Genomic DNA, 57423 nt, shown 5'->3' with positions numbered 1-57423 from the left:
CCAGACTGGATATAATTCCACCTCGCTTTTGAAGGTCGATGACGAGTTGTCTCTTGAAGCCGCAGATCGCCCTTCCAATATCATCCGCAGGAGAGAATCAGTGTGGCATCGAAAGGAGGAAAAAATGCCGCTCAACGATGTTCCATGGACCCGGCCAGTGACGGTCCGACTCCAATGCGGGTTGGAGCGCACTTTCACGGGCATCTATGATGCGCTGGACTTTCTCGAAAACGAATGGCCATTACGCCATGGTGAGCGCCACGATCGGGCGGTGAAGACCTGTCGCCGTGCGCTGAATGGAATCGTACCCGCCATTATGGCGCGCGAGGCGTTCATGGCCGCTTGTCTTGAAGCTGGGATGCCGGCCGTCATGGTGCCGCCGAAGACAATCACACAAGCAGCGCCGATCCGAGCGGCGCGGATAGCGTCTATGTAAAGGCGTAGTTTTGGAGCTCGCCTGTGAAGGAAAGCCTCCTAGCGTTTCCCGAAATGGAAAGGGCTCCATGCTTGTATGGAGCCCCTAGCATCGGGCGAAATGCCCGGACCGTCAACAATCTGTCGATTGGAAAGACGCTCTTTCGCTTACCAGCTCTGGCGATCATACCAGTCATTAACATCCGACCGCACACGGTCCTTCTGGATACCGTAGCGTTCTTGAATCTTTCCTTCGAGCTGATCCCGCTTGCCCGCGATCTGATCAAGATCGTCGTCTGTGAGCTTACCCCATTGCTCTTTGATCTTGCCCTTAACCTGCTTCCAGTTACCTTCGACGCGATTCCAGTCCATTGTGTTGTCTCCTCGTTGTTGTCAAAGGACAACGCGCCTCATTTGTATTGGTTCGAGCGAAGGCATCACGCAGTAGGCTGGAGGCCGGTGGGCGGCTTGTGCCGTGCGACATCGTGCGCCGGTGTGCGGTGATTTTATTCTCCAAACTGGCACAAAACGCTTGCCGATGAGTTTCCTGAAAAAGGAGACCCGATATGGCAGGCAAAAAGATCAGCACCGGTTTGAATGATCGGCCGAAAGAGGCCTCGATCGGCCAGACAGCCGGCGGTTTTCCCGATGACAGCGGAAAGCCAGCCGACGTGAACGACGAAAAGATTGAAGCAACCAGCAAGAAACTCACCGACGATCCCCGGGAAAAACTGCTGAAGGAAGTCAGGCAGCAGCAAGATGCCTCTCGCATGGGATCTAAGTAACCGTTTCCCCAACGAGGATGCGAACAGCCGGGAACCAAGATGGCGAGCGACAGATTATCGACCTACCGATCGAAGCGTGATTTTCAGAAGACGGCGGAGCCGAGCGGCGAAACGCAGATCGCGCGCAGCAATCGCCGAAGGTTTGTGATCCAGAAGCACGACGCGACCCGGCTGCACTATGATCTTCGCCTGGAGCTCGATGGCGTATTTAAGAGCTGGGCGGTGACAAAGGGGCCATCGCTTGATCCCCATGACAAGCGCCTGGCGGTGGAGGTAGAGGATCATCCCCTCGACTATGGCGACTTCGAAGGTACGATTCCCAAAGGCCAGTACGGCGGCGGCACAGTGATGCTCTGGGACCGCGGCTATTGGGAGCCAGAGGGAAAGAAGAGCCCAGAGCAGGCCTTGGCGAAAGGCGACTTCAAGTTCACGCTCGAAGGCAAACGCTTGCACGGCAGCTTCGTGCTGGTCCGCATGCGCAATGATCGCGAGCGCAGCAAAAGGACCAACTGGCTTTTGATCAAGCACCATGACGAGTTCTCAGTCGAAGAGAATGGTGCAGCGGTCCTTGAGGAGAATAACACCTCGGTAGCCTCGGGCCGAACGCTGGAGATGATCGCGGCCGGCAAGGGGCGTAGGCCCAAGCCGTTCATGGTCGAAGGCGGCAATGTCCAGGCTGATGCCGTCTGGGACAGCAAGCAGGGGCTGGCCGCAGCTAAACGTAAGGCAGCCGCCCGCGATCACGATGAGGCGGACGTTGTCACTCCAGTCGACCTTCCCGGTTTTATCGCTCCACAGCTGTGCGAAACGCTTGAGCGCCCGCCGGCTGAAGAGGGCTGGGTCCACGAAATCAAGTTTGATGGTTATCGCATCCAGATGCGTGTTCTCAATGGCGAGGTCACGCTCAAGACGCGGAAAGGTCTTGATTGGACCGCCAAGTACCCCGAGATCGCCGATGCAGCCTCATCATTACCGGACTGTATCATCGACGGCGAAATATGTGCTCTCGATGAACACGGAGCACCCGATTTTGCGGCCCTGCAGGCCGCCCTTTCCGAGGGCAAGACCGGCGATCTCGTCTATTTCGCCTTCGATCTGCTCTATGACGGCGGCGAAGATCTTCGATCCCAGCCGCTTATCGAGCGAAAGGCCCGGCTGCAGGCGCTCCTTGCCGAGGCCGGGAGTGACACGCGCATCCGGTTTGTCGAGCATTTCGAGACGGGTGGCGATGCCGTTCTGAGATCGGCGTGCAAGCTCTCCCTGGAGGGTATCGTCTCGAAGCGCGCCGACGCGCCCTATCAGTCTGGCCGCACCGAGACTTGGGCGAAATCGAAATGCCGGGCGGGCCATGAAGTGGTGATCGGCGCCTATGCCACCACCAACGGCAGGTTCCGTTCATTGCTGGTCGGCGTCCATCGTGACGATCATTTGGTCTATGTGGGAAGGGTCGGCACGGGCTATGGCGCGAAGAAGATCGAAACCCTGCTACCAAAGCTGAAGGCACTTGCCACGGCCAAATCGCCATTCGGCGGTATCGGCGCACCGAAGAAGGTGCCGGAGGTTACCTGGCTGAAGCCGGAGCTCGTAGCGGAAATAGAGTTTGCCGGCTGGACGGCCGATGGTCTCGTCCGGCAGGCGGCCTTCAAAGGCTTGCGCGAGGACAAGCCCGCAAAAGATGTCGAAGCTGAGCGCCCGGCGAAGATCGCGAAGATCGACGTGCCGGAACCAGCGCCTGTCGGGCAACACAGGTCGTCTCGGCGCAAGGGCGCAAAGGTCGATGTCATGGGAGTGCTTATCTCCAGCCCCGACAAGCCGCTTTGGCCCGACGCCAATGACGGCGAGCCGGTGACCAAGGAAGACCTTGCCCGCTACTATGAGGCGGTCGGCTCGTGGATGATCGAGCATATACGGGGCAGACCCTGTTCCATTATCCGCGCACCCGACGGAATTGGTGGCGAGCAATTCTTTCAGCGCCATGCCATGCCTGGCCAGTCGAACCTGCTCGAAGTAGTGAAAGTCTTCGGCGACAAGAAGCCTTATCTGCAGATCGACCGCGTCGAGGGACTGGCCGCCGTGGCGCAAACCGCAGCCCTGGAACTGCATCCATGGAATTGCGAACCAGGGCACCCGGACGTGCCAGGACGCCTCGTCTTCGACCTTGATCCGGGGCCGGACGTGCCATTTTCCACCATAGTCGCCGCGGCGCGAGAGATGCGCGACCGGCTGGAGGAGCTCGGACTAATCAGCTTTTGCAAGACGACCGGCGGTAAAGGCCTGCACGTGGTGACGCCGCTTGCTGTCAACAAGCGCAAGCCGCTTTCCTGGCCGGAAGCCAAGGGATTTGCCCATGAGCTTTGCCAAAAGATGGCGCGTGACGATCCCGACCTTTATCTCACCAAGACGACGAAGAGCCTTCGCAGCGGCCGCATCTTCCTTGATTATTTGCGCTATGACCGCATGGCGACGGCGGTTGCTCCTTTGTCACCGCGGGCAAGGCCCGGTGCAACCGTGTCGATGCCGCTCACATGGACGCAGGTGAAATCGGACCTCAATCCGAAACGGTTCACAATCAGGACGGTGCCGGGCTTGCTGACAAGTTCCTCGGCCTGGGAGGACTATTCTGATGGGCAGCGCTCGCTGGAGCAGGCGATCAAGCGGCTGGGCAGGAGCGTGAAAGCGGCCTGATCTGCTACTACTTCCCTATTTTCCTACCGCAGCTGCCGCTCAAGCTGTCCAGTGATCATCGGTACAGCGGCGGCACCCGCTGCACCGAGCCGGAGGCGCTCGACCAGTTTGCCAAGGGCGATCGTGGTCGCGGCCAGGAGCATAATCCGAAGCCATGGATAATGCGTTCCATGTGGTGGCAGTTCCTCCGTCCGGCCTTCGATTTTCGTCCATTGCTCGCGCAGGTCCATGACCTCTTTCCTCAGCCAGGCGATTTCCCTGAGAGCCGCATCGAGATCCTCGCTCCGGGCACGCTCGTCTCTGGGATCTTCCGCCGGAGCCTCGTCCTCCAGTTCAGCCAGGTGGCGCTGGAGATCCTCCTTGCTTGTGAAGCCACTTGATCGAATATTCGTCATCTTTGCCTCCGTCGGATAGCCAAGCCTGCTCTGGAGATTGAGGAACAGCAGCGGGGACTTATTGTTCCCCCGCTGGTGCCACGCCGCTTTGCCGTCGTTCCCGTGACCTCGCAGACCGCCGGGCTTCGCGCAATTCCTCGATGGTTGGCTGCCACCAGCCGCGCACCCGCTCATCCTTGCCGGCCGCGCTTTTCGCCGGCCAAGTATGGATGAGCTCGTCGTGTGTTGCCATTCGCCAATGACACCAAACATGTTCATCGTCGAGATCGGGGTAAAGATCTCTAACCTCGACGGGGTTCACCAGCTCTCCGGTAATCTCCGTAATCACAACGATCCCGTAAGCCGAGGTCGCAACCGGCCACAGGAGCGGCGGAAGATGGTCGTGAGGAACCGGTAGCCGACGCCGCCGCCGCTCGGCTGCGCGGCGCTTCGATATCAACTCTTCCTCGGTTCCTCGTCGTGCCTCCGCCCGCCGGCGCCGCTCCTCGGGTTCGTTCCGTCTGGCCGCTTTCTCAATCGTCTCCCATCGATGCTGAAGATCCTCATAGGAGGCGAAGGGAACCCGCCAAACCCGATGGTTGCTGTCCCATCGCGCGAAAGCGATCTGGCGCAACTCTTCCACCACCGTCCTGGAATAGGGCGTTCGGATTCGGAAACCGTCATCATCGACTTCGAGATAGGGACTGAGGATCGGCTCGAAAGCATAGGCATCGCGCCCGCGTTCCTCTGCAAAACTGTCTGTTCTTGCCGCCTCCTGTGCGAGCCACCGGTCGATTCGGCGACGCGCCGTCTTGCCTGGCACCGTCCAAGCCCGTAGCCGATCGCTCCATCGGGCGCGAGGGAAGGTCTGGCGGAACCGCTGTGCCGTCATGCGATCGAACGGAAACTGTACGAGAGCCGCGTTCACCTCACGACCGTCGGAAGCGAAGGTGGTTTGATCTTCCCGGTTGTCCGTTGCCTTCCGGTCGTCTTCCATAGACGTTTATCTAGGGCGACCGCTGCCCTCCGCCACTTCAAAGACCTCTGCATTATCCTGGGTTTCGCGGAGACCCTTGTAAGAGGCGTGACGAAGATTGCCGTCGTCTGTCCAGCCGCGAAACTCGATCTCGGCAATCAATGTCGGCTGAAGGTGGCGTCCGCGTAGCTTCTAACAGTCAAGATTCATAAGGCGTAGTTTTCAGCCGCGCAAATAGAAAGAAGCGGTCACGATACGACGTACATTATTAGTCTGCGCTAGACTTGGCGTTGACTTGGGGATGACGACACCGATTGCTGGCGGGCCAGGAGCTTGAGCGTAAGTGGTGGCAGCAACATGCGATCGGGAATGACAAATGAGACATCTTCCAGTTCGAACAAAGGCGCGCCCGCTGCTTCTGATATCGCTGTTATCGTGATTCCTTCTGTACCAATGTGTCCTCTTCAATGCGATCCTCGACGATATGCCCGTTGACCATGCGCACGATCCGATCGGCGACGTGGAAGTAGCGGTCGTCGTGGGAGATGACGATCAGCGTCCTGCCCTGCTTGGTCATCTCGGGTAGCAGTTCCTCGTAGAATATACGACGGAAGTCCGGGTCCTGGTCAGCGGCCCATTCGTCGGTGACTATGATGGGGCGATGCTCCAACCATGCCTGCACAAGGGCGAGGCGCTTGCGTTGGCCGGACGAGAGATCCGTAGTCGTGAAGCGGTCGCCGTCGAGGGTCACCTTGTGGGCAATACCCAGTCGCGCCAGATGCCGTCCGGCTTCTTCCGGCAGGGCGCCATAGGCGAGATCGTCGAAGAGATAGTAATCGGAAAAGATGGTCGAGAAGAGCTGGCGATAGTGGTCCCGGTCCTCCGGTGTCACGACCACGCCGTCCAACAGGATCGAGCCCTGCTGCGGCACGTAGAGGCCGAGCAACAGCTTGATCAGCGTCGTCTTGCCGGAACCATTGTCGCCGACGATAAAGAGTAATTCGCCGGCATGTATGGTGAGGTCCACTGGCCCAAGTACGAAGGGCGGGACATCGTTCCCGGCCGGAAACGCGTATCTGACACCACGCAGTTCAATCGAGCGAATGGCGAGGCCGTTTGTGCCTGAGCCCAACTCCGGCGAGAGGAGAATATTCGGCTCGCGTTGGTCAAGGTCGGCCGAGAGTGCAGCGATACGGCTAAAGGAAATCCGTGCCTGATCGAAGACGGGCAGGGCGCCGGCAATCTGCTCCATCGGTCCTTTCACATAAAGTAGCACGATGACCGCGCCGCTGATGACGGTGGTGTCGATGCCGAGCTGATTCCGGGCGGTCAGTAGCAGACCGATCATGACGAAGAAGGCTGCGGAGCCGGACGCGTCGGCGATCCAATGCAGCCGCATGGCGCGGCTTTTGAGTTCAGCAATGCGATCGGCAGCCCCCCTCAGCAACACGTCGAAGACGCGCTCCCGCCGCGGCCGACTGATCTTGAGCTCCTTTGCGCCATCGATAATGGCACGATACTGCATGTGCAACTCGTCCTGAGCGACGCGTACCGCTTGATAATCACGAATCCAGACGCGCTGGGAGATGATGTTGACGGCAAGGCCTGTCGCCAACGAGACGAGCGCCAACAGGAAGACGGCCGGCGATAGGGTAAGGAGATAGGCAAAGCCGCCGACGGTGATAGCGAGCGCGATGGCATAGCCGGAGAAATTGAAGGTGAAGGCCGAGACGGTGTCGACATCGCCGGTCAGGACCGACATCAAGCGGTAGGACCGATGCGCCTCAAGGGAGGCGATCGGGGCTTGCAGAATCTGAGCCGCGATATCCTTTCGCAGAGCAGCGATGATCTTCTGGCCGAGAATGCTATTGATCGCGCCGGAAATCGCAGTGCCACCCACGCTCAAGGCGCAAAGGCCGGCGAAACGAGCAAGTAGAGGAACCGTGAAGCCGTCTGCGTCATGCAGACTGGAATTGATCGTCGCCAGCAGCCAGGCACTCGCCAAACCGCCCAGAATGCCGATCGCCGTCGCGAAAGCCGCAAGTGGCCAGAATGGCCGCAATAGCCCCAAGGCTACCCAGAACAATTTCTCTTGCCTCGACTGTCCGGCTCCACCCAGTGGAATGGCTTTCAGCATCTTTTCTAACATCAATCGGATCGCACTTCATTTTAAGAGAATGCTTTTCTGGCCCGACTGCCTGCGGGGCCACTGGCGATCGTGGCGCGCGACAGTTCATTTCTATGCTCTGGCGGGCCTGCATATGAGCCATAGTAAGCAAGCTGGTGTGATCTGCTACCGCAGAGCTGGTAGCGGGCAGCCCCCGCCTGCTCCTCGTGGAAGCCGCGGAAATGGTCAAGGAGGACGTGCACTTGTGAGGATTGGATCGCTCACATCGGTATAGCAACTAGGTGGTCCGAAGTCGGGTGTTGGAGGATGTGCATCTTAACGCCATAAATCGCGTGTAGCGCCTCGGTGGTGAGGATATCATCCGGCGGACCGTTGGCGATGATCGTGCCAGAATGAAGCGCGATGATGTGATCGCAGAAGCGGGCGGCCATGTTCACATCATGCAGCACGGCCACCACGCCGAGGCCCCTGGCGTGGCTAAGGCATTGGACGAGCGACAGCACCTCGACCTGATGAGCGACATCGAGCGCCGAGATCGGTTCGTCAAGCAGCAGGCACTCGGCGTCCTGGGCAACCAGCATAGCAAGCCAGACGCGTTGGCGCTCGCCGCCCGAGAGTGTGTCGACGAGACGCTCGGCCATGCCGGTGACGTCGGTGAGTTTCATGGCTTCCTCGACCTTGTCGCGGTCGGTCTGGCCAAAACGCCCAAGCGCGCCGTGCCAGGGATAGCGTCCAAGCGCCACCAGCTCACGCACCAGCATGCCGGCGGCAGCCGGCGTGGTTTGGGGCAGATAGGCGACTTTGCGGGCAAAGTCCCGATCCCCCCATTCGGGCAGGGGCTTGCCCTCAAAGCGGATGGTACCACCGGCCGGAGGCTGCTGGCGGGCAAGCAGTTTCAGAAGGGTCGATTTTCCGGAGCCATTATGGCCGATGAGACCAACGATCTTCCGGGGCGCGAGCGTGAGGGTGAGTGGCTGCAGCAGCGTGCGGCCGGCGATGGAAAAGGAGACCCCGTCGAGCCGGAAAAGATCGTCTCCGACCGCCGCGGAAACGTCGACAGGACGCGCGTATCTTGCTTCGGAGCCACTGGTCATCGTCATTCACAATCCTTTGTCTCTATGTACTCTGCGGCCCGCTGGCGGATATGCAAGAGATGAATCGGAGTATCCCCGCGATAGGGGCCGCATTCTTACAGTCATGAGCCTAATGCACTCGTTTTCGCATCAGCCAAAGAAAATAGGGCCCACCAATCAATGTCGCGACGATGCCCACCGGTAGCTGGTTTGGGAAAAGTGCGACGCGCCCGATGAAATCTGCGCATGTGGTAATAGTGGCTCCGGCGAGAGCCGCTGCAATCATATGTGGAAGCGCGCGCTGAAAGCCGAGCGCTCGCGAGATATGCGGCGCCATCACGCCAACGAAACTCAGAGGTCCAATGAGCAAGGTCGCGGCAGCGGCTGATGTCGCCGAAAGCAGGAGAAGTGCCGCCCGGCTGACCGGTGTGCTAAGACCGAGCGCCTTCGATGAAGCCTCGCCCAATGGCAGAAGGTCGAGCCAGCGTGTGAAGAGCGGTGTTATCACGAGGGCCACCGCAGCGACGGCCACCGCGATCGTCGCTTGCGTCGGAGTTGTGCTGTATGTCGAGCCCGCCATCCACTGTAAAATCCCAAAGATCTTTGGCAGTCCCATACCGAGCAGGACCGCGATCAAAGCGGCGAAAGCCGTATTGATCGCAATGCCGAAGAGCAGCAGGTGCTCCGGATTGAAGCGGCTCCGATACCCCATCAGGAGGACGGCGACCAAGCTGACGATTGAGCCGGCAGCAGCGGCCCCAAGTTGTGAGATGGGCGTGTAACTCGGCGCAAGCAGTACGAGCAGAAGGATGCCGAAGGCGGCCCCGGTGCTGACGCCGATGACTTCCGGGCTCGCCATCGGATTGCTCGTCATGCGCTGGATGATCGTTCCCGAGAGCGCGAACAGAATGCCGGCGGCAGCGGCAGCAGCGAGACGCGGAAGCCGCCAGATCAAAAACGATTGTATCTGTGAAGGTGACGCAAAGCTCCAGCCATTCAGTGATGGGCCGAGAGACAGGGAAATCCAGATCAGCGCGAGCAGCACGACTGCTGTGATCGCCAGGTAAAGGAGAGGGCGGGCGTTGCGTTTCTCTGTGATTGGTGACGCAGTGGTTTCCACAACCGGCAACCGTCTCAGGAAGACGGCAATGAGCGGTGCGCCGAGAAGGCCGGTCGCGGCACCGGCAGGGATTTCGCGCATGAAGTGCGCAGCCTGCTGCAGGGCTTCATCGGCGGCAAGCAGCAGGATTGCGCCGATCAAGACGCTGGCGATCATGCGCTGCGGCAATCTGCGGGCACCTGCGGCGCGGGCGATAAATGGCGCTGCAAAGCCGACAAAGCCGATGACCCCGACGGCGCTGACGGTGGATGCCGCGAGCAGTACAGCGAGAATGATCGATAGCAGGCGCACGGAGAACAGCGGCAGTCCGAGCGATCTGGCCCCCTCGTCGTTCAGCGACAGCAGTTCCAGCGGTCGCGTCAAAAATGCTGCTAGGCAGCCGAACAGAGTGTAGGGAAGCAGGCGGGAAACCGCCGACCAGTCGTTTTGCGTGAGCGAGCCGCTGGCCCAGACGAAGAGCCCGGTCATTCCCATGCCGTAGGACAGGCTGATTGCGGCCGACACGGCTCCGCAGATGAAGGTTATGACGAGACCGGCAAGGATCAGAGATATGGGCGAAAGGCGATGGGGCCATGCGATCAGGAAAACGAGTGCGAAGGCTGCCAGCCCGCCGGTGAGAGCCACCAGCTCGCGCGCTGACGCTGCCAGGGCAGGCACGCAGAGAGTTGCGAGCGCCAGGGCGAGATAAGCCCCGGCTGAAACGCCGAGCGTGGAAGGATCGGCAAGGGGGGTGCGCAGTACCTGCTGGAAGATGATACCCGATAGTCCCAGCGCGCCGCCGGCGACAAGCGCGATAAGGAAACGCGGCAGCACGCTGTCATGAACCAGAACCTGCGCGTAGGCGTTGAGATCCGGATTGGCGACCGCTTGCCACCAATATTGTACGGGCAATAGCTCCGAGAGCCGCATCGCGGCGGAAACGAGAGCAGCCGCAAGTAGAAGGACGATCACCGCGGTGGGACCGATACGAAGCCTGTCCTGTGCGGACATCACTGCGATCCTCCATCATTACTGTTCAAGGCGGCGGTCAGCAGGCGCGAAAATCGGGATGCGGATGGCAAGCCACCAGAGCCCAGCACAGCGGGTAGGACACACAATCGCCCTTCGCGGACAAAAGAAAACGTTCGCCACAGGCGATTTTCCGCCAATCGGCCCGCCAATCCCGGCGCAGCCGGACTGTCGAGCAGAACCATCATTGCATCGCCAAAGGCGCCGAGCTTTTCCAGTCCCACAATGATGAATTCGCCAGCGATATTCGGCGCCGCGAGTGTCAGGCCGACCTGCCGGAGCACGGCGCCATAAAGGCTGTTCGGCCCGAAGAGGCTGACATGCCTGTTATCGAGCGGGCTTGCCAGGAGCAGGGGGCGGTCTTTAAGGCCCGCAAGGCGTTGACCGGTCATGATCAATTCGACGCGAGTGGCTTCGACGAGACGCTCGCCCGAAGCGCGATCTCCGATCTGGTCGGCAAGACCGAGCGTTCCGCGTTCGGCAATTTGCAATACGTCCGGCGAAGGTTGGAACAGCAGACTGGAATAGACGGGTGCGATGCGCTGGAGCATCGGCGCTGCCTGTTGCAGGACGGGCGTGGCGACGATGAGCTGCGGGGCAAGCGCCTGCAACAGCTCGAAATTCGGTGTAAACAACAGACCAACATCGACCACCGAACTCGGCAGAATGGGATCGACGACATAACGGGCATACCAAGCAGGTGCCGGCACTCCGACCGGCACCACGCCCAGCGCGACCAGCGTAGCAGCAATACCCCAGTCAAGAGCAGCGATGCGGGGAGCGCCTGCGGTTGGCGCATCAGGAAGGCCGGCTGCCCGCAATGCGAAACCGCCCGCCCACGACGCCGCAAGACCCGCCAGGAGCGCGCGCCGTCCGATGCCGGTCATGGGATGTCTCCAGTCTCTCGTCACCACTTGTATCCGAGCGTAGCGAAGACAGTGCGACGCATGCCGTACACGCATCCGGCCGCGGTGCAATCACTGATGAAGTGCTTGTCGAACAGGTTCGAGACGTTCAAGGCAAACGTTGCTCCCCGCATCTCGTTCGATAGTTTTCCGAGATCGTAGTTCAAGGCCGCATCGAATACGACATGATCGGGTATCTTCGCGGTATTGGCGTTGGTGGTGTAGCGGCTGCCGATATAGCGGACGCCAAAGCCCAGGCCGAGGCCGTCGACCGTTCCATCCTGAAACTTGTAATCGGCCCACAGCGACGCGGTGTTGGCGGGCAAATTCGCGACGCGGTTGCCAGCGGTGCCATCGCTCGCCTTCAGGATTTCGTTGTTGAGGTAGGCGTAGGAGGCGGTCACGTCGAGTTCGTCGTTGATGCTGGCGACCGCCGAAACCTGGGCACCCCTGCTTCTGACTTCGCCCACCTGCGTCTGGACAACGGGTACCGTCAAGGTGTTGGTCAGATAGTTCTGTTGCGTCAGATCGTAGAGTGAAGCAGTGATGAAGCTGTCATAACCTGTGGGCTGATATTTGAAGCCGATTTCATACTGATCGCCGGTGGTCGGCTTGAAAGGGTCGCCCGAGGAGCTGACGCCGATCGTGGGATTGAAGGAGGTGGCATAGCTTACATAGGGTGCGAAGCCGTTCTCGAAGAGGTAGGTCAGACCGGCGCGCCAGGTGAACGCATGGTCGTTCTGATCGGTGGTGACGTTTCTCAGATAGTTGTCGCTGTCGGTCGCTGCCCAATCCTGCCGAGCAGACAGCAATAGCGCCCAATTGTCGAACTTGAGCTGGTCCTGCGCATAAAGGCCGAGCTGCCATTGCTTCTGGTTGGCGTTCTGAAAGATGGGAGGCAATGTGACGGGCTGGGTATAGTCGGGATTGTCGAGATCGAGCGAGGGTCCGGCACCAAAGCGCGTGAGATTGTTCCAGTTCTTGTATTGATAATCGAGCCCCAAGATGGCCTTGTGCGAAATGGGACCGGTATCGAAATCCGCTTCGGCCTGATTATCGATCGCAAGCGTATTGAGCTGTTCCTGCGCGGTGTAGGCCGACCTGGCCAACGTATGGCCATCGGCCGCCAGGGCAGCAGCCTGCAATTCAGCATAATCGACGCTCATGTGCTGGAAGCGCACGTGTTGCCGTACGGTCCAGACATCATCGAAACGATGCTCGAACTCGTATCCGATGCTCTGCTGCTGGCGCCGCATGTGGTCGAAATCCTTGTCGCCCGTGAACAGATCCGTCGGGAAATAGGCGCCGCGCCTTGTCGGGAAGAGCGTTCCCGTCGTCGGCAGGCGGCTCCAGAAACCGCCTCTAGGATCGTTGAGGTAATCGCCGAGAATCGTCAGCTGGGTGTCTTCGTCCGGTTTGATCGTAACGGCCGGCGCAATCTCGACGCGCTCTTCGCGCTGGTTTTCGACTTGGGTTCCGGTGGTACGGCCCAATCCGGTGAGCCGATAAAGCAATGTGCCGTCATCATTTAAAGGGCCGCTGAAATCGAAGGCGGCCTGCGCACGATTGTAGCTGCCGCTCTGCAGCTGGATCTCGTGAAGCGGCTCATCCGTCGGCTTTTTGCCGACCATGTTGAGAAGTCCGCCGGGCGATCCCTGGCCGTAGAGAACCGAAGCTGGACCCTGGAGAACTTCGATGCCGTCAAGGAAGAACGGATCGACCTTCGGCACGGCCCAGGTTCCCTGCTGGAGCTTCAGGCCGTTATAATATTGGTCGATCTGGAATCCGCGTACCAGAAAATTGTCCAGCCGGTTGTCGGGGCTGTCAGGCGTGGTCACGCCGGCCGAATAGGCGATGGCCTGACGAACGGTCTGCGGCTTTTGAACCTCAAGCTGAGCTTTGGTCACCACCTGCACCGATTGCGGCGTTTCCAGAAGCGGTATGCCCGACTTTGAAGCGACGTAGCCGTCGGTCGATACGAAGCCGTTCTGCTTGCCTGCCTGCACGACGATAGGAGCGAGCGCCGTCGCGCCATCGGTCGCCGACGAGCCCGCGGCTGCAGCGCTCGGATTGGAAATCGTCACCGTCGTTGCGTTGGTGAAATGATAGGTCAGGCCCGATCCTGTCAGGATCTTCTCCAGCGCTTCCGCTCGGGTAAGTGGACCTCTGGCCCCTTGCGAGCTTATCCCTCGGGCGACATCGGCGCTGAAAAAAAGCTGGATGCCGGTCACTTTGGAGAATTGAACGAGAGCTTGGGACAGAGGCTGCGGCGGGATGTTGTAGGCGACCCGGCCGGTCTTCTCGGCCGCTTGCGCGAAGACAGGCACAGGGGCGGCAATGATGGTGCCAAGCGCAGTCGTGACCAGCAGCGCGAATGCAAGAGAAGGTTCACGGCGCAAATTGCCGCTTCGCTCTTTTTGCCGGGATATCTGATTGTCATTTTTGCGGTACTGCATCGCCCACCTGCATCCTGTGCCCGCCATCGCGGCATTGCTGCTCAAAAGGCCCCGGTTCGATGGCCTCGAAAAGTTAGACACCCGAGGGGACGGAGCTAATGAATGAGTTGAGAAATAAAATCATGTTTTTAAAAACTAACCGGCGCGGTAGACGAGCGTGACATAATTGGCTGCGTTCAGGAGGCGAACCCCGAGCGTATCTGCAATCGTCTGCAATGCGCTTTCGGTACGGGCCGTTTGAAAAATCGCCGTAACCGGTATGTCCCCGATGCTGCTATCCATCAGAATGATGCGGCCGCGCCGGTAGCGCTCCAGTTCCGCCAATACGCGCCGCAGGGGCACGTCCTGGAAGATGATGCGGTCGCTGCGCCATGCCTCCACCGTGTCGAGACTTGCCTCGGTCGGCTGGCCGAGCCCGTCGCGGCCATAACTGACTTGCCATCCCTCTTCCAGCCGCAGGTCGGAGAAACGGCGTCCTTGGACTTGGACGGCATGCTCGCTGACAGCGACGGTGACAAGATCGTCGACGAACTTGATATCGAACTTCGTCCCGAGCGCCTGGGTGGTTCCATCGCCGGCGCTGACCAGGAATGCGCGCGCCGGATCATGCGAGACATCGAAGAAGCCTTCGCCACGATAAAGCTCCACACGCCGTTCCATCTCGCTGAAATGCGTCGAAAGCGCCGAGTAGCTGCCAAGCTCGACAGTGCTTCCGTCGGGCAGACTGATTGTCCTGCGTTCGCCAATATCAGTTTTGTGTTCTGCAAAAAGGCCGGTTTGATCGATGGCAAAAAGGCCGCCCAGTCCACCGATCATCGCGACGGAACCCAGGATGAAATTGCGCCGCGATAGCACCGGACGACCGCGGCGCAGTCGATCAAATTCCGGCTGCATGATATCGAAACGTGCCCAGAGGGCTCGCGCGTGCTTCCAGGCTTCGGCATGGGCTTCATGCGCGGCGAGCCAGGCTTCGAAGGCCTGTCGCTCGGCGGCCGTAACCTTGTCGTCGCGCATCCGCACGAACCATTCCAAGGCTTCCATAACGGTCGGATCGGTTGCGTCTTCGTTCATATCGCTTCACAGTCCGGGCCGCTTTACCCACCCGGGTATGCCAAGGCCTCTATTCTTCATGACACTGCAAGCGCGCAATCTAATGAATGGGAAACCGGATTAATTGCGACCGATCTTCCTGTCGAGGTCGGCGAGAGCGATAACGATGTGGGAAATCACGGTGTTACGGGAAATACCTTGACGATCGGCGATTTCGTCATAGCTCATGCCTTCGAACTTGTTGAGGATGAAGGCCTCGCGGCGTTTTACCGGTAGAGATGCGACCGCCTGGAGAACACGCCGCAGTTCACAACGATAGACCGCTGTCATTTCTGGCGAGGGGTTAGCATCCGGTATGGCGTGAAGCTCTGCATCCGGAATGCCCACTTCGCCGTGTCGCTTGAGATCCCGGAGATGATTGAGCGCGAGAGTGCGCGCGGTCGTCGTCAGATAGGCCGGGCAGTTGTTGAGATCGCCGGTATCTGCGGCCGCGAGCAATTTGGCGAACGCCTGGTGGACAAGATCTTCCGTTGTCGCCTTGTTACCGACGAGACGTCGAATGAGCTGTCGCAAGCGCCTTTGCTCGGAGATGTATAAAGCAGCAATATCAAACGTCTTGGCACTCATAGACTTCATCCAGGTTTCAAAACTCGACAGGCCCTCGTGCCGGCTGTAGGTGATCGAAAAATGAACTGCAAACTCAAATTCTTAGATGGCTTCTAAAGTGCTCCAAAGATACGAGCGTGCTGAGGTAATAAGTACCTGCTTTTATTTGGGGTCGCATCATGTGCCATCCGGTGTATTCTTGACTACGGATATCATGTTTTTGCACGATTGTTGCCGTTGAGCAACGTCTCGGAGGCCGTCGGACGGCTTTCCGGAGAAATCGACGCGCTGGATTCTCGTCAACGACGCCGGGACTTTGGTCGACGCGAATAGGACGCCAAGCGAAGCGCGAGCGGAGGATATCAAGTCCACCTTCGAAGTGAATCTCTCAGCCTTCGCGTGCCCCAGCCACCCCATTGCTCAACGCAGCCGGCGAGGCACGTACCGTGATGGGCAGTAGTGTGGGTTCGCGCACGCTCATAATCGATCCCGCCTCGCTTTATTCGAGCGTCAACCTTCTCGACTAGGCAGCCCAACCGTGCACGGTTACGACAGCGCCAGCGAAATCGTTGGGTGCCTCCCAGGGCAGATTGTGCCCGCAGTCAACAACCCGATGCTCATGTCGTGCTTGGAACATCGGGGCGTGATCGGCCGTACCGCCAGGCTTAAGCGGGTCCTGTGTCCCGTCGATGGTGACGGCAGGAACAGTGATGGGTGGCTTTTGCGCCAGTCGCGCTTCCAGGTCAGCCAGCGCCGGGTCTCCTGCAGCATTCCCGAAGTCGAAGCGATAGGAATGGATGACGACATCAACGAAGTCCGGATTGTCGAAAGAGGCCGCTGTCCGGTCGAATGTCTCGTTGTTAAAGGCCCAGGTGGGCGACCACTGTCTCCAGAGCATCCGGCACAAATCACGACGGTGGAGAGACAGGCATTCGCGGCCGCGCTCCTGCTGGAACAGATGTTGATACCAGACGGCATGTTCAAGGCTCGGCTGGTAGGCGTGGCCGAGGCGCTTCACGTCGATAATGTCGTAGCCCGCATAGGAAACCAGACCGGCCACTCGATCGGGCCACAATACCGATGCAACGCATGAAGCAAGGCCGCCCCAGTCATACCCGGCGAGAATGGCCTTTTCGATGCCAAGAGCGTCCAGCAGGTCAATGACGTCTTTGCCAAGAGCTGCTTGCTGACCGCTTCGCATTGTGGACTTCGACAGAAAGCGCGTCGGGCCAAAGCCACGCAGGTAAGGCACAATCACCCGTGCTCCCGCGTCCGCTAGGCGAGGTGCCACCTCATCATAGGCGTGGATGTCGTAAGGAAATCCATGGTTCAGCACCACCGGCCAACCTTCGGGCGAACCGTGTTCGAAATATGCGATCTCAAGAGTATCGGTTTTGATTGGTTGCATGAAGATCCCCTCATCTGGAACTGTTCAGTAACGCACCCTCTCAGAGGGCCGGCCTTTGGCGGCGGCTTGGTTAGCTTTCAGATCCGGCCTCGTCACGAGTATCGTCCTGAACCTCGAATTGGGCGGGCGCCGCCGATCCCGCGCGGCTTATATGCTAAGTGGATGTTTGCGCAGCTAAATTATTATCAATTCTCACCATGGTCGCCCGTTCGAATCCTATCAAGGCGAGGGAACCAGCTTCGATGTTCCCTTAGACAGTCGTTACAATGGTTTAGGCGATTGGGTAGACGAGGCTGTCGGTTCGACTCCCATCAAGAGCATAGATGAGCTAAATGCAGTGAAAATGGAATTGCGCGAAATGTGTAACGACAATGCCTCTACGGATCTTGTAAAGATATTGTCGTTACGCTATATAGGCGCAAACAGGAGTTTGCCGTGCCGACCCCACATACGAACAAAAATCCGGACGCAAGCGTACCGCTGAATATGCGCATCAAGCCTGCGACCCGCAACTTGATTGATCGCGCTGCTGAGTTGCTTGGTAAGACGCGAACGGATTTCATGTTGGAAGCTTCCGAGCGCCGAGCCGAGGAAGTGCTGCTCGACCGTACTATCTTCACGGTAAGCCCCGAAATCTATGCTGAATACCTTGCCCGGCTCGATGCACCCGCGCAACCCAATGAGCGTTTAGTTCGCACCATGTCGACCAAATCACCCTGGGATGAGGCGTGACCCTCAGCGCACCGGCACCTCTGGCCGATCATCATGAACTGGCCGAGTTCAATTCCGGCGTCGTTGAACTGGACGACTGGCTGCGACGCCGCGCCCGTTCTAATCAAGCAAGTGGCGCCTCGCGAACCTTCGTCGTGTGTGAGGAGAGCCGCGTCATTGCCTATTACGCCCTCGCTTCCGGCGCCGTCAAACAGCCGGAGGCGCCTGGCCGTTTTCGGCGCAACATGCCTGATCCAATTCCGGTCGCTGTGCTTGGTCGCCTGGCCATTGATCAATCCTACCAAGGGCGTGGGATCGGCAGGGCATTGGTGCGCGACGCGGGCTTGCGCCTGCTCAATGCCGCTGAAGTACTTGGCATTCGAGGTATGCTCGTTCATGCGATTTCAGATGACGCACGAGCCTTCTACGAGGCCGTTGGTTTCCGGTCTTCTCCGTCGGACCCCATGATGTTGATGGTCGGACTGCGTGACCTCAATAATGCGCTGACCCCTTAGCGGAACTCATCAATAATTTCGGCTGAATGCAGTCCATCTCGCTTCTAATTCGCTGAGTTTTCGGCAGAAGGTCTCGGCCTCAATCGAGGGCCGCGAGTTCAAATCCCTATTGGGGTGGCTTTGGTGCGCGGATCGGGAGGATGGCGCAGCCGATGGCGACCTCGGTCTGTTGCGCCCCGAAGCATCGCGCTCGCAGGCGGCGACCGATGATCGACTTATATCTGCCGATCGCGGTCTCGACCAGCGAACGCGTGCCGTAGCCGGTAGCGGCTTGCCACTTCATCCGGCCATCCGTGTTGATCGCCACGACATGACGGTCCCGCTGGCCACCGGGTTCGGTATCGCTCCGCTCGACGGCATTGGCGCGAGGCGGAATAATGACGGCAACGCCGGCGCTGTGGTTGCCGACGGCGTCGTAGGTTGGTTTGCCGTCATAGGCGCCATCGGCCGTGAATTGCCTAATCGGGCAGTCGATCTGGTCGAGCAGCAGCTCCACCTGCGAGGCATCGCCGGTATCCTGGTCGGTCATGACTTGGGCGATGATCTCGCCGCTGTCGGCATCCAGTGCCAGATGCAGTTTACGCCAGCTTCGCCGCGACCTGGCACCATGGTTTTCCTCCAGCCACTGGCCGGCGCCGTGGATCTCAAGCCCGGTGCTGTTGATGAGGACGTGCACAGGTCCTTCCGCTGAAATGGAACGGCCTTGCCGCCTGTCCGACGATCGCCATGTCCGTGCCGTCGGCTTAGCGTCGTGTGATCGGGGACGGCGAGATCCAACCCCATCAGTTGCAGCACCGATGTCAGCAAGCCCTCTGTCTGGCGCAGCCGCAGGCCGAACACCAGGCCCAGCGTCAGAGCGGTCTCGATCGCCAGATCAGAGTAACGCGGCTGACCGCCGCGCGTCGTCCGCCTCGGCGCTTGCCACGACGACAACGCTTCGGACGTCACCCCATAGCGTCAGGCTGCCGCGGCGGCAAAGCCCAGCCTCATACTCACGCCAGTTCGTCACCCTGAACTTCATCTTCTCAATGCGGTGACGGCGAGCGGCATTGTGTTTGAAAGGCATCCTTGCAAAAGACCGGTTGTTGCGATTGGCGCTCACCTACGCCTACGCGATTAACGATCCGCGCACCAATGCCTGGTTGCAGTCATCGTGAGGCTGATCGGCGGGAGACGATCGGGCATTTTCGCGGTATGAATGGTAGTCATTGATCCTACCAATCACACACCGAGGTCCGTCACATGGCTTTGAACGTGCTTTTCATTGGCGGTACCGGCCAAATCTCATACCCCTGCGTTTGAGGGTGCTGTTGGCCAGGGACATCGCGTCCTTTCCGGCCGTCGAATGCAGGCGCTAGACCTGAGCCATGCCTCCATCAACGACAAGTTCTGCACCTGTGGTAAAACTGCTCTCGTTGCTCGCAAGGAAGAGGGCTGCTGCTGCTACCTCTTCAGGCCTGCCCATGCGCCCAAGAGGGATCATATTAGACAGTGCATCTCGAATGTCCTGCGAGGCTGCGGCCATCATCGCCGTATCGGTCGGTCCAGGGCTGACAACGTTCACGCGAATGCCTTTCGGAGCGAGCTCGTTGGCCCAGGTGCGCGTGAACGAACGGACTGCGGCCTTCGTCGCACCGTAGACACCATAGCCCTTGGTGCCGATATCGCCCGCGATGGAGCCAATCAGCACGATCGTTCCGCCGGGCTGCATGATGTTGATGGCACCCTGCGCCGCGAATACGAGGGATCGGACGTTCAGGCCGAATGTCCGGTCGAAATGATCCTCGGAAATATCTTCAAGGGGTGCATATTCGGATAGGCCCGCGTTGACGACAAGCACATCAATGCGGCCTTGTTCCGATCGTATCTGCTCGAACACGCGACGAAGATCGACATTGTTACTGGCATCCGCCTGGATCGTGTGGATGCTGCCCATGCCGGCTTCGTCTGGTTGGCTCTCCGCGATCTTGCGGCTGGTCGCGTAAACCTGCGCTCCCTCTCTGGCGAACCTTTGAGAAACGGCTCCGCCGATGCCACCGACACCGCCAATCACTAAGGAAATCTTGTTTGCTAATCTAGTCATGTCAACTCCACCAACAATGATGAAGTGAAGATATATTCTCTATACCTACGGTCAATTACGCACTATGCGTAAAGCAGATATCGAGGAGTATACCTATGTCCGCAATGAAAGAGGCCGCGATCGTCAAAGCTTGCTCGTCTCATAGCCACAAGGCTGTCTCCGCCGAGGCGTTGCTTGACGTTGAGAAGGCGCGGCCCGTGCTTGAGCAGATCGCCAACAAATGGTCGGTCCTGATCCTAACCGTCCTGTGTACCAGACCGTCACGATTCAACGAGATCATGCGGCGCCTGGACGGGATCACGCACAAAGCGCTTGCCGACGCACTGAAGCGCCTGGAGCGCAATGGTCTCATTCGCCGTAAGGTCCTTACGACAACGACGCCGGTCGGCGTCGAATATACCATCACCTCGCTCGGTCGCTCCCTTCAGCAACCGTTCGAGGCGCTTTATGCCTGGTCCATGACCTACGGTCCGGAGCTTGAGCGCGCGCAAGAAGAATACGACCGCATTCGAGACTAACTCAAGTGGCGTCGGCAGACATTGGTTGGCCGGGCCTCTCATCATGCGGCCGCGTTTATGAGATAGTCAGATACTGTCGAGATGAACGCGCGAAGACGCTGAAGGGTGTTGTCATGTCTGGATGGCGCCCGTTTGGCAATGTGATTTTGGCCGATGTTTGAGCTTTGCGGGTCGGGTGCAGTCATGTCTCCGGCCTACCTATGCGGCGCGTGATGACCGCTGGCCCTGATGTTTTCCGCTTGAACCGATCCCTATCACGTTATCGCGCTGTTGCTGCGCAAGACAACACCGCGGGTTCTTCGGTTCGTGCGGTCCATTCCGCTTTCGCTGTCACATCATACCATCGTCACTCCGCCAACTGTTTTGCCCCCGTAGAGCAATGACCGTGGGGCTCTTTCGCTTAAGCTGGGACCAGATCGGAGCATCTCAAAACGCGCTCCGACTGGAAGTTCACGTTCCTCGCCATGATCGCCCAGGCAATGCGGGCAATCTTGTTGGCGAGCGCGACTGCAATAAGCTTGAAGGGCTTCTTCGAAAGCAAGCCACGCGCCCAGTTCGCCAGAGGCGTATCAGCCGTCCCCTTCTTCATCCTGTAGAGGGCTGCGTGCGCCCCAACCACGAGGAGTTTGCGCAGGTGCCGGTTGCCCATTTTGGAAATGGAGCCCAGCCTTGGTTTGCCACCGGTCGAATGCTGCCTGGGGACAAGGCCCAACCAGGCCGCGAACTCACGTCCGCCTTCGAACAGCTTTGCGTCGGAGACGCTGGCCGAAAGGCAAGTAGCGATGACAGGCCCAATCCCGGGAACGGTCGCAAGCCGGATACTGACATCGTTGTTGCGATGGGCGGCAAGGAGCGCCTTGTCGAGCTTTGTGATCTGCCCCTCGATCTCTATCAACACTGTTGCCAAAGGCGCCAGAGCTGTGCGAACAGCTTGCGGGCTATATCGTTCATCTTCCAGAATGGCGATCAACTGCCGGACATTGCGAGCCCCCTGCGGTGCCACAATGCCAAGCTCGGCAAAGTGACCACGCAAGGCATTGATAAGCGCAGTCCGTTGCGAAATCAGCAGCTCGCGTGCGCTGTGCAACATCAACGTTGCCTGCTGGTCTTGGCTCTTGATCGGAACGAACCGCATCGAGGGCCGTGTGACCGCTTCGCAGATGGCGGCTGCGTCAGCCGCATCATTCTTCTGCCGGCGCAGGTAGGGCTTGATATAGTTCGGTGGGATCAGCCGGACGTCATGACCAGCTGCAATCAGCGTTCGCGCCCAGTGATGCGCTGTCGCGCAGGCTTCCATGCCAATCAGGCAAGGGGAAAGCGCCTCGAAGAATGGCTGCATCTGCCCGCGTCGCAGCGACTTGCGCAGGACGATCTGCCCATCTGCGTCAACTCCATGAAGCTGGAAAACATTTTTTGCGATATCAAGTCCGATCGTCGTAATCTCTCCCATGGTGGGTGGCTCCTCTCAAAGGTTTGCAACAACCTATTCTGGCACACTCGATGCCGTTGGAGGGCGCCATCCACCACATCACATTGTTTGAGGAAGGGGCGGATAAGGGCGTTTCGCCGAACTCAGATAACTGCTGCAGTCGCGGCATTCCATTGCGCCATGGCGCGGATGCGATGAATGTTGGTGGCGAGGGCCGAGCGTTTCCAATGCGGCGGAACGAACAGATTTCGGAGTGCTGAAAAGGCCGAGATGAAACGCTGCAAACCTCCAACGGATCGGAGGCCCTGCATTATCCGCTCTCGTTTTCGAAGCGGCACGTGTGAATTCCCGCCCGATTGTTCAGCCCCTTGTGCGATCTATGGTCGACTGCAGGCATCACGTGCCGTTGTGCCGCTCCGTATGAGCGCAATTTGTCGGTGATGATGCGCTTCGGTGATAGGCCCTACTTCTTCAGCAACCTCACCAGCAATTGCCTGGCTGCCTTGGTATCGCGGCGGGCCTGAACGATCTCACAGCAGATTTGGCGGTGTCTCTCTCCAAAGCGCCGAAAGAATGTGGCCCTGACAAAAACCTAACGTTCCGAAACGAGGGCGACCGCCGTCTATATTCGGTCAGCCGCTATAGGATCGGCTTGCCGCCCGTGACCGCGATGGTGGCGCCGGAGACATAGCTGGAGAGCGGATCGGCGAGCATGACATAGGTGGTTGCAAGCTCGACCGGCTGACCGGGACGCTTCATGGGCACTTGCCTGCCGAAATTCTCGACGGCCTCCGCCGGCATCGTGGATGGGATCAACGGCGTCCAGATCGGCCCGGGAGCAACGGCGTTGGCACGGATGCCCTTGTCGGCGAGCAGCTGCGCCAGGCCGGCCGTGAAGTTCTGAATAGCGCCTTTCGTCGTTGCATAGGCAAGAAGGGACGGGTTCGGAGTATCGGAATTGATCGAAGCCGTATTGATGATAGCACTCCCCGGCTTCATGTGAGGGACCGCCGCCTTGGTCAGATAGAACATGGCATGGATGTTGACCTTGAATGTCGTCTCCCATTCCTGATCGGTGATATCGCCAATCTCATGAAAACTCGCCTGGTGCGCAGCGTTGTTGACGAGGATGTCGATCCCGCCAAGCTCCGCCACCGCTTTTTCGACGATCATCCGGCAATGCTGCGGAAAAATGGATCAAACATTGCAAGATTTCTTGCTGATCTGTCAAAATTACAGGCGGTTGCCTAAATCATTTCTCCAGGTGCTTGAAATCGTTGGGTTCGCGGCTCGAATTGGTCGAGGCGCGTAAAGGGACGCGCGAGCATCGCACTGATCTTTCGACAATTCGTTTCCGTGGGGTCAGTCACTCCGGGAGGTCGCGGAGACGTAAGCTAGGCCGTGTCCCCATAACGGGGTTCATGTTGGTGCTGGTGTGTGATTCAATCTCCAGAAAAGGAGATTGCCATGCGCCGTCATGAATTGACCGACGAGGAATGGGCGGTTATCGCGCCCTTGCTGCCGACCAACAGCCGTGGAATTGAGCGCGTAGATGACCGCCGGGTGATCAATGGTATCCTATGGCGCTTCCGGACTGGCTCATCCTGGCGTGATGTGCCGAAGCGCTATGGTCCACGCACAACGCTTTACAATCGGTTCTCGCGCTGGCGTAAAGCGGGTGTCTGGGATCGCCTTCTGGATGCTGTTTCAAAACGTTATGCCGGCGACATAGTGATGATCGATTCCTCCTGCGTCCGCGTTCACCAACATGGTGCCAATGCAAAAAAGGGGGATCTGCCGATCCTTGCATGGGACGTTCACGTGGCGGCCTAACAACAAAGATCCACGCGCTCGTCGATGCTGATGGCTTGCCTGTTCGGCTGGAACTGAGCGCGGGTCAAGCCGCCGATGCTCCCATGGCCGAAAAGTTGCTGAGCGATATGCAACCCGGATCGACACTCCTTGCAGACAAGGCCTATGACACCGACGCGATCCGTAACTTTGCCAAGCAACGCAAGTGCTGGGCAAACATCCCCGCCAAGGCCAACCGCAAACAGACCTTCAGCTTCAGCCGTTGGGTCTATCGCCAGCGCAATCTGGTGGAGCGTTTCTTCAATCGCATCAAACAGATGCGTGGTCTGGCAACACGATACGACAGACGTGCGGACAACTACCTTGCCGGCCTCAAACTCGCCGCAACGAGGATATGGATCGCTTCAGCTAATGAGTCCGCGTCCTAGTCAGATACTTCCCCGTATCGCCACGGCGGGTTCGATCAGAATGTGCTGAGCCTCCTCTCGGCCATCGATCCGGCTGAGCAGCATTTGTCCTGCAGTTCCGCCAAGCCGCGGAGGATTTTGGTCGATGCTGGTCAGTCCGACCAGTGGAATGGCCGCCGGTGGGGAGTTGTCATATCCGATGATGGCGAGATCCTCCGGCACGCGGATACCGCTCATGCGCGCAGCGTTCAGCAGCGGCACCGCGTCTAGGTCTGACCAGACGAAAACGGCGCGGGGCCGATCCTTCGCGCGCAGGAAGTCCGCGATGCCTTCACTCCTGTCGGCACCCGGCGCCGGTAGTCGTATGATCCGGGCCTTGGCTTCCAACCCCGCCTGTTCCATTCGCTCGCGATAGCCAATTTCTCGCTGGGCGGCGACCTCCGATGGGCGTGGGTCCGATAACGTGTAGCTCAGCATGGCAATATCCTCACACCCGCGGCTAAGAAGGGTTTCGACAGCGAGCGCCGCCCCCTTGCGGTCATCGGAATTGGCCGTGTCGTAGGTCAAAGCATGCGGCTCGTGATGGGCGATTGCCACGATCGGGATCTGCTGGGAATAGCGTTCGACCATCTTGCGGGGGATACGGGGAGCAATGATGAGCACACCGTCCATGCGGTTGTCGATCATGGATTCGATCATCGAGGCTTCGATCGGGCTCTTGGAGCGACCGATCCCAACCAGCGCCTTATAGTTGCTGTGCGAAAAAGTGGCGTTAGCCGCCTCGATCACACCGGCAAGAAACGGGTTCGATAGTTCGACCACCAGGACGCCGATCGTATTGGTGCGACCTCGCATAGCGCGCGCCGCCACGGATGGGCGGTAGTTCAGCTTCTCGATCGAGGTTTCCACCTTCTGTCGCAGAAGGTCGCTGACGCCATAGGCATTGCGAAGAACTTTGGATACGGCCGCCACCGACACCCCGGCGTCCTCGGCGACATGGCGGATCGTAATCCGCTCTTTGGGTGTGTTAACGATTTGATATTTCATCTAAAAATTCACGCTCATCAATTTTTTCAAATTATACGCATGAAACTCTTGCGTGGCAAACGGCAATGTAGAATGATATACATAGAACGATACACACAAATTCGTTTTTCGGCCGCTGGAGGATAAGGTGGCCAGGGGAGGTTGCATTATGAGCATTGTCCAGCGCCACGGCGTCGCCGTGGCCGAAGACCTTATCGATTCTGGTTTCGCGTTTTCCGCATTCATGATTGCGCCTGTCTGTGATGCGGGACAGGGAACTGCCGGAACTTTCGTTTCGCGTCGCTTTTCGCTGGAGCATGTGCCTTCTGGAGCGACCTTGCGCATCTCGGCGCTCGGCCTTTATCGCGCGTTCATCAACGGTCGCCGGGTTGGCGATGATCTGCTGACGCCGGGCTGGACCTGCTATGACGACCGCATCGCTTATCAAATCTATCAGGTCACGGATCTGCTGCAGCCGGGAGAAAACCGCATCGAGATCTGGCTTGGCGATGGTTGGTACAGGAGCCAGCTCATGTGGGCAGCCAGTCCGATCTATGATTGTTGGGGCGACCGGGTCGGCGCGATCGCCGAGTTGAGTGCGGGCGGACCGATCCTTGTGAAGACCGATGAAAGCTGGAAGAGCGGCTATACGCCTATAGTCCGCAACGGTATCTATTTCGGTGAGGACTATGACGCCCGTATCGAGGTGAAAGACAGCGACGGCGTCGAGGTTCTGGCCTTTGACAAGACACTTCTCGTGCCCCACGAGACCGGGGCGGTCAAGGAACTCGATGCTCTCCCACCCATTGAAAGCTGGGCTGAGAGCGATGTGGGGATCGTCTATGATTTCGGGCAAAACGCGGGCGCTTATATCCGTATCTGCGTCAAGGGCGAAGCGGGGGCCCGAGTTCGCGTCGAGCATTCCGAAGTGCTCGGTCCCGGCCGCCTCTTCGACAATCGCAACTACCGAAGCGCCCGCGCCGAGCTCGTCTATACGCTGAAGGGTGAGGGCGAGGAAGTCTATGCGCCGCTCTTCACCTTCATGGGCTTCCGCTATGCGCGGGTGACCGTGACGGGAGAGGCGGAGCTCATTTCCATCACCATGATCCCGGTGACATCCGTGCCGGTCAGGGCCGCAGGCTTCACCTGCGGCGTCGATGCGGTGAACCGGTTGGTCGAGAACACCATCTGGTCGCAGCGCTCCAATTTCATCGAGGTGCCGACGGATTGCCCGCAGCGTGATGAGCGATTGGGCTGGACCGGCGACGCGCAGGTGTTTGCCGGTGCTGCCTGCTGGTTGGCCGACAGCCGGACTTTTCTCACCAAATACCTGCGCGACGTAATACATGACCAGCGCGCGAATGGCGCGGTTCCGCATTTCTCGCCCGATCCCACGCGTCTGCATCCGATCGACAGCCGCGGCGATTGGGCAGGTTCCACCGGCTGGGGTGACGCCATCGTCATCATACCCTGGCAGCTCTACCTGCATTATGGCGATGTCTCGGTCCTGCAGGAATGCTTCCCGGCCATGTTGCGCTGGCTTGACTACCTCTGGGGTGTTTCCGACGGGCCGATCATTCGCCCGCCGGCGATATGGGGCGAACGAGGCTTCACCTTCGGCGACTGGCTGCAGCCGGTCGGCGACAATCGCAAGCCCCGCCCGACCATCGCCGACGATTGCGCTGCCACGCTCTATCATTTCATCTCGACGCAGCTGACAGCAAAGATAGCTCGCATTCTCGGCAAGCATGACGAGGCCGCGCGCCTCCATACCCGCACCGAAGATATTAAGACGGCCTTCAGCCATGAATTCTTCGCCCCGTCTGGCCGCATAGCCCATAACGACCAGACATCATGGTCCCTGGCGTTCCTCTATGGTCTGGTTCCGCAGGAGTACGAGGCTGCAGCGCGCGGCTACTTCCGGCGGGTTGTGGAGGAGACCGATGGCGTCATCGGGACCGGCTTCATCGGAACACCCGCTCTGCTGCCGGCGATGACGCGCCTTGGGATGCTTGATCTGGCGGAAAAGACATTCCTAAACCGTAAGGTTCCCGGTTGGCTCTATCAGGTGGAGCGCGGGGCGACCTCGATCTGGGAACGCTGGGACGCGCTCGCGGAGGACGGCACGATCTACGATCCCGAGATGAACAGCTACAACCATTATGCTTACGGCGCCGTGTGCCAATGGCTGTTCGAGGATGTTGCCGGCATCAGGCCACTCGAAGACAAGCCTGGCTTCGAGGAGATCGCTTTCGACCCGGCGATCCTGCCCGGCCTGTCGCCGGTATCGGCGTGGCACGATACCCGTTTCGGACGCATACAGGTAGGTTGGAGCATAGACGAGAGGGGGGAAGTGACATGCCGGCTGACGCTGCCGGAGGGGGTGACGGCGCGGCTGGAGGGGAGCACGGGTCGTAAATCTCTGGCGGCAGACGGGACTACGGTCGCTCCCGGGCAGCAGATCAGGCTCGGAAGGGGAGAGCATACGATCACTTTCGTCATGTGATGAAGGCGCCTGCGGTTCGCAGGCGCGAGCAGCCCAATCATTCCGGTCTTTCAGAGGAGGAGACGACCATGAGAATGACGACGTGCAGCATTCTGGCCGCAGCCATCAGCGTGCTTGCAGCCGGTGTCGCCCATGCCGATGTGACGCTCAGCATCGTGATCGACACCAATCCGGAAACCAGCGCCTCGTTCGACGCGCTTTCCAAGGCCTATACGGCAAAGCATCCCGATGTGAGCTTCGATGTGGAGCAGCGGGTCGGCGGTTCCGAAGGCGACAATATCATCAAGACGCGGCTGGCGACCGGCGAGATGGCCGACATCTTCCAGTACAATACCGGCTCGTTGTTCCAGGCACTGAAACCCGAGCAGACACTCGCGGATCTTTCCGATCTGCCCTCGCAGGCCGGTATTCTGGACAGCTTCAAGAAGGTCGTCACCAGCGCCGATGGACATGTGCGCGGAATACCATTCGGCCCGGCCATGGGCGGCGGAATTTTCTACAACCGAAAGATCTACGCAGATCTAGGCCTCACGCCACCCAAAACCTGGGCGGAGTTCATGGCGAACAATGCGAAGGTCAAGGCCGCCGGCAAGGTGGCTGTTGTACAGACCTACGGCGATACCTGGACCTCGCAGCTCTTCATTCTTGCCGACTACTACAATCTGCAGGCCGACGCGCCGAACTTTGCGGCCGACTACACGGCGAATAAGGCGAAATATGCGACGACACCGGCGGCCGTGCGTGGCTTCGAGCATCTCGAAGAGGTGGCGAAAGCCGGTCTCTTCAACGCCGATTTCGGTGCTGCTACGTTGGATGACGGCATGCGCATGGTCGCAACTGCCGAGGCGGCCCATTACCCGATGCTGACCTTCGGTATCGGCAATGTGCAGCAGAACCTGCCTGACCATCTCCGGGATATCGGCTTCTTCGCGGAACCCGGCACGGATGCCCAGAAAAACGGGCTGACGATATGGATGCCGGCAGCTCTCTATATTCCCGCCAAGGCCGAGCATCTTGAAGAGGCCAAGAAATTCCTCGATTGGGTCGGCAGCAAGGAAGCCTGCGATATCATGGCGAAAGCCGTTCCGTCCGGTCCCTATCTGGTCAAGGGCTGCGAATTGCCGAAAGATATCCCGCCTGTTGTCGCCGATATGCTGCCCTATTTCGAGACCGACGGCCGCACCGCGCCGGCGTTGGAATTCCTGTCGCCGGTGAAAGGGCCGTCGCTCGAGCAAATCACCGTGGAAGTCGGCTCAGGCATTCGTTCGGCCAAGGACGCGGCTGCCCTTTACGACCGGGATGTCGAAAAGCAGGCCAAGCAGCTCGGTCTGCCCAATTGGTAACTCCCAGCCCATCTCCCGCCCGGTCGTCGTCCGGGCGAGGAGTGCTCAAGGAGCCTCCATGACTACGCGAAAATCACCCTATCCCTATTGGTTTGTATTGCCAGCGGCCGTGATCTTCATCGTGCTGTTCATGGTGCCGACGTTCGCGTCCCTCTGGTTCAGTTTAACCCGATGGGACCTTTTCAATGCAGAGTTCATTGGCGTGGAGAACTATCGCCAGTTCTTCCGCGAGCCGTTCCTGATCCAGGGCCTCGTCAATACCATCATTTACGCGGTCCTGACCTCCGGTACGAAGACCGTGCTTGGCCTACTTCTTGCCGTGCTGTTGACCTCAGGCATCTGGGCACAGGGCTTTCTGCGAACTATCGTTTTCTTTCCGGTACTGGTGTCGACCATCGGGGTCGGCATCACGTTCTCCGTGCTCATGCATCCTACGCGCGGACTCATCAACGTCGCCTTGGCAGGCCTTGGCATCCATGGCCCCGGCTGGTTGACGGATCCAGCGCTAGCGCTCTATTCCATCGTCCTTGTCGATCTGTGGAAAGGCATCGGGCTTGCCACCGTCATCTATATCGCCGGGCTTGCCTCCATCAGCCCCGATTATTACGAAGCCGCCCGCATCGACGGCGCTACCCGTTGGCAGATGTTCTTCCGGGTCACGGTTCCGCTGGTAAAGCCGGCCACGATCACAGTCGTGACGTTGTCGCTGATCGGCGGGCTGCGCAGCTTCGATCTGATCTGGGCGATGACGCGTGGCGGCCCCGGCTTTTCCTCTGACGTGCTCGCGAGCGTCATCTACAAGCAATACCAGGCGGGATTCTACGGGCTGTCCACCGCTGGCAACGTCATCCTCTTCATCCTTATAGGGCTGATCGTGTTGCCGCTTACTGCATGGTTCAATCGCAAGGAGGTGGATCTGTGACGCGTCGACAGCTCTATACCGGCGTGACCGCACTTGCAGCCTCTGCGGTGATCTTCATTCTGCCCTTTCTGTTCATCTTCATCACGGCCGCCAAGACCAAGCAGGATGCCGCAAGGCTTACCTTCACCCTGCCGGCGGAGTGGCGGCTTTGGGGCAATCTCATGGAAGTGGTCGAAGCCCGCAACTACATGCTGTTGCTCGCCTATTTCAATTCTACCGTCATCACGGTCGCTTCCGTCGCTCTGCTCGTCCTCTTCGGCGCAATGGTCGGTTATGTGCTCCAACGCCGCTCTTCGGCTTGGAACAAACTGATTTACGCTTGCGTTCTCGCCGGCCTGATGATCCCGCCGGCGGTGGTCCCGACCATCTGGGTGCTGCAATCGCTGGGACTGTTCAAGACCATCTCCGGTATGATCCTCATCCAGATCGCCTATGGCCTTGCCTTTTCCATCCTGCTGTTCAGGAGTTTCATCGCCACTATCCCGAGGGATCTAGATGAAGCGGCGATCATCGACGGCGCCAAACCGCTACAGATCTTTTTCCGGGTCATCCTGCCGCTGCTGAAACCGGTGACGGTGACGGTCATCGTGGTCCAGTCCATCGCCATCTTCAACGATTTCACCAATCCGCTTTACTATCTCCCCGGCCGGGAAAACGTCACCGTGCAGCTGACGCTCTACAATTTCCAGAGCCAGTTCCAGACGCAGTTCAATCTCTTGTTCATGAACATCCTTTTGGTGACCATTCCGCCACTCATCGTTTTCATATTCTTCAATCGTCAGATCGTGGCGGGCATGATGGCCGGCGCCGTGAAAGGATAAGCGCATGTCTAGCGTCGTTCTCAGCAATATCGGAAAGAGTTTTGGTAGCCTGGAGGTGATGAAGAGCGTGGATCTTACGGTGGAGGCGGGCGAATTCTGCGTGTTCGTTGGCCCCTCGGGCTGCGGAAAATCGACGCTCCTGCGGATGATTTCGGGGCTTGAGACATCGAGCGCCGGTCAGATCTTCATCGATGGAAAGGACGTCACCGGAGTAGAGCCATCCGCGCGCGGTATCGCAATGGTGTTCCAGTCCTATGCGCTTTATCCGCACCTGACGGTACGCGAGAATATCGGCTTTGGTCTCTCGCTTGCCAGGCGCCCGAAGGCTGAGATCGAGGAAAAGGTGAAGCAGACGGCCGATATTCTACAACTCTCGCATCTGCTCGACCGCAAGCCCAAGGCACTCTCCGGCGGTCAAAGGCAACGCGTCGCCATCGGCCGGGCAATCATCCGTAATCCGAAAGTGTTTCTGTTCGACGAGCCGCTTTCCAATCTCGACGCTTCCTTGCGTTCGCAGATGCGCTTCGAGCTTACGGAATTGCATGCCAAGCTCGGCGCGACGATGATCTATGTGACCCATGACCAGGTCGAGGCCATGACCATGGCGGACAAGATCGTTGTGCTGAACGGCGGGAGGATCGAGCAGATCGGTGCGCCGATGACGCTTTACAACCATCCGGCAACGCCATTCGTCGCCGGCTTTATAGGCTCACCCAAGATGAACCTCTTCGAAGGTGAAATTGCCGAACGCGAGGGATGCAGAACTTATGGTATCCGTCCCGAGCATATCGTACTCTCCACCATGCAGGGTAAATGGCAGGGCGTGGTGAAGCATATCGAACGGCTCGGCGCCGACACCATTCTTCACCTCGATGTTTCGGGACTGCCGTCGCTGGTGGTGCGTACCGATGGTGATCGCCCGATCTCCGTCGGTGAAATGTTGTTCGCTTCACCCGTCGCACGCAAGGAGCACAGCTACGTGTGAGTGATCGCGGGGCTAACTAGCGCTGAAGGACACCCTGTTTCGTTATCGCGCCCTCGTGCCTTCCAGGAAAAGCTGTGCGCAGGCTTGCGCGCGCGCGACGATCTCGCCATCGGCTATGTCTTCTACCTGGCCAAGCATGACAGCGCGCTGAGGTTCCATCACCATCATTCCCCGGAGCATTCCGGTCGCGGCATGCACATCCTGAACCTCGATCTCTTGTGAGGCGATACGTGTCTGCAGCCAATCTTGCATTGTCTTGCTGGTCTTTTGAATGGCCCGTATATAAAACGCCGTTGCAATCTCTGGAAAACGTTCGGATTCGCCGAGGACAAGCCGCGTCATGATGATTGTTTCATGGGAAAGCGTAAGCCTGCCGTAAGCGATTCCTAATACGATTGAACGTGCTTGGGTTTTGTGAATGAACCCATTTGAAGCGCTTAGCCGAAACGACGCTCACGGCTTCTTTCAAAATTTAGGAGATTCAGTCGTCACGGGCCCCACAAAGACGAACGCCAACGACTTTAAGGCGATCCTAGTCTGCTGATAAAGCGCCGGGAGCCGCCAGGCAGTGAGGTCGCAAGAAGGCCGCATTGTTGAAATGAGGCCTCGCAGAGCGATTTGCGAACAAGGAGTCAGACGAAGTTCATCCAGTCGACATTGAGAGCTGTGCTGATCCGACGAACTTTGAGTTCGTCAGTCTCGATGCCGCACTCGATCTGATCGATTTCAAGGGTCGTAAGGCCGCATGTCACAGCGAGATTGTTGAGGGGATGCGGACGAAAACTTGGACCACCAGGAGGTAGTTCATGTATTCCTACGCAGACAGACTTCGCGCAGTCGAGCTGTATCTCAAGCTCGGCAAGCGGGTTAAGGCGACGATCCGCCAATTGGGTTATCCGACTAAGAATGCGCTGAGGAACTGGTACCGCGAATACGAGCAGCATCGAGATCTGCGCGTTCGTTCTGTGGCTCGCGGGCCGAAGTTTTCCGAGGCCCAGAAGCAGGCTGCGCTTGAGCACTACCGCACTCACGATCGCTGTATCTCTTCAACGATGAGAGCGTTGGGCTATCTAGGTCGGGGGACTCTGACGGCATGGGTTCGAGAGGTGTTTCCGGAGGCGAGGACTTCGATGGTCGGTCGATCCTGGCGTCCGGCTTATCCCGAGGCCTTGAAGCAGGCCGCGGTCCTTGATCTTTGCAATGGAGAAGAGAGTGCCCAGGAAGTTGCCGACCGGCTGGGCGTATGCCGGCCAACATTGTACAGTTGGAGGAATGAGTTACTCGGTCATGAGGCTGCCTCATCGATGAAACGCCGCAAAAACCTCTGCGCCGGCACCTGAGCGCGAGGAACTTGAGCGACAGCTTGAGGCCCTCCAACGCGATGTCCGCCAATTGCAGCTCGAGCATATCTGCTGAAGAAGGCCAATGAACTCCTAAAAAAAGGGCCTGGGCGTCGATCTGCAGACCCTGAGTAATCGGGAGAAGACACAGCTGGTTGACGCCCTCAAAGATATCTATCGATGCCAGAGCTGCTTGTGCAGTTGGGAATTGCGCGAAGCTCCTACTTCTACCACCGCGCCCGAGCGAACCTGGAAGACAAGTATGTCACCATCCGTCGCAACCTGGCGGAAATCTTCGAAAGCAACCATCACTGCTACGGCTATCGTAGACTGCAGGCGTCTCTGGCGAGGCAGAGTGTGACAATCTCGGAAAAGGTGGTGCAGCGATTGATGAAACAGGAGCGCCTGGCCGCCGCCAGACCACGGCGACGGCGTTTTGGCTCGTACCTGGGAGAAATCAACACGCATGAGCATGCGCGGAACGTCGTGATGATGTAACCTCAAGCGCTGACGGCAAAAGCTTGCTTGAGGAATCGCAACATGGGTGACAAGGAGACAGTCATCATCGGCGCAGGCCCGGCCGGATTGGCATGCGCCGCGGCGCTCCGTGCAAGAGGTCGCCGTTCCATTATCCTTGAAGCGACAAACAGGCTCGGCGCATCGTGGCGGAGACACTACGACCGTCTTCACCTCCATACTGATAAAAGCCACTCAGCGCTTCCGGGAAGGCCGATGCCCGCCCGTTTTCCAAAATATCCGTCGCGATTGCAGGTCATCGAGTACCTCGAAAGCTATGCGCTGGAAAACAGCCTTCGAATTCTCACCGACAAGACTGTCGCGTGCGTAGCCAAAGAGACGGACTGGATTGTCGAGACCACCGACGGCGATGTGTTCCAGGCGGGAGCTGTTGTAATCGCGACCGGTCTCTCGAGGATACCTGTCGGACCGCATTGGACCGGTCAGGATAGTTTTCCAGGAACCATCATTCACTCTTCCGTATACCGTAACGCTTCCGCCCTCGGCGCAGGTCGACTCCTGATAGTCGGCTTCGGAAACTCCGCAGGAGAGATCGCGCTGGAATGTGCCGAAGCGGGTCTTGATGTCGCCATGTCGGTGCGCGGTCCGGTCAATATCGTTCCGAGGGAGATATTTGGTGTGCCAAGCGCGACGATCGCCATCGTTCAACAGCGATTTCCTTACAGAATGATCGACGCATTTAACGCGCCTTTTCTGCATCTACGCTATCGCGATATCGAGGAGCTGGGTCTCAAGCGTTGCCGGCAAGGCCCTTTGGCCAGGATGATAGAGCAAGGCAGGACTCCCTTGATCGACATCGGTACCATCGCGAAGATCAGGGATGGTCGGATCAAGGTATACCCTGGCATCGAAATGTCGGACGGTGCGAGCGTGTTCTTCGCCGATGATCGGTCTGCGGAATTCGATGCGATTGTGCTGGCGACAGGCTTTAAGCCGTCTCTGGAGACGCTTCTGCCTGACTTGACACAACGGTTATCGAATGCGGGGAAGCCGGCACGGGGCGAGCTTCAACCGGGAAATGACGGTCTGTACTTTTGCGGCTTTAACCCGGCGACGACAGGCCTGCTTCGCCAGATTGGCATCGAGGCGTCGCAAATCGCAAACTCGATCGCGGCGGCAGGCGCGCAAGCTGTTTTATCTCGACGGAGTTGAAGCGGAGAAAGCCGTATAGGTGGGCACCGTTCCGCGGTCTCGAGCAGGACGATCCAAAACTCAGTCTAAATGCACGGCGATGATGCCTTGATCGCTTCCGGGAGATGATGACGGCAACTGTGCGGTTATGAACGAGCCCTTGCGCAGTACTCTGCCTCAGATCGACAGGCTGGAACAATATTCCACCTTGGCAGTTGATCATGAGTGAGATTAAGGAGGATACGCAAATGCGAAAGATCATTATTGCCTGCGCCGCCGCCATCACCATCGGTGCTGCTTTGCCTGCGGCCGCTGAAGAGGTCATCGTCGACGGGCCTTCCTATGATCAAGGCTATCGTCACCATCGTCATCACCACCCCTATGTTGCGCTAAGTGATCGCGGCATCGCCGTCGGAACGGTTCGCGATCGCGACCGTTACGATCGCTATAATGACCGCGGTCGATGCATGACACGGAGCGTCACCCGCACGGATGAAAACGGCGATCAGGTGACCAAAACCATGAGGCGTTGCGAATAGCGATGACAATGGAGTTCACAAACCTACGAACGTTGCTCATCCCGAAGACGACCATGCCTTCGCCTTGTTAGCGTGCCCCTGATCGTGGTTTTCTATCAAGTTGCTACGACTGAAATCAGCCACTTTTTACGATGCAGCGATTGCCTCCGTTATGGCGGAGGCAATCATTCAGGGCTTTGAAACGATCGACGTCGCACATATGGCGATATCTCCCTTTGCGGGCGCTGCATTCCAAAGGCGACCGAGCAGTTCCTGCACCCAGAGTGGGATGCTGCGGGGAGGGGCGGTCTGCAACCCGAATTATCCCATGTTCTTACCAAAGCTAAACATTCTCATAGTCGTTGGCCTGTCGTGCCATCGAAAAGGTGAAGTTTGTCGATATCGGGCTTCACGGAAATGATGTCACCGGCTCCCGATACCACGCGCTCGCGCAATGCCAACACCAGTTGATCTGACCCCACGCCTGCGACGATCAGCGTCTCTGCTCCGGTCGGCTCCACGACGACCACGTGGGCATCGATGCCGTCCTCCCCGATCGAAATGTTCTCCGGCCGAATACCATAAATGATCTCGGCTCCTCGCGAGACGTGGAGTCCTTCGGGCAAAGGAAGGCGCGCTCCACCATCGGCGACGAATTCCAGCGGGCCGGCACTACTGATCTTGCCGCGGATGAGATTCATGCCCGGGGAACCGATAAAGCCAGCGACGAAGAGGTTGGCGGGCCGGTCATATAGTTCGAGCGGCGAGCCGATCTGCTCGACATAGCCGTCACGCATGACGACGATCCGGTCCGCCATTGTCATGGCTTCGATCTGGTCATGGGTGACGTAGATCGTGGTCGTACGCAGGCGCTGATGCAGTTGCTTGATTTCCGAGCGCATCTGCACGCGCAGTTTGGCGTCCAGATTGGACAGTGGTTCGTCAAAGAGAAATACCTGCGGCTGACGTACGATCGCACGGCCCATGGCGACGCGCTGGCGCTGGCCACCGGACAGATTGCGCGGATAGCGGTCGAGGAGGTTTTCGAGACCAAGAATTTGCGCCGCATCGCGCACACGCTGTCGGATCTCTTCCTTCGGCGCCTTGGCCAGCCGAAGCGAAAAGCCCATATTCGCCTCGACCGTCATATGCGGATAGAGCGCGTAGGATTGGAACACCATGGCGATGTCGCGGCTCTTGGGTTCGACATCGTTGACCACCCGGCCGCCGATCACGACGTCACCGCCGCTGATCTCCTCAAGACCGGCAATCATGCGAAGAAGTGTCGATTTTCCGCAGCCCGAAGGGCCGACGAGAATAACGAATTCGCCGTCCTCGATATCGATATCCACTCCATGCAGAACTTCGAAGTGACCGTAGCTCTTGCGGACACTCGTCACGCTGACCGATGCCATTATGATCTCCAATTAGAAAAGCGTGCGTCTGATCGCCAACACCCTTGCCGACCACAAGGGGTCGGGCAGGGTGGCACGGCGACCTATGCGATCGTGGCTGCAGAATAGGGTTCCAAGGCCGCGTCGATCGTCGCAATGCAGAGATCGCGCGCTTGAGGCAGAACCTTCTTCGCGACCACTGCCGGATAGACCCGGCCGAGATACTGGCTAATGAGCGTTTCCGGAATATCGCCCTCGAAGCGCGCAAGCAGAGCCTCGACTGCCGCGGCGGCCTTCTCGTTCGGCCAATAATAGCGGATGCGGTCGCTATAGCTGAAATGGCGTTGCAAGCGCTGTTCCTCAGCCGAGCCGCCATAATGGGAATTCCAGTGACCCGGACTTTCGAGCATGACGGCCTCCATGGTCGCATGGATCGCATCGGGTGGAACCCTTCCGGCGAGAACCGACGCGATGGTATCGAGGCCATAGAGCGCCTCGCGCAAAGCAAAGGTCAGGCCTGGCCCGACCTTGAGGATGGCGAAGCCGCCGTCCACGAGGGCGGCAAGCGCATCCGCAGGTTGATAATCCGTGGAATGAGCCTCGAAGAGCAGGCCGGGCATTTGATCCAGAGCGCCAATCAAGGCATTCGCGCGGTCCGGTCTGTAGAGGACGACATTGGTATTGCCGAACTCGACGCCGGGCTGGACGACGATGGCGATCACCCGCTCCAGAGCGCCTTCGACACCCGCCTCGGTAAAGGCGGCACGATGCACTGCCAGCGTGTTTATCGCCGCCTCTGGTCGCGTCACCTCGAGCTCGTCGAGGGCATGGGTGGCGCCGCCCGGCGGCGGGACCTCGGTTCCGATAATATAGACGGGTGGCCGGCGGCCGGAGCGAAGAGCGATCTGTTCGGCCACGCGGGCAAGCTGCGCGGCGCGCTGCGCCGTCAGCTCGTCGGCCAGGGCCACCGGCTCGTCCGCGCAGCCCATCGAAGTATCGAGGTGGATCTTTTCGAAACCCGCCTCGACATAGGCGGCAATCATCGCCTCGGCCTTCGCCATCGCTTCCTTAGCGGGCAGCCTCCTCCACGGGTTCGGCCCAAGATGGTCGCCGCCAAGGATGATACGATCCACAGGAAAGCCGATTGCGGCGGCCATGTCTTCGACGAAGCGGCGGAAGTCGCGTGGCGTCATTCCGGTATAGCCACCATCCTGATTGACCTGATTGCAGGTCGCTTCGATCAATGCGACCGCCTCATCTACGGCCGCACGCCTCAGTGCCGCCTCGATAACGAGCGGATGCGCCGAGCAGACCGATGTGATCCCGCGCGGCATTGTCTTGACGCGATCGCCGAGAAGCTTCTTCAGCGCAATGCTGCGATTGTGTTCGACAGAGTCATTCATCCGAGCATCACGACCTTGGTCAGATGGCGGGGCGATACCGTATCGACACCCTTCGACTGCGCTGCCCGTTCGCCGAGGATCTGCAGGGCCGGCAGCACGCAGAGGCCCGCAAGTGTCGGATCGCAATCGACGGGCAGCTCCAGATCGCCCGGACCGCCAAAGCCGATGACGGTCGCACCTTTTTGCCGCAGCTCTTCGACCAGCAGCGCTTCCGCAACCTTCTGATCGGCGCTGTAGAGCATGACGACCGCTGTATTTTCATCAACGAGGCTGATCGGCCCATGGCGGTATTCCAGCGGATGGAAGCCCTGGGTGATGATCTGGCTCATTTCCATCAGCTTCAAGGCACCTTCCAGGGAGATGCCGTAGAGCGGCCCGCCGCCGAGGAAAACGAAATGCGACCGACCTTCGATGATCTTCGGAAGAGCCGCATCGAGCTGATCGGCCAGACGGCGTGCGGACTGGACAATCGATGGCGGGATCTCCACGCCGACCATCTGCATGCCCAGAAGCAGCATGAGGCTCGCCGAGACCGTCATGACGATCCCTTCATCGCCGTGGGTCGCCGCTTCGATCAGCCGGTCGCAATTCCTAGCGAGCGAGCTTTCGGGCTCGACCGTGATGGCGGTAACGAAAACGCCGGCTTTGCGGCTAGTCTTGGCGGCAGCGACGGTTTCCGTCGTCTCGCCGCTGCGCGAAAGGGTCACCAGATGGACCTTCTGCCAGCGCGGCCAGAAGGCGGCCGGCCGGTTCAGCCATTCCGCACCCGGTACGGCAATCGCCGGATAGCCGGCAAGATTGGCGTGAGCCGCAAGCGACAAGGCGAGATTGTAGGATGTGCCGCAGCCCAGAAAAACCGTCAGTTCGGTATCATGTGGGGCGGAGACCGGTCCGATCGCCTTTTCCCAATAAGGGAATTGTTCGAAGATCACCTTTTCCGTCGTATTCATGCTAGCTCCGATTTACTTGACCGATCCGGCCAGCAGACCGCTGACGAGGTATCGATTGAGAAAGATGACGACCAGGGCGGGAATGATGATGGCAATCGATCCGCTTGCCGTGATCAGCCCATAGTCGATGAAGTTCTTGGTGACGAATTCCGGGATCAGCACCGTCAACGGCTTCGTCGCCTGCGGCGAGAAGATGAGTGGGACGAGATACTGTCCCCATGCGCCAAGAAAGGTCAGGATCGCCGCCGCCGTCAGGCCAGGACCTGCGAGCGGCAGGACGATGTTGAAGAAGATGTAGAGCCTGCCGGCGCCATCGAGCTGCGCCGCCTCCTCAAGCGCGATCGGCAATGCCTCGAAGACGCTTCGCAACAGCCACAGGGACAGGGGGAGGTAAGCCGAGACGTAGATCAGCGCCACGCCGACATAGGTATCGACCAGATGCAGGCTGATCATGATCCGGTAAAGCGGAATGAGCACCGCATAGCCGGGGATTGCGAGCGTCGCGACGATGGCGGCAAACAGAAAACCCCGGCCGGGAAACTGGATCCGAGTAAAGGCATAGGCGCCGAGTGCCGATATCGCCACGCAAAGAAGCGTTGCGGCCACCGACGTGACGATGCTGTTGATCAGCGCTGCGCGGAACTGCGACCAGACCTGGACCCCGCCGATCCTGGCAATATCGATGCCGAAGAGACGCGAGAAATGATCCAGCGTGAAATGCCGCGGAAAGAAATGGATCGGTCTAGCCGAGAAGTCCTCGGTCGGCGTGACGGAGCTTGCGAGCGTCCAGTAGATCGGTCCGAGCGACCAGATCAGGAGAACCGCGACACCGGCCCAGATCAGCAAACGATGGGAAAGGCTCTGTTTCATCAGTCAAACCGGGTGTTGCGATAGACGCGCAGGACATAGACGAGCGAGACCAGCAGCGAGACCAACGTGATCACGAGAGATAGGGCCATGCCATAGGAGAAGCGCAGGTTCTGGAAGGTCTCGAGATAGATCTGGACGAGAACCGGTCGCGTCTCGAGGCTGGAACCCGCCAAGACCCAGGCCTCGTCGAAGAGGTTGAATGCGTTGACGGTCGCGTTGGTCATGGCAACGGCAATGGCGCTGCGCACCAGCGGAAGCGTAACAAGGGTAAACATCTGTGCGCGCGTTGCACCATCGATGCGCGCGGCCTCATAGAGATGAGCGGGAATGCTCTGCATGGCGGCCAACACGATGACGACGGTCAGGGGCATCATTCGCCAGACGTGAACAACCGTGACTGCGATGATGGCGCTGGTGCGATCGTTGAACCAGACGTGGTTTTCGAATGGCAACCCGATGGCCGAGAGAACGCCGTTCAGCAATCCCGCACCCGGTTGGTAGATCCAGAGCCAGATCACCGCATTGACGACACCGGGCAGCGCCCAGGGCAGGACGACAGCTGCGAGCAGCCATTGCCGGCCGACCTTGACCTGATTAATGAGGGCGGCGGCAAGCACGCCGAACACCGTCTCGGCCACGACTGCGAGTACAACGTAGATAAACGTATTGACCCAGGTCGTGCCCAATGGCCCGTCGGAGAGCATGCGGGTGTAGTTTTCCAGCCCGACAAAGGGCGTTCCCGCCTGCATCGGATTGACCCTGTGGAGGCTATCCCACACCGTTCTTGCGATCGGGTAGAAGACAAGGGCCGCCATCGTGATCAGTATCGGCGAAACAAGCAGGATACCCAGCATGGTGTCGGCCTTGACGCCGACACCACGCCTGCTCCTGCCACCGGCAGAGATTGCGATTGTCATTGCGCCGATGCCTGCTTTGCCGCTTCGGCGATGTTCTGCATGGCCTGATCGACGGTGACCTGGCCCTTCGCCGCACTATTGATGGCCGTATTGACCGCGCTTGAGAATTCCGGATACCAGGGGGGCGTACCCTGCGGGAACAGCGGCTCGACGGTCTTCGACTGCGCGACGAGCGTGTCACCGCTCAGCAGCTGGCCGGCGGCATTGAGTTCAGACAATGCCGATGTGCGGGTCGGCAACGCGCCATTGGCCGCATTCTTCTTCTGGAAGTCCTTGCTCGTGAACCATTTGACGAAGGCGATGGCGGCTTCCCTATTCTGGGAAACGCGGGGGATGGCGAGTGCTTCGGGAAGGCCGAAGCTGCGGGTCTCGCCGCTTTCTGTCGGCACCAGGATCGCCTCGATCTGACCGGCCACTTTCGACTGCTTGGGATCGTTCATCTGACCGATCCTGCCCGGCTCACCGGAGATCATGATGCTGGTGACACCCTGGGCAAACATGCTCTCATTGATCTGGCTGTCCTTGAGGCCCGTGGAGGCGGGGTCGACGAGACCTTCCCTCAGCAGCATCAGTTCAAAGGCCAGCGCCTTGTAACCGGCCGAATCCTTCGAGACGAAGAGCGGCTTGAAATCCTTGTCGAACAGTTCGCCGCCAAAGGCTTTCGTCAGCAGATACCAGCTGGTCGATGCGCCTTCGGTGGCCGAGAGCGGCAGGCCGATCGGATAGGTCGCGATCTTCTTTTCCCTGATCTGCTTGGCGGCAGCGACAAGCTCGTCGAGTGTCTTCGGTATCGTCGTGATGCCCGCGTCGGCGAAATGCTTCTTGTTGATCAGCATGACGCGGAAGTCGTTGGTATAGGGCACGCCGAGCAGATTGCCGTTGACCGTGAAGATCTTGGAGACTCCGATATCCTTGACCGTATCGGCGTCAATCACCTCGTTGAGCGGCAGATACCAGTCCGCGGCGCTGAACTGGCCCGTCCATGACCAATCGAACTCGGTGACATCGGCCGGTGCTGTGCCTGCGATCAGCGAGGTGACGAGCTTTGGGCGGATATCGTCCCACGAGAGTGTCTGCATATTGACGTGAATGCCGGTCTCGGCTTCGAAGTCGCCGGGAATGTTCGGTGCCTGCGGCGAAGGCATCAGCACCGTGATCGATTGTCCTGCAAGCGGTTTCGCATCCTGGGCGAGAGCCGGACCGGCGGCAACGAGCGCCGCGAGAGCGACGAATGGCAAAGTAAATTTACGCATGTTCCCTTCTTTCCTTATTATTGAGGTCTGCTTCACTGGAATGCACCGCTGCGGTCTTTGCCGTCGCGGCGATTTGCGTGATCCAGCCGTCATCCACCGGCCAGTCGAGAAGGTGGGCAGCCGCCAGAAGGGCGCCGCCGATGGGAGGAAGCTTCGGGCTTATGGCCGGGCGGCCGATGCGCCGCTCGAGTGCGGCAAGCAGGGCGCGGCTTGCAAATGTTCCGCCCGCATGGGTCCAGTCGGCGGCCTGATCGCAATGCGGCGCTATGGCTTCGACATGCTTTGCCAGTTCCGATGCGGCCTGTTCGATCAATTGTTTCGCTGCTCCGTCACCGGAGCGCGCAACGCGATCGACGAGAATCGATAGGGCAGCGATCTCGGCGCGAGGGTTTTCGAGTTCGCTCACCCATCCTCCCAGCGCATTGACCGGATCGATGCTGTCGAGGTTGAGGAATTCGAACATGGCCTTCGCCAACCCGGTCGGGCCCGCCCGCCCGTCGAGGCTCTGGCTGACGAGGCTGAGAGCCGCCCGCCCGATCCAATAGCTGCTGCCCTCGTCGCCGATGACGTCGCCCCATCCGCCGACGCGCGCCGATGCGCCAGCGCTGTTGCGTGCCCAAGCCATCGAACCCGTGCCGGATAGGATCAGAATACCAGGCTTTCCGGCGAATGCGCCGAGATGAGCCGCATCGACATCGTTGAGAATATGCCGCTTCGCCTTGGGGAAGCTGGCGTCGATCGCCTCGCGCTGCTGTTCCGACAGGCGTGCCACTTCGCCATAGGCCGGCAGCGCGGCGGCGACGGCCGCCGGCGGTTGCCGCTCCAGGAAGGGGCGCAGGGCAAGATCCAGTTCGCGCCGCCAGTTTGGATTGTCCATCGGATTGACCCCGCCGTTGCGCGACATAAGCAGCACGTTGCCGGCTCGGTCGGCGAGTGCCGCCAGCACCTTGCTGCCGCCGCCATCGATGCCGAGGATCAGGTCGTCGCTCATTCCGGTGCTCCGAGATCCGCGATCGTCGTTTCAACGCCGAGATTGACAAGTTCGCTGCGCCAATGCGCGGAAAGAGCCGCATCGGTAATCACCCTGGCAGCCCTCAAGGGGGCGACCTTGTAGGTCGCCATCGTGCCGAACTTCGAGGAATCGGCGAGCACGAAGCGGTGCGCCGAGCGGCTCAGCATGCATTTGTTAAGGCTCGCTTCGGCGCTGTCGACGCTATAGATCGCGCCGTCCGGGCTGATGGCGCTTGCGCCGAGGAAGAGCTGATCAAACCAGATGCTCTCGAGCATCGCTTCGGCCTGCGGCCCGACAAGCGAAGCATTTTCGCTGCGAAGCTGCCCGCCGAGCAACACGACTTCCAGATTGGGGATGTTGAGGAATTCCTGCGCTACCGTCAGGCCATTGGTGAAGATGCGAAGCGGCATTGGGTTCAGGCGGATGAGGCGGGCAAGCTGCAGCACCGTGGTTCCGGCATCGAGAAAGATCGCCGTGCGCGGAGTCAGCAAATCGTAGGCTGCCGTTGCGATCGCGCGTTTGGCCGACAGATGCCGCTTGGCCCGCTCCTGAAAGGCAAGCTCCACCGATGAGCCCTCGGCGATGCGAGCGCCGCCATGCACGCGGTCAATGGCGCCTTCTCGTTCGAGAACCTGCAGGTCCCGGCGCACCGTCGCCAGGGAGGCGCCGATGGCGTCCGCGAGCGCCTGGATGGTCGAAAACCCGTTCGCATATAGATGGCTGCGAATAGCGTCGAGACGATCGACTTTCACTCCCCCGGCCTGACTCAACGAACGTTCCTCTCTCGTAATCATTTCTATTTCGCTCAGATTTCCACCCAATAAGATCAATGTCAATCATATTTCTGATCTTTTTTGATCTGTCCGTAATCCGCATCGAACCAAAAAAGCAAACGCGCGGCCTCCTCTCTCGAAGAGACCGCGCTCGTGAATTACCGTCGCTCAAGACATGGTGGGGCTAGTGGTAGGCAGGCAAAAGACTGCCGTGTTGCTCGATCATATCGTCAACAAGCGCCCATATTTGATCGGGCGATAGCTCCGCCGAGGTGTGCGGATCGAGCAGGGCCGCCTGATAGATGCAATCCCGTTTCTTCGTCAGTGCCGCCTCGACCGTCAGCTCCTGCACGGAAACGCTTAAGCGCATGACGGCTGCGAGCTGCGAGGGTATCCGCCCGATGCGGATCGGCTGGATGCCGTTGTGATCGACATGGCATGGAACTTCGACGATGCATTCGTTCGGCAGATTCTGGATCAGCCCGTTGTTGGGGACATTTCCGTAGATCAGCGCGGGCTGGCCGGTGACTGCCGCATGAATGATGCTGGCCGCATATTCATTGCTCCGGCAGACGCCGATCGGCTTACCGCCTTCAAGGTCGCGACGCAGTTCATGCCACTCGGCGATCTGGACCTCGCAACGGCGGATATATTCGTCCAAGGGAATGTTGAGGCGCTCGATCAGATCGCTACGGCCTTCCTTGATGTACCAGGATGTATATTCCGAGAAATGCTCGCTCGATTCCGTGACGAAGTAGCCGAGCCGTTTCAAAACGTCAAAACGCACCCGATCGTCCAATGGGACCTGTCCTTCCTCGGCCAGGGCATGGAGGCGAGGATAGAGATCCTCGCGACTGCCATCGGGGTGCAGTTTTTCATATTTGAGAAAGAAGGCGACATGGTTGATGCCGGCCGAGAGATGGTTGATATCGGCGACGTCTTCGCAAAGGCAATCGGCAAGATGGGCCGCCGTATGCTGCACGCTGTGGCAAAGCCCAACGGTGCGGATGTCGGGCGCAATCTCCTTGATCGCCCAGCAATTGATCGCCATCGGGTTGACGTATTGCATCAGCAGAGCATTGGGGCATACCTCTTGCATATCACGGCAGATTTCTTCGAGAACGGGAATGGTGCGAAGCCCACGGAAGACGCCGCCGATCCCGAGCGTATCGGCGATGGTCTGCCGGAGGCCATGCCGTTTTGGGATCTCGAAATCCGTCACCGTGGCCGGTTTGTAGCCGCCGACCTGCATCATCAGGATGACGAAATCCGAACCTTTCAGCGCTTGCCGGCGATCGAGCGTCGCCTCGACGCGCACCGTGTCGAGATGAAGCGCCTCGCAGAGCCTGCGGGCAACGATTTCGGATGTTTTCAGTCGCTCCGGATCGATGTCGAAGAGGCTGATGGCGTAATCGCCGCCGCTCCGACTGGAAAGGACGTCGCCCAGAATATTCTGGGCAAAGACGGTGCTGCCGGCACCGATCAGGCAGATCTTTGGCATGAAGGGGTCTCCGCATGGAATGGCTTTGAACCTCAATGCCTCTTTCAATTGGGAATTTCCTCCTGCTATCAATGAAACTATTCCCGGATTCGCGCCACCCGGACAGACCCCATGCCGAAACCCAGCAATTCCGTCGAGCGTGAAGCTCTCATCACATCCGCCGGCGGCTTTCTGATCGAGCGGCATATCGCCGATGCCATGAGCGCCGCGCATTGGCACGACCATGTCGAGCTGAACTTCCTCATGGAAGGCCAGATGACCTATATTTTCAACGGCAGGCAGAATCTGGTGGAAGCGGGACGACTGGTGCTGTTCTGGGCCGCCATTCCGCACAGGACGATTGCAGTTAGCCCCAATGCTCCGCTCATCTGCATCTATCTTCCCCTCGTCGATTTTCTCGGTTTGCCGATCGACCGCGGCGCACGCGGTCGCATCATGCAGGGGCAGATCTTATATGAGCCCCGCCAAAACCCCATCGATGGTGCTGTTTTCCAGCGCTGGCTAGACGAATGGACCATCGGTGATGCCGCGCGGCGCGAACTGGTCTTCGACGAGGTCAAGTTAAGGGTACGCCGCCTTTTTCTTGACAATGACGGGGAAAACGAAAGCGCGTTACGTCATTCTAAGATGGCGAATTCCGCGACCGCCGTTCGTCACACCGAGGCCCTCACTGATCTCATCAACAAACATTTCGACGAGCCGCTCACAGTTCCACAATTGGCCAAGCTCGCAGGGGTGCACCCAACCACCGCCAACAAGGCGTTTCAGAAAGTCCTTGGGATGTCCCCCAATGAATATTTAATTCGATATCGGATAGCCCGAGCGATGAAGTTGCTTGCTGACACCGACGATCCAGTATTGAAGATCGCTTTTGATTGCGGTTTTGGCTCCAGCAGTCGATTCTACAAGCTGTTCAAGGATCGAACAGGCGACACGCCTCTGGTCTTTCGTAAATTGATCAGTAACAAGACTTCTTAAAGCCATGATCACTCCCAGGGGCGGTATCCTTAATGTGATCCTTCGGTGTTGACGAATATTGGCTGCCGCTGTCCGGGATATTGACTCCCGCTATATTGCGCCATTGGATCAAAATCTCCATGAGACGATCATCGGGCTTGCAGTGGAAAAGCTCGGTGCAGAACATCTCCGCTTCCATGTTTACCCCCGCCACGCGGCGTAAATTCTTTATTTCGGCAGCTACTATGTAGGACCGCGATTGTGCTCGATTGTAAGGCCAGCCGCTTTTAACCAGGTATGACGTTCCTGGTGGCGATCAAAACTCTTCCCAGCTAGCGTCGCTAACGGCCAATGCAGCGGAGCCCTGCGTCTGGGCCTGCGGCCGCATACGTCGGCCAGCAGCTTGAAGGGGAGGATGGGCCGGGGGATTGAGTGGCTTGGCCGGTTGGGCTGTTCGCGCCCCCTCGCCATATTTGAATTGCCCGAGCAGCTGGAACAATGCGGCAGCCTCGCGTGCGAGGCTATGGCTGGCCGCCGTCTGCTCCTCTACCATGGCCGCATTTTTCTGTGTGCTTTGATCGACGGTATCGACTGCCTGGTTGATCTCGCCGAGAGCGGTCGACTGTTCTCTTGCCGCCTCGACGATCGCCACGACGTTGGTGTCGATCTCCTGGACTTGGGTGGCGATTTCCTGCAGAGCCCCGCCGGCATTGGTAACCAGCGCGACACCATTGGCGACCTGGGCGCCAGACGCGGTGATCAAGGTCTTGATCTCTTTTGCCGCCTTTGCCGATCGTTGGGCGAGTTCGCGGACCTCTTGCGCGACAACGGCGAAACCCTTGCCGGCATCTCCGGCCCTCGCCGCTTCGACTCCCGCATTCAGCGCTAAAAGGTTCGTCTGAAAGGCAATCTCATCGATAACGCCGATGATGCTGGAGATCTCGCGCGAAGAGGCCTCGATCTGATCCATGGCACCAATGGCGTTGCGTACGACGCCTCCTGAATGCTCGGCATGGGCTCTTGCTCGCGCAACAAGTCTTCCTGCTTCTTCGGCCCTTTGGCTGGAATTCTTCACGGTCGTGGTGATCTCCTCGAGGGCGGCAGCGGTCTCCTCAATCGAGGCTGCCTGCTGCTCAGTCCGCTTGGCAAGATCATCTGCGGCAACCCGCACCTCATTCGATCCAGAGGCAATCACATGGGCGTTTTCCGCGACGGTTGCCATCGCTTGCTTCAGCTTGTCGGAAGCACTGTTGAAATCGGTTCGCAACCGCTCAAGCGAGGGAATGAAAGCCTTCTCGATTTCCTGCGACAAATCTCCCTCGGCGAGATTTGTCAAACACCCGGCGAGTTGATTGACATTTTCGACACGGCTGGTCACGTCGGTGGCGAACTTGACGACTTTGAAAACCTTGCCGTTTAGATCGAAAATGGGGTTGTACGACGCCTGAATGTAGACCTTTCGACCACCTTTCCCGAGCCGCATGAATTCGTCCGCAACCAGATCACCGGCGGCGAGCTTCTTCCAGAAGTCTTTATAGGTGCTCGATGCCGTGTAGGACGGCTCGCAAAACATTGAATGATGCTTGCCTTGAATTTCCGCGAGCGAATAGCCGAGCGCAGACAGGAAGTTTTTGTTTGCCGTCAGGACCTCGCCGGTGGGAGTGAATTCTATCACGGCCTGCGCGCGCGATAGGGCCTCGATCTTGCCGGAGTCCTCGGCCGTCTTCAGCTTACTCGCCGTAATATCGGTAGCAATCTTGACGACCTTGACCGGCTTTCCCCGGCGAAAGACCGGATTATAGGAGGCTTCGATCCAGACCTCTCTACCGCCCTTACCGATGCGCTTATATTGTTGCTGGTCGAAAGTGCCGGCCGCAAGCTTCGACCAAAAAGCCTTGTATTCCGGAGACCCCGCATAAGCTGGTTCGACGAACATGCTATGATGCTTCCCGACGATCTCCGCCAGTTCATAGCCGAGTGCTCGACAAAAGCGTTCGTTGGCAGTGAGGATCCTACCGGCAAGATCGAATTCGATCATGGCCTGCGATTTTGACAATGCGGTAAGAACAGCAATGGCATCTGGACCACGATCAAAAATAACCATTCGATCATCCCTGTATTGTTTCGGAGTATCCGAAGTTAAATTTCAGTAAAATATTACAGCGCGCTGATTAAAATGTGATTAACTATAATCTATATCTGCTAATATTATAATGGATCCTTGAACTTTACTCAACCCTGTCGTGAAAGCACCCTCGTTGATTGTGGGGGCGTGGCTCTACGCGCTACAAACAAAATATACTGGCTGTATCGCCTGGCGGAGAAGGTTTTGTCGGCGGCGCCATGCCACGGCCGAAAAGAGAGCGGTTATTTCAGTCGCGGACGGTCGAGCCGAAATCGAGATGCATGGTCCATGCGGTGGCTCGCACTACGAAATAGGGATCGCATAGAGCTGTTTGACGCGGCAAGTGAGCTGCAATCTCCGGCCGTCAATTTTGCAACACCTGCCGGGTTCTTTAGTTTTTGCGTTTTTAACGGATGGACAGCCTCCGAGGTGCTGGTGTTATGGAGGTGGAAGCTCAGTTTCGGTAGAAGGCGATGCGATTTATAGACTTGCGGCTCTTGAGGATGCTCAGATTGCGTAGCCTGTATCGCAATGACGGCGTTGAGCCTTACGAACCGTGGGTCTGCGACGCTTTCGAGCGCTTTGAGCGTGAGATTGAAGCGTTCTGCCGACGGTCGTTGTTTTCGGCTGTAGTTTGAAAGTCGAACTGGCAGGCTCGGGAGTAGTCGTCATAGTCACGCGCGGCCGCGGCTATCTTCGCCCCCTGAACCGCTCGAACGCGGTCAAACGCTGGACCGGCGGATCGGCATCCTCCCAGCGGTATATCTCGGCCCGCAGGAAGCGGAGCTCGTCTTCCATGGCCTCTTCGTCAATTTCGATCCACCACGATTTCGGCCGGCCGTCGCTTCCATCAGACCAGCGATACCCTCGCTCTTTCAGCCGATCCTTCAAGTCGAACGGGGAGTTCTCGGCAAAGATGCGCACGCGTGAGCGCTGGCTTGCCTGGTAGAGCTCGGCAAAGGGCGTCCGATCATTATTGCCCTGCGAGAGGGCCAGCACCTCCAGTAATGCAAAGCAATCGTCGACGGCGCGGTGCCCGACATGGAAATGGCCACTCTGGTTGATGAGATAACCAAGCTTGGTTCCCTCATATCCCCTGGCGCTCCAATCGATCTCGGAATTGGAACAAGCCCAGGCCTTGCGGGAAAAGATCGAGGAGAAGGCCTCGCAAAAGGGCCGATCGAAGCCGGCATTGTGGGCAATGACGAGATCGGCGGGCGCGATGAGGCCATGAACCGCCGGCATGTCTATCAACTGGTTGAGGACCATGGCGTCTGTGATGCCGGTCAGGCGGGTGACCTCGGCCGGGATCGGAATGCTCGGCTGCCGCAGCCCGCCGTAGACATCAGTGACATCACCGATTTCGCCCTCTTCATTGAAGGTGAAGCCGATCAGGCCGATTTCAATGATCTCATCCTTTCTTGCGTCGAGACCGGTCGTTTCGGTATCGAGGACGACGCCTCGAAGGGGATAACCAGGTCTTGGAATGGCGGCGATCGGACGCTGCTCGAGTTTTTTCAGGATCTGGTAGCGTCCGGTCGCTTGCAGGATCCGCACCATCTCGGCTTCGTCGGGCGCCGATCCGACCTGCCGAGCGCGCAGGCTTGGCGCCGACGTTCTGCGAACGGACTGCGCATTCTCCAAAAACATGTCCAGCTGAGACGTCATGGCCTATCCGACGAAAACGATCCCTCAAATCTAAAACGTCGGTTGCCCGATGAGAAGCATTTAGCACAGCCGGGTAGGCCATACCCACTGCTATTCGACGTCGTGGCGACCATCAGTGGCTTCGCCTGGATGGCGCGTGGACTGCTGTGTCACCGATCACGATGTCCATATAATCATCCGCGAGTTCCATCAGAGCGTCTGCTATGCGCTCGGGCTCCCATCCGTCATCTAGGAGTTCCTCCACCGCCGTGGCGATGTTTTGCCGGAGTTGTTCGCGACACTGCCGCTTCGACTGATCTGCAAAACCGATCAACCATCCTTTTCCTGGCATGTGCAACTCCTTCTTCATGACGACAGACATTCCGTCGCGGAGAAGATATGGCGGAAGTCCCATACGAACAACCGGGCAAGGGAACTTTGGAGAATAACCCTGCCACGATCATCCGGCAGACGAGCCAAGCCACGAAAATCAACAACGCGGATGCAAATCATTGACCTGTTATTGCCAAACCTGATCGATTAGGGTCAGCCTGTTGGGAGATGCAGGGTCTTTCGACAATGCAACTCAAAACCATGGAGCGTATGGTATTGACGGATTTTATCGAGAAACGGTCTGCCCGGAAGGCGGATAAACCGAAGGCTGGCGCACGCAGCGTCGTCGAAACGTTTCGGCTGAGGGTCGCGGAGCAGAAGGAGTATCTAGAGGCTTATGAGCGCGATCCTACCGGCTTCAAGAAATGGCGTTCGACCTGGTTCCAGCGCGTTCCCGGCGGTTTTGGTGTGAGCATTGGCCGCGATGCGGTCAGCGCAGGGCAGGGGCTGAGCTACGTCGTCGTGGAAACGGCAAAGGAAGTGGCCGAGTTTCTCGATGATCTCGCCCAGCATGCTGAAGAGGATTTGGGTTTTCAGAAAGCGCTCGAGGAAAACCGCGCTCGTCGTGCTGCGGTGCTGAATGCGGCAAAGGCGCAATCCAGGGCAGCCAAGTCCGCATCAGTGAAGTCTCCCGCCAGAGCCCCGCGGGCCAAGACCGGCCCGAGAAGGGTCAAGACCAAAGCAGGTGAATAAGCCAGACCCTTGAAAGTTCGTCAAATGCAATGCTGAGCCCGCTTCGCGCGGGCTTTGTCTTCGCGAAGCTGGGAGCCAATCAAAAAGGGCTGGCCGCCTACGCCGACCTAACGACCACAGTATCCTCCGGCACAGGCATCCGCCCATCCTACGCGCAGTTCCAGCCGCCGTACTGGCAGGTTCCTCGCTTCATCGAGCAGCATGACATGCCGCTCATTCGACTCGAAATAGAAATCCGCGCCGCATCGGGCGGAAAGCCTTGATCGAAGGAGCGGCAGCACGATTGACGCGAACGCACCGGAACGCCGGTAGCACCAACCCAAACGGGTAGCTCAACTAAATCAATGGTAGATGCTAATATTCTAATTGCCGGCGTGAATGCCACCCTCGGGTCGGACAGTGCAGCGTCCGACGGTTGCCCCCTTATATTGCCGTCGGACGCACCCCTCTCGATATCGCCCTTTCCTCATCGGTGCTTCCACCACACGCTAGGGTCGATGTTCTATGGCTCAGAGTTGCTCCAGCAGAGCATGCAGCTCGTCGGCGATACCGGACGGTCTCGAGACCATCGTGGCGGAGGTACAGGAAATCAAGCGTCAGGTCTGCGCAATCGTGGAATCAGCTCAAGAGCAGTCTTCCGGGCTTCGGCAGATCAACACAGCCGTCAATCAATTGGACCAGGATACGCAGAAGAACGCGGCTACGGTCGAAGAGGCTATGGCTGCAAACTACAGTTTGGCTAACGAGGTTCGAACACCGGAAAGCTCCCAGTGCCCTCGTCGTCGAGGGAATGGAAGCCTTGCCGCGATTGAGGGCGAGGTTCGCGCCTTCTGTACTGCGCTGGGCTACGACCGCTTTGTTCCGTTCTCGGCCTTTGCGGCGCAGGACGAGATGGTTGAGCGTGTCGGGGTGCCCCTTCAATGGCCACAGGGCACCGCCCTGGATGAGATCGGCGGAGACCTGGTTGAATTGCCGCCAGCGATCGAGGCCGCCATGAGCCTCGATTACAAAGTCCTTGAGTTGCGTCATCGATGCGCTCCTGCGAGGGCACGCGCGAGATTGCGCGTGCTTTAAGTCGCCTGAAGCTAGAACCACGACTGCAATCTGCGAACGTCGTTGATGCCTTGATTCCGGCCATGGCGTCTGGGCCCTCGAACGGGGAGCGGCGCAGCACTCCGAAGATCATTGGGGCGCCTCCGGTGGGCCGCGGTCGGGCTCAGATCGTGCCCGGGCTATCGCGCGCCAGCACAATCGGTCTCAAGTTCAAATCATAGATCAAAAACTATTTCTGATACCGCCATGGAAGGTATGGATTGGAACCGCCGACAAGCGATAGGGACATTCTCAATAATCGCAGGCAGGTGAGACTTCCCAGGGGTTGAGGGTCGTCAGTTCGAATCTATTCAAGGCGGGCATTGCCTCGCAGCAAACTATAGCTTATATGTAGGCACGTTCCTACATGGAGGGTGCTGTGAGCATTACCAATTTATCTAGCCGGGAGTTGAACCACGACGTGAGTAGGGCAAAGAAGGCCGCCAATAAAGGACCTGTCGTTATCACAGATCGTGGGAAGCCCTCCCACGTATTGATGACCTACAGCGAGTTCGAGCGCCTGACCGGCAAGCGCCGCAATCTTGTCGATGCTCTTTCAATGCCTGGCTTATCAGCCATCGAGTTCGACCCGCCCCGAACCGAAATTACAACTCGCGGAGTGGATTTGTCTTGAAGTATCTGCTGGATACAAACGTCATCTCCGAGCTGCGTAAAGTCGGAGACGGTAAAGCTGATCCGAATGTTACGAAGTGGGTCGGTGCTCAAGATTCCAGCGACCTATTCATTTCCGCAATTACGATTCTGGAACTCGAACGCGGGATTTTAAGCATTCAGCGTCGAGACGCTTCCCAAGGTTCCCGCCTGCGGGCATGGATGGACAGTCGTGTCCGCCCTGAGTTTGCGGAGCGAGTTCTGTCAATCGATGACGCGATAGCAACTCGTTGTGCCCACTTACATATTCCAGATCGCCGTAACGAGGCCGATGCCTTGATAGCGGCGACCGCGCTGGTTCACGGTTTAACGGTGGTCACGCGGAATGTTCAAGACTTCGAGGATACCGGGGCGATTGTCGTCGATCCATGGTGCGAATGACATTTGGCGGGCGGGTACTCGCGACCCGAGGTCTTTTCGGGGAGGTCGTGGGGCTGCCACAGCCATGTTGCCCGCATCGTCCGGGTCAAAGGTTCATATCCGCTCAGGAGTAAACCGTCGCAACTCCATGCATCCGGAAGTATCCGGCTGGTTGCTGCTCCGGCCGTGAGGTTTCAGGTTGGGATCGTTGCAGAAAATTAGCAGCTCAATATCTATGCAGATAGTCTCTCATCCTCGAGTGCGGATGGTCGTCTTGCCGGTCCGTCGCTCCGTCGAGTTGAATGCGGCGACGGCAGTATCAAGCGCTGAGATGTTGCCGAGGTAATGGCACGTTATTGGCGGTTTAACGGCTGGAGGCTAAGCCGGCGCCATGAAGTCGTCCGCCGTTAGCTACAAGAACCATCGTTTTCCTCGCAGATCATTGTCTATGCCGTGTGGCTGCCGAGCTCAAAGGAAAGCGCTTCCTCCAGCTTCAAGCAAATAACGTAACATCACCCAACCGGCCCAAGACCCTCAAACGCGCAATGTACGGCAGAGCAGGTCCTGAGCTGCTGAAGGCTCGAATGCGGCCACGGCACCATACAAGTGAGGAAGAACCCAATTAAGCGCCAAGCGACACATAAGCTCTTTCCTATGCTCGGGTAACCCGCGTTTCCCATGGTGCAACTCGCTAGGTTTCAAGGCTCTTGGAGCGGGAATGAGGCGCGGCCGAATGTAACATAAACCGCTAATGCGAACCCAAGCATCAAAGCTGTAAGGGCGAATATCAACCGATAGATACTCTCCGACGGCAGCCCGGCATTCGCAATGGCGCCGAAGACAGAGGAGGAAGCTGACACTCCCAGAAAGACGAGAGTGTTGAGCGCGCCCAGACCGACGCCGCGCAAACCTGAAGGCAAAAATGCCTGAGCCTCTGTCATCACGATCGGATGAATGTTTCCGATGGCGTAGAGGATTGCCAATCCCGCGCAGGCGGTTGCGAGCCCGTAGCCTGGAGAGGCGCTCAGAATGAGCCCGCATGTAACTCCGGCAATTAGAGCTGCGATCACGACTGTGCGGCCGGTAATTCTCGTAAGGACAGCGGGCAGTGCGAAAGACGTCGTTATCCCGAACACGCTGATTGCGGTGAGCACCGCCCCTACGTTTGTACCGGTTCCGAATAGTTCGGTGAGATAGGGGCTGGCCCAAGCGTTGCGAAATGTACCGCCCAGCGAAAGGGTAAGACAAATCGGCAGAAGGTAGAGCAGAGACGCCGGCTTCCATCGCCCACCGTCTTTCTCGTTTGCCAGTTCAGCCCGTGCCTTGGCACGTAGAACAAAACCAATCGCGAGCGCGCTGACGAACATCAATAGAGCTGCCGCCCAGCATGCCGACCTCCATCCGAACCATTCAGCGAACCACGACAAAGGCGACGCTGAAAGAAGCGCTCCTACCGACCCTATGGAACTCACGATCGTGGCAAGGCGCCCAGCGCGTTCCGACGGCTCCGACGCGCCGAGGAAATAGAGCACTCCCATAAAGATCGGCGCACACCCGACACCGATCAGACCCTGACCGAGCACCGACCACCAGAAGGTCGTTGAACTTGCAACCATCGCTGAGCCGACCGCTCCCGCGGTCATCATCAAGCACATTGGCCAGCGAACGCCCCAACGGTCGAATGCCAGCCCGACGGGGATCTGCAGGAGAGAGAAAGACGCAAAAAAGGCCGAGGCAAGATCGCCGAACTCTGCTGGATCGAGCTTGAGCTCTTGAGATAGCTGGGGGCCGACGATTCCGAAATAACTGCGAAAATACATGCTTGCCATGAAAGCGGCGCACAGGCTCGGCAGGGTTGCTCGCATCTCCTATTCTCCCACGTGAAAGCGGATATCACGCCTGGCCTCGAACGCTTTCGGATGTAAGCCACCGAATCCTGCCAGATGACGTTTCGATAGGGGATTAGGTACATGAGCGCCGCCGCCTCGGACGCTCACGCCTTGATATGTCTTTCATGCGTGAAAGGGCTCTGTTGGATGAAAGGCGAGCTCTTCGTCTCGACAGGCACCGGACGCATCGATCATCGATGCGTCCGAGTTGCTCCAACCACAAAGTCTTCCTCGTCATCCCGCTGACGACCACCGAGGGCCGCGGCTGCGGAAGCGATAAATGCGCCGACCAGCAGCGACAGCGAGCCTATCAGGGCGGTTGTCGCCGCCGTCTTTCTGGCTTTGTCAGCCGCCTCTTTCGCTGCAGTCTTTGCGTCGTCGATCTGCTTGAGAACCAAATCGACGCGGTTGCGGGCATCAGGTTCGGAAAGACCGGTACGCGCGGAAACGACGGTCGCAACATACGACTTGTCTGCGTCCGAAATCTGTCCCGTAGCTGCGCCTTGCAAGAGAATGGCAGTGATCTCCCTTGCCGCCGCCGCTCGATCGTCAGACTGCACGCGGTCCGCCGTCCTTGCGGGCCTGAGCAGCGCATCGGTGAAATAAGCTGTGGAGTCCTGATTGCCTGCCAAGCCCGAGGAGGCGGCGGTACTCGTGGCTCCCTGCGCCACCTGCGCTGTAGCATTGATCGTTGTCCCTGTCAGAGCGGTCAAGGAAGAGGCGAGAAATCCCGCTACGAATACGGTCGCCAGCGCCCAACTCAGAAAGCCATGCGTAGTGTCGCGAAAAAAGACCTCATCAGAGTGGACTTCGACCCATTTGGTGCGCAGCCGGCCGGTCAGATAGCCGCCGATGGCCGACGACAGCCATTGAACGACCACCAGCCAGATGGCGGCGGTGATGCCAATGGTGGCCGCCGAGCTGCTTTGGCCGGACCAGGGAGATACCATCGTCAGGCCGACACCTGACCCGAGCAGCAGAAGAATAAGGGCAGTGCCGGTCGCCGCAAGGGCGCCGCCGATGATTGGCCCCCAGACGATCGCGGGTTTAGAGGATTCGATAGGAGCGGCTCCAGCGGGAGCGTCTTCGATAGAGGACATGGAACCCTCCTACCGCGTGAAGAGAACGAGAAGAATTACGATCGGCAGCGGAATGCCGAGAAGCCAGAGCAGAATACCTCGACCCATTTTGAAATCCTCCAAGGATGAACTTACAGGATTGCAACCGCGCTCAAGAGATTTTGTTCCAGGATTGGTCGATGGGCTAGGCATTTGTCGCTGACTTTACGGGACATTGAGACCATCGCCAGCAGATCGTAGATCAAGAAAAAGGCGTAAGCATAAGGCGGCCCATGTTCGGCAACGCGGAAGTGATCGCTGCACACCCACTGCTATTCGACGCGCTGGCGACTATCAGCGGATCCGCCGGGACGGAGCTTGACCGCCTTGGTGTCGCGGCGGCTTTGCACCAGAACGTCAAGGACGAACCGTCCTGATCCACCGCGCGCCAGAGCCAGTGCTTCCTGCTACGGATCGAAACGACGGCCGCATCGAGATGCCGCTTGTCGCCGAGCCGACCGGATGTGCGTCGACGGATGTCGTTGGCGAAGGCATGTCCGAATTTCTCCGCCCAAAGCCGGGCCGTCTCGTGCGTGACAATGATCTCCCGCGCCGCCAGCATGTCCTCGACCGATCACGGTCTGTCATGACCCGTCATCTCGCATCATCATCCACGCTTCGTTAAGCTGACGATGCCCCTGCGACTGCCCTTCTGTGGTTGCCGTCCGTTGCGCAAGTAGTTTCTGACCTTTTTTGAGGTGTGATCGAGTGCGGTCTTCTGTCAGGCCTTTCTTTGCGGCACTTTCAGAGGCCGCTGGCCGGTATGGTGATCTGCGGATCCGGCCCAAATCTTGTTCCCGAGCTCGTGGCTC

49 protein-coding genes and 7 pseudogenes are annotated in these 57423 nt (G+C 58.7%); 22 read left to right on the top strand and 34 right to left on the bottom strand.

Features of this window, described 5'->3' with window-relative positions:
* Window positions 1-124 precede the first annotated feature (124 nt).
* Window positions 125-436: a DUF982 domain-containing protein gene (locus tag FHT85_RS29670; protein ID WP_112339168.1), complete on the top strand. Its 312-nt coding sequence runs from the start codon at window positions 125-127 to the stop codon at window positions 434-436.
* A gap of 146 nt (window positions 437-582) precedes the next feature.
* Here the strand turns inward: FHT85_RS29670 and FHT85_RS29665 are convergent, their stop codons facing one another.
* Window positions 583-786 carry a CsbD family protein gene (locus FHT85_RS29665; RefSeq protein WP_112410146.1) on the bottom strand — a complete coding sequence of 68 codons (204 nt, stop codon included), beginning with the start codon at window positions 784-786 and terminating at the stop codon, window positions 583-585.
* Window positions 787-980: 194 nt separating this feature from the next.
* On the opposite strand from FHT85_RS29665, the gene FHT85_RS29660 reads away from it, so the two are divergent.
* Window positions 981-1199 (top strand): hypothetical protein, encoded by a 219-nt coding sequence (locus FHT85_RS29660; RefSeq protein WP_112339170.1) that lies wholly within the window; start codon window positions 981-983, stop codon window positions 1197-1199.
* 39 nt (window positions 1200-1238) lie between these two features.
* Entirely contained in the window at window positions 1239-3884 is a 2646-nt protein-coding gene (gene ligD / locus FHT85_RS29655) for a DNA ligase D (protein ID WP_183775045.1), read from the top strand.
* Between the two features lie 23 nt (window positions 3885-3907).
* Here ligD and FHT85_RS29650 read toward each other — a convergent pair whose 3' ends face one another.
* The 11 genes and pseudogenes from FHT85_RS29650 to FHT85_RS29605 all read right to left on the bottom strand — a co-directional run bounded on the left by FHT85_RS29650 (window position 3908) and on the right by FHT85_RS29605 (window position 16988).
* On the bottom strand, window positions 3908-4279 hold the full coding sequence (locus tag FHT85_RS29650; RefSeq protein WP_112339172.1) for a hypothetical protein: 372 nt from the start codon (window positions 4277-4279) through the stop codon (window positions 3908-3910).
* 58 nt (window positions 4280-4337) lie between these two features.
* Entirely contained in the window at window positions 4338-5255 is a 918-nt protein-coding gene (locus tag FHT85_RS29645; protein WP_246780155.1) for a hypothetical protein, read from the bottom strand.
* 6 nt (window positions 5256-5261) lie between these two features.
* Window positions 5262-5423, bottom strand: a pseudogene (locus FHT85_RS30770) (ATP-dependent DNA ligase); the annotation flags it as partial.
* Between the two features lie 241 nt (window positions 5424-5664).
* Window positions 5665-7320 (bottom strand): cyclic peptide export ABC transporter, encoded by a 1656-nt coding sequence (locus FHT85_RS29640; RefSeq protein WP_246780154.1) that lies wholly within the window; start codon window positions 7318-7320, stop codon window positions 5665-5667.
* Between the two features lie 302 nt (window positions 7321-7622).
* Window positions 7623-8462 (bottom strand): ATP-binding cassette domain-containing protein, encoded by an 840-nt coding sequence (locus FHT85_RS29635; RefSeq protein ID WP_405048047.1) that lies wholly within the window; start codon window positions 8460-8462, stop codon window positions 7623-7625.
* Window positions 8463-8565: 103 nt separating this feature from the next.
* Entirely contained in the window at window positions 8566-10545 is a 1980-nt protein-coding gene (fhuB, locus tag FHT85_RS29630; protein WP_183775042.1) for a Fe(3+)-hydroxamate ABC transporter permease FhuB, read from the bottom strand.
* The gene (locus FHT85_RS29625) at window positions 10545-11450 is read right to left on the bottom strand and encodes an ABC transporter substrate-binding protein (RefSeq protein ID WP_162741623.1); all 906 of its coding nucleotides are present in this window, start codon (window positions 11448-11450) and stop codon (window positions 10545-10547) included. Before FHT85_RS29625 ends, fhuB begins: the two co-directional genes overlap by 1 nt.
* A 20-nt stretch (window positions 11451-11470) precedes the next feature.
* Window positions 11471-13924 (bottom strand): TonB-dependent siderophore receptor, encoded by a 2454-nt coding sequence (locus FHT85_RS29620; RefSeq protein WP_183775039.1) that lies wholly within the window; start codon window positions 13922-13924, stop codon window positions 11471-11473.
* A 135-nt stretch (window positions 13925-14059) separates the two neighbouring features.
* The gene (locus tag FHT85_RS29615) at window positions 14060-14995 is read right to left on the bottom strand and encodes a FecR family protein (protein WP_183775036.1); all 936 of its coding nucleotides are present in this window, start codon (window positions 14993-14995) and stop codon (window positions 14060-14062) included.
* Window positions 14996-15094: 99 nt separating this feature from the next.
* Window positions 15095-15601, bottom strand: a complete 507-nt coding sequence (locus FHT85_RS29610; protein WP_183775033.1) for an RNA polymerase sigma factor — start codon at window positions 15599-15601, stop codon at window positions 15095-15097.
* A 502-nt stretch (window positions 15602-16103) separates the two neighbouring features.
* On the bottom strand, window positions 16104-16988 hold the full coding sequence (locus FHT85_RS29605) for an alpha/beta fold hydrolase (RefSeq protein ID WP_183775030.1): 885 nt from the start codon (window positions 16986-16988) through the stop codon (window positions 16104-16106).
* A 435-nt stretch (window positions 16989-17423) separates the two neighbouring features.
* Between FHT85_RS29605 and FHT85_RS29600 the strand changes: the two genes are divergently transcribed.
* Complete coding sequence (locus tag FHT85_RS29600; protein WP_112338739.1) at window positions 17424-17720, top strand: DUF1778 domain-containing protein; 297 nt, start codon at window positions 17424-17426, stop codon at window positions 17718-17720.
* Window positions 17717-18214 carry a GNAT family N-acetyltransferase gene (locus FHT85_RS29595; RefSeq protein ID WP_112410151.1) on the top strand — a complete coding sequence of 166 codons (498 nt, stop codon included), beginning with the start codon at window positions 17717-17719 and terminating at the stop codon, window positions 18212-18214. The genes FHT85_RS29600 and FHT85_RS29595 overlap by 4 nt, the downstream gene beginning before the upstream one ends.
* Before the next feature lie 106 nt (window positions 18215-18320).
* Here FHT85_RS29595 and FHT85_RS29590 read toward each other — a convergent pair.
* Both FHT85_RS29590 and FHT85_RS29585 read right to left on the bottom strand, forming a co-directional pair.
* Window positions 18321-19280: pseudogene (locus FHT85_RS29590) on the bottom strand (IS5 family transposase).
* Window positions 19281-19568: 288 nt separating this feature from the next.
* On the bottom strand, window positions 19569-20297 hold the full coding sequence (locus tag FHT85_RS29585; protein WP_112338741.1) for an SDR family NAD(P)-dependent oxidoreductase: 729 nt from the start codon (window positions 20295-20297) through the stop codon (window positions 19569-19571).
* A 95-nt stretch (window positions 20298-20392) separates the two neighbouring features.
* Between FHT85_RS29585 and FHT85_RS29580 the strand changes: the two genes are divergently transcribed.
* Window positions 20393-20815, top strand: coding sequence for a helix-turn-helix domain-containing protein (locus FHT85_RS29580; protein ID WP_246780152.1), 423 nt, complete (start codon window positions 20393-20395; stop codon window positions 20813-20815).
* 400 nt (window positions 20816-21215) lie between these two features.
* On the opposite strand, the gene FHT85_RS29575 is transcribed toward FHT85_RS29580, so the two are convergent.
* From FHT85_RS29575 to FHT85_RS29565, 3 genes and pseudogenes are all read right to left on the bottom strand, one after another.
* Complete coding sequence (locus tag FHT85_RS29575; RefSeq protein ID WP_112410152.1) at window positions 21216-22265, bottom strand: IS110 family transposase; 1050 nt, start codon at window positions 22263-22265, stop codon at window positions 21216-21218.
* Between the two features lie 122 nt (window positions 22266-22387).
* Window positions 22388-22776, bottom strand: a pseudogene (locus tag FHT85_RS29570) (DDE-type integrase/transposase/recombinase); the annotation flags it as partial.
* 107 nt (window positions 22777-22883) lie between these two features.
* Window positions 22884-23429: pseudogene (locus tag FHT85_RS29565) on the bottom strand (SDR family oxidoreductase); the annotation flags it as partial.
* A gap of 276 nt (window positions 23430-23705) precedes the next feature.
* Between FHT85_RS29565 and FHT85_RS29560 the strand changes: the two are divergent.
* A protein-coding gene (locus tag FHT85_RS29560) for an IS5 family transposase (protein ID WP_409527362.1) occupies window positions 23706-24484 on the top strand; the annotation gives its coding sequence in 2 pieces (ribosomal slippage) (window positions 23706-24038 and window positions 24041-24484; 777 coding nt in all).
* On the opposite strand, the gene FHT85_RS29555 is transcribed toward FHT85_RS29560, so the two are convergent.
* Complete coding sequence (locus FHT85_RS29555; protein ID WP_183775027.1) at window positions 24485-25510, bottom strand: LacI family DNA-binding transcriptional regulator; 1026 nt, start codon at window positions 25508-25510, stop codon at window positions 24485-24487.
* Window positions 25511-25658: 148 nt separating this feature from the next.
* Here FHT85_RS29555 and FHT85_RS29550 point away from each other — a divergent pair, with 148 nt between their 5' ends.
* The 5 genes from FHT85_RS29550 to FHT85_RS29530 all read left to right on the top strand — a co-directional run bounded on the left by FHT85_RS29550 (window position 25659) and on the right by FHT85_RS29530 (window position 32066).
* Window positions 25659-27995 carry an alpha-L-rhamnosidase gene (locus FHT85_RS29550; RefSeq protein ID WP_183775024.1) on the top strand — a complete coding sequence of 779 codons (2337 nt, stop codon included), beginning with the start codon at window positions 25659-25661 and terminating at the stop codon, window positions 27993-27995.
* 68 nt (window positions 27996-28063) lie between these two features.
* The gene (locus FHT85_RS29545; protein ID WP_183775020.1) at window positions 28064-29338 is read left to right on the top strand and encodes an ABC transporter substrate-binding protein; all 1275 of its coding nucleotides are present in this window, start codon (window positions 28064-28066) and stop codon (window positions 29336-29338) included.
* Window positions 29339-29396: 58 nt separating this feature from the next.
* Entirely contained in the window at window positions 29397-30260 is an 864-nt protein-coding gene (locus tag FHT85_RS29540) for a carbohydrate ABC transporter permease (RefSeq protein WP_183775018.1), read from the top strand.
* Window positions 30257-31081 carry a carbohydrate ABC transporter permease gene (locus FHT85_RS29535; RefSeq protein ID WP_183775015.1) on the top strand — a complete coding sequence of 275 codons (825 nt, stop codon included), beginning with the start codon at window positions 30257-30259 and terminating at the stop codon, window positions 31079-31081. Before FHT85_RS29540 ends, FHT85_RS29535 begins: the two co-directional genes overlap by 4 nt.
* A gap of 4 nt (window positions 31082-31085) precedes the next feature.
* Window positions 31086-32066, top strand: coding sequence for an ABC transporter ATP-binding protein (locus FHT85_RS29530; RefSeq protein ID WP_183775012.1), 981 nt, complete (start codon window positions 31086-31088; stop codon window positions 32064-32066).
* A 42-nt stretch (window positions 32067-32108) separates the two neighbouring features.
* Here the strand turns inward: FHT85_RS29530 and FHT85_RS29525 are convergent, their stop codons facing one another.
* The gene (locus FHT85_RS29525) at window positions 32109-32408 is read right to left on the bottom strand and encodes a TetR/AcrR family transcriptional regulator C-terminal domain-containing protein (protein ID WP_246780151.1); all 300 of its coding nucleotides are present in this window, start codon (window positions 32406-32408) and stop codon (window positions 32109-32111) included.
* A 76-nt stretch (window positions 32409-32484) separates the two neighbouring features.
* Here FHT85_RS29525 and FHT85_RS30905 point away from each other — a divergent pair, with 76 nt between their 5' ends.
* The 4 genes and pseudogenes from FHT85_RS30905 to FHT85_RS29505 all read left to right on the top strand — a co-directional run bounded on the left by FHT85_RS30905 (window position 32485) and on the right by FHT85_RS29505 (window position 35613).
* Window positions 32485-32610 carry an MOFRL family protein gene (locus FHT85_RS30905; RefSeq protein WP_183775009.1) on the top strand — a complete coding sequence of 42 codons (126 nt, stop codon included), beginning with the start codon at window positions 32485-32487 and terminating at the stop codon, window positions 32608-32610.
* A gap of 262 nt (window positions 32611-32872) precedes the next feature.
* Window positions 32873-33868 (top strand): annotated as a pseudogene (locus FHT85_RS29515) (transposase); the annotation flags it as partial.
* A gap of 78 nt (window positions 33869-33946) precedes the next feature.
* Window positions 33947-35095, top strand: coding sequence for a flavin-containing monooxygenase (locus FHT85_RS29510; RefSeq protein WP_112398033.1), 1149 nt, complete (start codon window positions 33947-33949; stop codon window positions 35093-35095).
* Between the two features lie 227 nt (window positions 35096-35322).
* Complete coding sequence (locus FHT85_RS29505; protein WP_183775007.1) at window positions 35323-35613, top strand: hypothetical protein; 291 nt, start codon at window positions 35323-35325, stop codon at window positions 35611-35613.
* A 332-nt stretch (window positions 35614-35945) separates the two neighbouring features.
* Here the strand turns inward: FHT85_RS29505 and FHT85_RS29500 are convergent, their stop codons facing one another.
* The 9 genes from FHT85_RS29500 to FHT85_RS29460 all read right to left on the bottom strand — a co-directional run bounded on the left by FHT85_RS29500 (window position 35946) and on the right by FHT85_RS29460 (window position 45665).
* Complete coding sequence (locus FHT85_RS29500; protein ID WP_183775004.1) at window positions 35946-37007, bottom strand: ABC transporter ATP-binding protein; 1062 nt, start codon at window positions 37005-37007, stop codon at window positions 35946-35948.
* A gap of 83 nt (window positions 37008-37090) precedes the next feature.
* Window positions 37091-38389 carry a D-tagatose-bisphosphate aldolase, class II, non-catalytic subunit gene (locus FHT85_RS29495; protein WP_183775001.1) on the bottom strand — a complete coding sequence of 433 codons (1299 nt, stop codon included), beginning with the start codon at window positions 38387-38389 and terminating at the stop codon, window positions 37091-37093.
* Window positions 38386-39339 (bottom strand): SIS domain-containing protein, encoded by a 954-nt coding sequence (locus tag FHT85_RS29490; protein WP_183774998.1) that lies wholly within the window; start codon window positions 39337-39339, stop codon window positions 38386-38388. The genes FHT85_RS29495 and FHT85_RS29490 overlap by 4 nt, the downstream gene beginning before the upstream one ends.
* Before the next feature lie 12 nt (window positions 39340-39351).
* The gene (locus FHT85_RS29485) at window positions 39352-40209 is read right to left on the bottom strand and encodes a carbohydrate ABC transporter permease (RefSeq protein ID WP_183774996.1); all 858 of its coding nucleotides are present in this window, start codon (window positions 40207-40209) and stop codon (window positions 39352-39354) included.
* Window positions 40209-41126, bottom strand: a complete 918-nt coding sequence (locus FHT85_RS29480; protein WP_183774994.1) for a carbohydrate ABC transporter permease — start codon at window positions 41124-41126, stop codon at window positions 40209-40211. Before FHT85_RS29480 ends, FHT85_RS29485 begins: the two co-directional genes overlap by 1 nt.
* Entirely contained in the window at window positions 41123-42379 is a 1257-nt protein-coding gene (locus tag FHT85_RS29475) for a sugar ABC transporter substrate-binding protein (RefSeq protein ID WP_183774992.1), read from the bottom strand. Before FHT85_RS29475 ends, FHT85_RS29480 begins: the two co-directional genes overlap by 4 nt.
* Window positions 42372-43370 (bottom strand): N-acetylglucosamine kinase, encoded by a 999-nt coding sequence (locus tag FHT85_RS29470; protein WP_183774990.1) that lies wholly within the window; start codon window positions 43368-43370, stop codon window positions 42372-42374. Before FHT85_RS29470 ends, FHT85_RS29475 begins: the two co-directional genes overlap by 8 nt.
* Window positions 43367-44161 (bottom strand): DeoR/GlpR family DNA-binding transcription regulator, encoded by a 795-nt coding sequence (locus FHT85_RS29465; RefSeq protein WP_183774988.1) that lies wholly within the window; start codon window positions 44159-44161, stop codon window positions 43367-43369. The genes FHT85_RS29470 and FHT85_RS29465 overlap by 4 nt, the downstream gene beginning before the upstream one ends.
* A gap of 187 nt (window positions 44162-44348) precedes the next feature.
* Window positions 44349-45665: an alpha-glucosidase/alpha-galactosidase gene (locus FHT85_RS29460; RefSeq protein WP_183774986.1), complete on the bottom strand. Its 1317-nt coding sequence runs from the start codon at window positions 45663-45665 to the stop codon at window positions 44349-44351.
* A 111-nt stretch (window positions 45666-45776) separates the two neighbouring features.
* Here FHT85_RS29460 and FHT85_RS29455 point away from each other — a divergent pair, with 111 nt between their 5' ends.
* Window positions 45777-46643: a helix-turn-helix domain-containing protein gene (locus tag FHT85_RS29455; RefSeq protein WP_112411984.1), complete on the top strand. Its 867-nt coding sequence runs from the start codon at window positions 45777-45779 to the stop codon at window positions 46641-46643.
* A gap of 295 nt (window positions 46644-46938) precedes the next feature.
* Here FHT85_RS29455 and FHT85_RS29450 read toward each other — a convergent pair whose 3' ends face one another.
* From FHT85_RS29450 to FHT85_RS29440, 3 genes are all read right to left on the bottom strand, one after another.
* On the bottom strand, window positions 46939-48726 hold the full coding sequence (locus FHT85_RS29450; RefSeq protein ID WP_183774983.1) for a PAS domain-containing methyl-accepting chemotaxis protein: 1788 nt from the start codon (window positions 48724-48726) through the stop codon (window positions 46939-46941).
* 711 nt (window positions 48727-49437) lie between these two features.
* Window positions 49438-50415 carry a 3'-5' exonuclease gene (locus FHT85_RS29445; RefSeq protein WP_112411986.1) on the bottom strand — a complete coding sequence of 326 codons (978 nt, stop codon included), beginning with the start codon at window positions 50413-50415 and terminating at the stop codon, window positions 49438-49440.
* A gap of 112 nt (window positions 50416-50527) precedes the next feature.
* On the bottom strand, window positions 50528-50764 hold the full coding sequence (locus FHT85_RS29440; protein ID WP_112339763.1) for a hypothetical protein: 237 nt from the start codon (window positions 50762-50764) through the stop codon (window positions 50528-50530).
* Window positions 50765-50973: 209 nt separating this feature from the next.
* On the opposite strand from FHT85_RS29440, the gene FHT85_RS29435 reads away from it, so the two are divergent.
* From FHT85_RS29435 to FHT85_RS29415, 5 genes and pseudogenes are all read left to right on the top strand, one after another.
* Window positions 50974-51480, top strand: coding sequence for a hypothetical protein (locus FHT85_RS29435; protein WP_246780150.1), 507 nt, complete (start codon window positions 50974-50976; stop codon window positions 51478-51480).
* A 29-nt stretch (window positions 51481-51509) separates the two neighbouring features.
* A complete protein-coding gene (locus FHT85_RS29430) occupies window positions 51510-51743 on the top strand; it encodes a hypothetical protein (RefSeq protein ID WP_112339783.1) in 234 nt (77 codons plus the stop codon).
* 255 nt (window positions 51744-51998) lie between these two features.
* Window positions 51999-52227: pseudogene (locus FHT85_RS29425) on the top strand (methyl-accepting chemotaxis protein); the annotation flags it as partial.
* A 724-nt stretch (window positions 52228-52951) separates the two neighbouring features.
* Window positions 52952-53206: a type II toxin-antitoxin system Phd/YefM family antitoxin gene (locus tag FHT85_RS29420; protein WP_112412013.1), complete on the top strand. Its 255-nt coding sequence runs from the start codon at window positions 52952-52954 to the stop codon at window positions 53204-53206.
* Window positions 53203-53625 carry a type II toxin-antitoxin system VapC family toxin gene (locus tag FHT85_RS29415; protein WP_112339403.1) on the top strand — a complete coding sequence of 141 codons (423 nt, stop codon included), beginning with the start codon at window positions 53203-53205 and terminating at the stop codon, window positions 53623-53625. The genes FHT85_RS29420 and FHT85_RS29415 overlap by 4 nt, the downstream gene beginning before the upstream one ends.
* 677 nt (window positions 53626-54302) lie before the next feature.
* Here the strand turns inward: FHT85_RS29415 and FHT85_RS29410 are convergent.
* From FHT85_RS29410 to FHT85_RS30760, 3 genes and pseudogenes are all read right to left on the bottom strand, one after another.
* Complete coding sequence (locus FHT85_RS29410; RefSeq protein WP_112411987.1) at window positions 54303-55469, bottom strand: MFS transporter; 1167 nt, start codon at window positions 55467-55469, stop codon at window positions 54303-54305.
* Window positions 55470-55684: 215 nt separating this feature from the next.
* Window positions 55685-56593, bottom strand: coding sequence for a hypothetical protein (locus tag FHT85_RS29405; RefSeq protein WP_112411988.1), 909 nt, complete (start codon window positions 56591-56593; stop codon window positions 55685-55687).
* A gap of 335 nt (window positions 56594-56928) precedes the next feature.
* A pseudogene (locus FHT85_RS30760) lies at window positions 56929-57182 on the bottom strand (DDE-type integrase/transposase/recombinase); the annotation flags it as partial.
* Between the last annotated feature and the right edge of the window lie 241 nt (window positions 57183-57423).

The organism is Rhizobium sp. BK312, assembly GCF_014193605.1.
Lineage (GTDB): Bacteria > Pseudomonadota > Alphaproteobacteria > Rhizobiales > Rhizobiaceae > Rhizobium.
The sequence above is the reverse complement of the archived record's forward strand: the minus strand, read 5'-3'. Positions and strand labels throughout refer to the sequence as shown.

Coding starts and splice junctions, on each gene's coding strand:
- FHT85_RS29505 (WP_183775007.1), top strand. CDS start 35,323: ATGCGAAAGATCATTATTGCCTGCGCCGCCGCCATCACCATCGGTGCT.
- FHT85_RS29550 (WP_183775024.1), top strand. CDS start 25,659: ATGAGCATTGTCCAGCGCCACGGCGTCGCCGTGGCCGAAGACCTTATC.
- FHT85_RS29665 (WP_112410146.1), bottom strand. CDS start 786: ATGGACTGGAATCGCGTCGAAGGTAACTGGAAGCAGGTTAAGGGCAAG.
- FHT85_RS29545 (WP_183775020.1), top strand. CDS start 28,064: ATGAGAATGACGACGTGCAGCATTCTGGCCGCAGCCATCAGCGTGCTT.
- FHT85_RS29455 (WP_112411984.1), top strand. CDS start 45,777: ATGCCGAAACCCAGCAATTCCGTCGAGCGTGAAGCTCTCATCACATCC.
- FHT85_RS29615 (WP_183775036.1), bottom strand. CDS start 14,995: ATGAACGAAGACGCAACCGATCCGACCGTTATGGAAGCCTTGGAATGG.
- FHT85_RS29530 (WP_183775012.1), top strand. CDS start 31,086: ATGTCTAGCGTCGTTCTCAGCAATATCGGAAAGAGTTTTGGTAGCCTG.
- FHT85_RS29500 (WP_183775004.1), bottom strand. CDS start 37,007: ATGGCATCGGTCAGCGTGACGAGTGTCCGCAAGAGCTACGGTCACTTC.
- FHT85_RS29405 (WP_112411988.1), bottom strand. CDS start 56,593: ATGTCCTCTATCGAAGACGCTCCCGCTGGAGCCGCTCCTATCGAATCC.
- FHT85_RS29435 (WP_246780150.1), top strand. CDS start 50,974: ATGCAACTCAAAACCATGGAGCGTATGGTATTGACGGATTTTATCGAG.
- FHT85_RS29620 (WP_183775039.1), bottom strand. CDS start 13,924: ATGCAGTACCGCAAAAATGACAATCAGATATCCCGGCAAAAAGAGCGA.
- FHT85_RS29580 (WP_246780152.1), top strand. CDS start 20,393: ATGTCCGCAATGAAAGAGGCCGCGATCGTCAAAGCTTGCTCGTCTCAT.
- FHT85_RS29510 (WP_112398033.1), top strand. CDS start 33,947: ATGGGTGACAAGGAGACAGTCATCATCGGCGCAGGCCCGGCCGGATTG.
- FHT85_RS29645 (WP_246780155.1), bottom strand. CDS start 5,255: ATGGAAGACGACCGGAAGGCAACGGACAACCGGGAAGATCAAACCACC.
- FHT85_RS29440 (WP_112339763.1), bottom strand. CDS start 50,764: ATGAAGAAGGAGTTGCACATGCCAGGAAAAGGATGGTTGATCGGTTTT.
- FHT85_RS29635 (WP_405048047.1), bottom strand. CDS start 8,462: ATGACGATGACCAGTGGCTCCGAAGCAAGATACGCGCGTCCTGTCGAC.
- FHT85_RS29585 (WP_112338741.1), bottom strand. CDS start 20,297: ATGACTAGATTAGCAAACAAGATTTCCTTAGTGATTGGCGGTGTCGGT.
- FHT85_RS29525 (WP_246780151.1), bottom strand. CDS start 32,408: ATGACGCGGCTTGTCCTCGGCGAATCCGAACGTTTTCCAGAGATTGCA.
- FHT85_RS29670 (WP_112339168.1), top strand. CDS start 125: ATGCCGCTCAACGATGTTCCATGGACCCGGCCAGTGACGGTCCGACTC.
- FHT85_RS29660 (WP_112339170.1), top strand. CDS start 981: ATGGCAGGCAAAAAGATCAGCACCGGTTTGAATGATCGGCCGAAAGAG.
- FHT85_RS29485 (WP_183774996.1), bottom strand. CDS start 40,209: ATGAAACAGAGCCTTTCCCATCGTTTGCTGATCTGGGCCGGTGTCGCG.
- fhuB (WP_183775042.1), bottom strand. CDS start 10,545: ATGTCCGCACAGGACAGGCTTCGTATCGGTCCCACCGCGGTGATCGTC.
- FHT85_RS29410 (WP_112411987.1), bottom strand. CDS start 55,469: ATGCGAGCAACCCTGCCGAGCCTGTGCGCCGCTTTCATGGCAAGCATG.
- FHT85_RS29575 (WP_112410152.1), bottom strand. CDS start 22,265: ATGGGAGAGATTACGACGATCGGACTTGATATCGCAAAAAATGTTTTC.
- ligD (WP_183775045.1), top strand. CDS start 1,239: ATGGCGAGCGACAGATTATCGACCTACCGATCGAAGCGTGATTTTCAG.
- FHT85_RS29495 (WP_183775001.1), bottom strand. CDS start 38,389: ATGAATGACTCTGTCGAACACAATCGCAGCATTGCGCTGAAGAAGCTT.
- FHT85_RS29490 (WP_183774998.1), bottom strand. CDS start 39,339: ATGAATACGACGGAAAAGGTGATCTTCGAACAATTCCCTTATTGGGAA.
- FHT85_RS29470 (WP_183774990.1), bottom strand. CDS start 43,370: ATGAGCGACGACCTGATCCTCGGCATCGATGGCGGCGGCAGCAAGGTG.
- FHT85_RS29650 (WP_112339172.1), bottom strand. CDS start 4,279: ATGACGAATATTCGATCAAGTGGCTTCACAAGCAAGGAGGATCTCCAG.
- FHT85_RS30905 (WP_183775009.1), top strand. CDS start 32,485: ATGAACCCATTTGAAGCGCTTAGCCGAAACGACGCTCACGGCTTCTTT.
- FHT85_RS29445 (WP_112411986.1), bottom strand. CDS start 50,415: ATGACGTCTCAGCTGGACATGTTTTTGGAGAATGCGCAGTCCGTTCGC.
- FHT85_RS29540 (WP_183775018.1), top strand. CDS start 29,397: ATGACTACGCGAAAATCACCCTATCCCTATTGGTTTGTATTGCCAGCG.
- FHT85_RS29555 (WP_183775027.1), bottom strand. CDS start 25,510: ATGAAATATCAAATCGTTAACACACCCAAAGAGCGGATTACGATCCGC.
- FHT85_RS29460 (WP_183774986.1), bottom strand. CDS start 45,665: ATGCCAAAGATCTGCCTGATCGGTGCCGGCAGCACCGTCTTTGCCCAG.
- FHT85_RS29625 (WP_162741623.1), bottom strand. CDS start 11,450: ATGACCGGCATCGGACGGCGCGCGCTCCTGGCGGGTCTTGCGGCGTCG.
- FHT85_RS29480 (WP_183774994.1), bottom strand. CDS start 41,126: ATGACAATCGCAATCTCTGCCGGTGGCAGGAGCAGGCGTGGTGTCGGC.
- FHT85_RS29475 (WP_183774992.1), bottom strand. CDS start 42,379: ATGCGTAAATTTACTTTGCCATTCGTCGCTCTCGCGGCGCTCGTTGCC.
- FHT85_RS29450 (WP_183774983.1), bottom strand. CDS start 48,726: ATGGTTATTTTTGATCGTGGTCCAGATGCCATTGCTGTTCTTACCGCA.
- FHT85_RS29610 (WP_183775033.1), bottom strand. CDS start 15,601: ATGAGTGCCAAGACGTTTGATATTGCTGCTTTATACATCTCCGAGCAA.
- FHT85_RS29430 (WP_112339783.1), top strand. CDS start 51,510: ATGCTGAGCCCGCTTCGCGCGGGCTTTGTCTTCGCGAAGCTGGGAGCC.
- FHT85_RS29605 (WP_183775030.1), bottom strand. CDS start 16,988: ATGCAACCAATCAAAACCGATACTCTTGAGATCGCATATTTCGAACAC.